This window comes from Caballeronia novacaledonica (assembly GCF_900258035.1).
Classification (GTDB): domain Bacteria; phylum Pseudomonadota; class Gammaproteobacteria; order Burkholderiales; family Burkholderiaceae; genus Caballeronia; species Caballeronia novacaledonica.
On record NZ_OGTP01000037.1, the window covers coordinates 1 to 41,614 of the forward strand.

The window sequence follows — 41,614 nt, forward strand, 5'->3', positions numbered from 1 at the left end:
TCGACTCATCGATGCTCCCACACCCTTTCCCGATAATTAAACCAGAGGTGTTGCATCGACCGGTTGAATCCGCCGCTTTCCCCATCCAAAGCGCTTAATGCCGGCCGCGGCACAGGCGATTGACCTAATGGCCCCCAGAGTGTTAATTCTTTTGCCGGATCCCGTATTCGAGTCGGTCTATTAGCACTGCCCCTGTGCGGGGCGGCAGTCACTTTCTTTGCTGCTGCAAAGAAAGTAACCAAAGAAAGCAGCTTCTCCCATCCAAAGTGCTTCACGCCGGCCGCGGCACAGGCGATTGACCTAATGGCCCCCAGAGTAGCGAGTGCCCTCAACGGTCTTATCGGGCTTGGTTCGCGCACGGTCTGCCATCACTCGCCATATAACGAACTGGTTCAGCACCAAATAGCTCCAGCCCGCTTCGCGGCTGACCGGTCAATCGGGTCCGGCGCGCGCTTTCTTGCTAACGCCGCCATCTCACGGCGGTCGTTATTCGTCGGTTTCCCTTGCAGACCCAGCGGCAGCGCGCAGCGCTGTGCCGAAGCTATTTCGTGCTGAACCAGCGCCCTAAAACACGCGGTACGGCAGACCGTGCGCGAGCCAAGCCCGGTGATTGTTGTGAGGGCACTCTTTAGGCGAGTGCCAATTTGAGGGAGAAAATTGGCCAAGTTGCGTGTGACCGCGGGCCTGAAAAGCTGCTTTCTTTGGTTACTTTCTTTGCAGCAGCAAAGAAAGTGACTGCCGCCCCGCACAGGGGCAACGCTTATAGACCACTAAGAAAACGGGATCCGGCGACAACCCAAGCGAACCCAAAAACCACCTACGCGGCCAGCGACTTCCTCGAAGCCGTCCGCGAAGCCGGAAACCTGACGATAAACGTACTCCCCTTCCCCACTTCGCTCTTCACATCGAGTTCCGCATTGTGCCGTTGCAGCACATGCTTGACGATAGCCAACCCGAGCCCGGTTCCACCCGTATCCCGCGACCGGCTACGATCCACGCGATAAAACCGCTCCGTCAGCCGCGGAATATGCTCGGCCGGAATGCCGAGCCCGCTGTCCCGCACGGTGAACACCGCGCGCTCCTTCAAGCGCTGCCATGTCACTTCGATCGTCCCGCCATCCGGCGTGTAACGCACCGCGTTAGTCACGAGATTCCCAAGCGCGCTCATCACTTCGGTTTCGGCGCCGGCGATCGTCAGCGCATCGTCGCTATGAAACGTGATGCGATGCCGCCCGTTCGACAGATTGTTCGCATCGTCCTCCAGATGACGCATCACGGCACGCATGTCGAGCAGATCGTCCCCGGGCGGACGCATGTCGCCTTCCAGATTGGCGAGCACGAGCAGATCGCGCACGATGTTCTGCATACGCGAGGCCTGCTGCTCCATCATGTCGAGATAGCGCATGCGGTCGGTTTCATCGAGCGGCAACTCGCGCATGGTTTCGAGAAAGCCGGAAAGCACGGTCAACGGCGTCTTCAGTTCATGCGACACGTTGGCGACGAAGTCGCGCCGCATCGAATCCGTGCGTTCGAGTTCGGTGATGTCCTGCGTGAGTATCAGCTTGCGATGGTCGCCATACGGAAACACCTGCACCGATACCGTGTACTTGCGGTTCACGCCCATGCCGCGCATCACGAGCATCTCTTCGTAATGGTGCGCGTTCAGATAGCGGACGAAATCCGGCTGACGCACGAGATGCGTGATGTGCTGGCGCAAGTCGCGCTTGGCATCGAGCCCGAAATGCTTCTCGGCGATCGCGTTGCACCACTCGATCTGATCGTGATCGTCGAGCATCGCGACGCCGTTCGGCGATGCCTGGATCGCCTGGATGAAGCGCGCATGCTGTTGCTCGACCTGACGCACTTGCGCATGCCAGCGCTTCGCGAGCTTGTGCAGCCGATAGTAGATTTCGCCCCAGATGCCGAGCGCGCTCGGCACTTCGCCGTAGACCGGCGCTTCGAGCAGGCGCCACAGGCGCTGCATGTGATAGGTGACGAAGAAGCCTTGCACGACGAGCATGAGCACCGCAAAGGCGAGCGCGACGCGCACGCCCACCAGCGCGCCGATCGCGGCGCTAAGCGCGGCGAGCAGCGCGAGGGACACGATCGCACGCGTCCAGATGATGTTCATGTTGTCGGTGAGTCTGAGTGACGTTGATGCGGAACGTTAAAGCGGATGACGCCAGGCCCGGACTCAGGCACTCTTCGCAAGCCGGTATCCGCTGCCGCGAACCGTTTCGATCATAGCATCGCAGCCCGCCGGCTTGAGCGCGGCACGCAGACGCTTGATATGCACATCGACCGTGCGCTCTTCGACGAACACGTGATCGCCCCACACCTGATCCAGCAATTGCGTGCGGCTATGCACGCGCTCCGGATGCGTCATGAAAAAATGCAGCAGCCGGAATTCGGTCGGGCCGAGATCGAGCTTGATGTCGTTGCCAGAATGACTCGCCGCCACACGATGCGTCGCCGGATCGAGACGCAGGCCGTTGATCGCGACCACGTCTTCCGTCAGCTGCGGCGCGCGACGGCGCAGCACCGCCTTGATGCGCGCCATCAGTTCCTTCGGCGAGAACGGCTTCGTGACGTAGTCGTCCGCGCCGATCTCGAGGCCGAGCACCTTGTCCTGCTCGTCGCCGCGCGCGGTCAGCATGATGATCGGGATGTGCTTCGTGCGCTCGTTGTTGCGCAGGTCGCGCGCGAACGAGATGCCCGACTTGCCCGGCAACATCCAGTCGAGCAGTACGAGGTCGGGCAGCACGTCGCTGATCAGGTTTTGCGCCTGCTCCGCGTTATAGGCGCGAATCGGGCAATGTCCCGCATGTTGAAGATTCACCGAAATCAGTTCGGAGATCGCGGGTTCGTCTTCGACGACGAGGATACTGCTGGGCATCGGCACCTCTTGACCTTTTGCTTGAGTTAAAACGATTGCGCGGCCGACGATCAGCTGAGCGCCTCGCGCTCGAGCTGTTCGCGCGAGATATGGCGCACGTCCGTGCCCTTCACGATGTAGATGATGAACTCGGCGATGTTCTTCGCGTGATCGCCGATGCGCTCCACCGCCTTCGCGATGAACAGATAGTCGAGGCCCGCCGAAATCGTGCGCGGATCTTCCATCATGTAAGTCACGAGCTTGCGCACGAAGGCGCGGAATTCATCGTCGATGGCTTTGTCGTCGCGCACGATCTGCGCGGCGGCCACCGTGTCGAGACGCGCGAACGCATCGAGCGCGCGGCGCAGGATCGACACGGCCATCTCGCCCGACAGCTTGATCTCGGCGATGTTCACCGTGCGGCCGCCGCCGTCTTCGTTGATGCGCTTCACGCGCTTCGCGATTTTCTCGGCTTCGTCGCCGGCGCGTTCGAGGTTCGTGATCGTCTTCGAGATCGCCATGAGCAGACGCAGGTCGCGCGCAGCCGGCTGACGGCGCGCGATGATGTTGCTGCAGTCTTCGTCGATCTCGACTTCCATGGTGTTCAGGCGCGCTTCGGCGGCGATCACCTGATCCGCGATGCCGATATCGAATTCGTTCAGCGCCTGCATCGCGTTGATGATCTGCGACTCGACCAGACCGCCCATTTCCAGCACTTTCGACGACACCGCGTTGAGATCGGCGTCGAACTGGCTCGAGAGGTGTTTATCGGACATATATGCTCCTTAAGCCTTCCTGTTTGACCTGGCTGACCGTCAGCCGAAGCGGCCCGTGATGTAGTCTTCCGTTTCCTTGCGGGCCGGCTTGATGAAGATCTTTTCGGTATCGCCGAATTCGATCAATTCACCGAGGTACATATAGGCAGTGTAGTCCGAACAACGCGCCGCCTGCTGCATGTTGTGAGTCACGATGACAACCGTGTAATCGCTTTTCAGTTCCGCGATCAGCTCTTCGATCCGGCCCGTCGAAATCGGGTCGAGCGCCGAGCAAGGTTCGTCGAGCAACAGCACTTCCGGGCGGATCGCGATGCCGCGCGCGATGCAAAGGCGCTGCTGCTGGCCGCCCGACAGACCGTAGCCGCTCTGTTGCAGCTTGTCCTTCACTTCGGTCCAGAGCGCCGCTTTCGTAAGCGCCCATTCGACGCGGTCGTCCATCTCCGAGCGCGAAAGCTGCTCGAACATCTTCACGCCGAACGCGATGTTGTCGTAGATCGACATCGGAAACGGCGTCGGCTTCTGGAACACCATGCCGACGCGCGCGCGCAGGAGCGAGATGTCCTTCGTCGTGTCGAGCAGGTTGACGCCATCCATCAGGATTTCGCCTTCGCCGCGCTGCTCCGGATAGAGCGCGTACATCTTGTTGAACGTGCGCAGGAGCGTGGACTTGCCGCAACCCGACGGGCCGATGAAGGCCGTGACCTTCTTCTCCGGGATGCGCAAGTTGATGTTCTTCAGCGCGTGATACTTGTTGTAGAAGAAGTTGAGGTTCTTCACCTCGATCTTCGGCTTGATGGAATCCGCAGGCTGCGAGCTATGCGTCGGACGCACGCTGCCCGGCACGGGGCCGCGTTCGACCGGCGTTTCTTCAACCTTCGAATTCAGGTGGTTGACACCACTTTCGACCATATTCATGGAATCACTCCGCCCTTATTTCTTCGAGAAGATCGCACGCGCCAGGATATTCAGACCCAGCACGCCGAGCGTAATCAGGAACACACCGGCCCACGCGAGCGACTGCCACTGCGGGAACGGGCTCATCGCGAACTTGTAGATCGTCACCGGCAGGTTTGCCACCGGCTGATTCATGTCCCACGAGAAAAATTGATTCGACAGCGCCGTGAAAAGCAGCGGCGCGGTTTCGCCCGCGATACGCGCGATCGCCAGCAGCACGCCCGTCACGATGCCGCCGACCGACGCTTTCAGCGTGATCGACATCACCATCTTCCACTTCGGCGTGCCGAGTGCGAACGCGGCTTCACGCAACGCGTTCGGCACGAGCCTCAGCATGTTCTCGGTCGTGCGGATCACGATCGGAATCTGCAGCAGACCCAGCGCGATCACGCCGGCCCAGCCCGAGAAGCGGCCCATTCTGGCGACGACGATCGCATACACGAACAGACCGACGACGATCGAAGGCGCCGACAGCAGAATGTCGTTGATGAAGCGCGTCACGCTCGCGAGCCAGCGCTTCTGGCCGTACTCCGCGAGATACACGCCCGCGAGAATGCCGAGCGGCGTGCCGACGCACGTGGCAAGCACGACCAGCAACAGCGAGCCGACGATCGCGTTGGCGAGACCGCCGCCATCGGTGTTCGGCGGCGGCGTCGATTGCGTGAAGAGATCGATCGACAGACCGCCGATGCCGAGCTTGAGCGTGGTGTAGAGAATCCACACGAGCCAGATGAGGCCGAAGGCCATCGCGGCGAGCGAGAGCGTCAGCGCAACCGCATTCATGCCGCGGCGGCGGCTCTGCAGCTTCATGCGCGTGGCCTGCACGCGATCCGGATCCTGATTGAACGTAGCGGGACGGCTCATTATTTACGGCCCTCCCCGCGTTCCATGCGCAGAAGCATCAGCTTCGAAAGCGCGAGCACGAAGAACGTAATCACGAAGAGAATCAAACCGAGTTCCATCAGCGCCGAGGTATGCAGGCCGGGGCTCGCTTCCGCGAACTCGTTGGCGAGCGCCGAGGTGATGCTGTTTCCGGGCGAAAAGAGCGACACGTTGTCGAGCAGGTTCGTGTTGCCGATGACGAACGTGACCGCCATCGTTTCACCGAGCGCGCGGCCGAGGCCGAGCATGACGCCGCCGATCACACCGGCGCGCGTATAGGGCAACACGATCTTCCACATCACTTCCCAGGTCGTGCAGCCGATGCCGTACGCCGATTCCTTCAGCAGCACCGGCGTGACTTCGAACACGTCGCGCATCACGGACGCGATGTACGGGATGATCATGATCGCGAGAATCACGCCCGCGCACAGGATGCCGATACCAATCGGCGCGCCCTGGAAGAACATGCCGATGACGGGCACGTCGCCGAGCAGATGGCCGAGCGGCTTCTCGAAGTATTGCGCGAAGATCGGCGCGAATACGAGCAGGCCCCACATACCGTAGACGATCGACGGAATCGCCGCGAGCAGTTCGATCGCGACGCCGAGCGGGCGGCGCAGCCATGCGGGCGAAAGTTCCGTCAGGAAGAGCGCGATACCGAAGCTGACCGGCACCGCGATGATGAGCGCGATGATCGAGGTCGCGATGGTGCCGTAGATCGGCACGAGCGCGCCGAACATCTCGCTGGGCGGATCCCACTCCGAGCGCCACAGGAACGAGAGACCGAATTTCTGGATGGTCGGCATCGACGCCACGATCAGCGAAACGATGATGCCGCCAAGCAGAAGCAGCGTGATGACGGCCGCAAGCCGCGTCACGCCGCCGAAAATGATGTCGCCCATACGGCTGGGCGCGCGCTGGGTATGCGCCGCCGGCACCGCCGACGTTAAGTTGATGTCCGACATGGGAGCCTTGGTTTCGCTACGTGTCAGACCGCGCGGAGGCCTTTCGGCCCGCCGCGCGGCTTTCTTTGTTACGACTGTCCAGGCTAGAGAAGCTTAGGACAATTTCCAGCTACGGGTACTGCGCTTACTCTGCGACTGCCTTGCCCGACGCATCCTTGACCTTCGCCTTCCATTGCGTCTTGATTTCGGCGACGACCGATTCCGGCAACGTGATGTAGTCGAGATCGTTCGCAGCCTGGTTGCCGTTCTTGAAGGCCCAGTCGAAGAACTTCAGCGTTTCCGTGCCTTGCGCCGGCTTGTCTTGCGTCGCGTGCAGCAGCACGAAGGTCGCGCCGACGATCGGCCATGCGTCCTTGCCCGGCTCGTTCGTCAGGATCTGGTAGAACGACTTCGACCAGTCGGCGCCGGCAGCAGCAGCCTTGAACGTCTTCGTTTCCGGCTCGACGACCGTGCCAGCCTCGTTCTTCATGCCGACGTAGGTCATCTTGTTCTGCTTCGCGTACGCCCATTCGACGTAGCCGATCGCGCCCGGCAGACGCTGCACGAAGGCCGCGACGCCGTCGTTGCCCTTGCCGCCCGTGCCCGTCGGCCAGTTCACGGTCGAACCTTCGCCGACCTTCGACTTCCACTCGGGGTTGACCTTCGACAGGTAGTTCGTCCAGATGAAGCTGGTGCCCGAACCGTCAGCGCGGCGAACCACGGCGATGTCCGTATCCGGCAGCTTGACCTTCGGGTTCAGCGCGGCGATTGCCGGGTCGTTCCACTTCTTGATCTTGCCCAGATAGATGTCGCCGAGCACCTGGCCCGACAGCGTCACTTCGCCGGCCTTGAGGCCCGGCACGTTGATGACCGGCACGACGCCGCCAACCACCGTCGGGAACTGGAACAGGCCATCCTTCGCGAGTTCGTCATCTTTCAGCGGAGCGTCCGAGCCCGCGAAATCCACCGTCTTCGCGATGATTTGCTTGATACCGCCCGACGAGCCGATGCCTTGGTAGTTCACCTTGCCGCCGCCGGTTTTCTGGTAGGCATCCGCCCACTTGGTGTAGATCGGAGCTGCGAAGGTAGAACCCGCGCCGGTGATGTCGGCTGCTTGCGCGGAGATGGCGAACAGGGCGCCAATAACGCCGGCCAGCGCGGTTTGCATCAATTTCATTGAAACCTCCAGGGTTTGTGAGCGTGTGTCGTACGTGCGTGTGAGACGACACGCGAAATATAGGAGGTGTCTGTGACAGTAATATGAATATCTGTGAAGCCAACGTGACATTATGCTTACACCCTGAAAGTTCGAATATTCCGAGTTTGTCAAGGTCGTCGGGCAAATAAAAAGCGGGCCGCAGCCCGCTTTTAGCAAAATATTACAAAATTCAGTAAACGCCTACGAAGTCGCTTCCTTCACGACTTGCGCAATCGTTTCCGCGTACCGAACCGCGTCGTTTTGCGCCGACGCTTCGACCATCACGCGCAAGACCGGCTCGGTACCCGACGCACGAATCAGCACGCGACCGTGCGAGTTGAGGGAATGCTCGGCTTGCTCGACCGCGCGGCGAATCGCGTCGCTGCTCTTCCAGTCCGCGCCCGCGTTCATGCGCACGTTGATGAGTTTTTGCGGGAACAGGCTGACGCCGCGCAGTTGATCGGCGAGCGATTTGCCGCTGCGCTGGATCGCCGCCAGCACGAGGAGCGCCGAAACGATGCCGTCGCCGGTGGAATGGCGGTCGAGCGACAAGATGTGGCCCGAGCCTTCCGCGCCCAGCAGCCAGCCGTTTTCGCGCAGCTTTTCGAGCACGTAGCGGTCGCCGACCGCCGCCCGCACGAACTGCACGCCGGCTTCCTTCAGCGCCACTTCGACGGCCATGTTGGTCATCAGCGTGCCGACGGCGCCGTCCACCTTGCCGTCGGTCGCGATGCGGTCCTTGACCAGCACGTAGAGCAGCTCGTCGCCGTTATAGAGGCGGCCGGTCGAATCGACGATCTGCAAGCGGTCCGCGTCGCCGTCGAGCGCGATGCCGAGATCGGCCTTGTGCTCCAGCACGGCGCGCACGAGCGCGTCGGGGGCGGTCGCGCCGACGCCGTCGTTGATGTTGAAGCCGTTCGGCGACACTCCGATCGGCACGACTTCCGCGCCGAGTTCGTGGAACACGTGCGGCGCGACGTCGTACGCGGCGCCGTGCGCGCAATCGACCACGAGCTTTAGCCCGCGCAGGTCGAAGTTCGCCGGGAACGTGCTCTTGCAGAACTCGATGTATCGCCCGCCCGCGTCGTCGAGACGCCGCGCCTTGCCGAGTCGCTCGGACGGCGCGCACTCCATCGGTTGCTCGAGCTGGCGCTCGATTTCGAGTTCGACTTCATCGGGCAGCTTGTTGCCGTCGGCGGAGAAGAACTTGATGCCGTTGTCGTTATACGGATTGTGCGACGCGCTGATCACGACGCCCGCGGACAGGCGCAGCGCGCGCGTGAGGTACGCGACGCCCGGCGTGGGCATCGGGCCGGCCAGCATGACGTCGACGCCCGCCGCCGAAAAGCCCGACTCCAGCGCGGCTTCGAGCATGTAGCCCGAGACGCGCGTGTCCTTGCCGATCAGCACCGTCGGCCGATTGCCCTTTTTCTGATGAGCGCGATCCGCGCCCGCCAGCACCTTGCCGGCCGCGTAGCCGAGCTTGAGTACGAAGTCCGGCGTGATCGGCTCGACGCCGACTCGCCCGCGAATCCCGTCCGTTCCAAAATATTGACGTGCCATTGTTGCTTGACCCTCCTCGCGGCCGTAAGGCGCTTGTTATCAGTCCGCGATTTTTAGTTAATGAGTTCTATCGGCGCGCGCCTGCGCCCAATTCCTGATACTTGAGGCCAGTATCAATGATGCCCATTCCGGGCGGCATTCTTTGTGGCCTGCCAGACTTTCAGCGCATCGACGGTTTCGGCGACGTCGTGCACCCGGATGGTCGCCGCACCCCGCTCGGCCGCACAGACCGCACCGGCCACGCTCGCGGCGAGCCGCTCACCGGCGCCGCGTCCGGTCACGGCGCCGAGCATCGATTTGCGCGACATGCCCGCGAGCAACGGGAAGTTCGCCCCCGCCGGCAACGTCGCGGTGAGGTGCGCGAGCAACGCGTAATTATGCTCGACCGTCTTCCCGAATCCGAAGCCCGGATCGAGACTGACGCGCTCCGCCGCGATGCCTGCGCGCCCGAGCGCCGCGACGCGCTCCGCGAAGAACGCGCGCACGTCGGCGACGACGTCCTCGTACACCGGATCGTGGAGTTGCATCGTGCGCGGCTCACCCAGCATGTGCATCACGCAAAGGCCGCACTCGCTGTCCTTGACGGCGTCGAGCGCGCCTTCCTGACGCAGACCCCAGATATCGTTGATGAGATCCGCGCCGGCCGCGAGCGCCGCGCGCATCACGGCTGGCTTGTAAGTATCGACGGACAGCGGCACCTTCATGGCCCGGAGCGCCTCGACGATCGGCACGACGCGTTCCAGTTCCTCATCGAGCGGCACGGGCGGCGCGCCGGGACGCGTGGATTCTCCGCCGATGTCGATGATGTCGGCGCCATCGGTGAGCATCTGCTCGGCGCGCGCGAGTGCGGCATCGCGCAATACGAACCGGCCGCCGTCCGAGAACGAATCCGGCGTAACGTTGAGAATGCCCATGACGAGCGGGCGTTCGAAGGTCAGCGTAAAGCGCCCGCATTGAAGCGGCGCTGCTGAAAGCGGGGATGAGATCGGTGTGGTCAAGCGAGTGGGAGCGAAGCGGAAATCTAAAATTGGGACGCGGCACAATCGGCTTGGCGCAGCGTGCGCGTTCAGCGTTTCGTTAAAAACTGCGGGCCGTAAAGCGAAAATGGGCCGGCGTGCTGTGCACACCGGCCCACGAACGAACGCAGAAACCTTACGCCGTTGCCGGCGCGTTGCCCGGCTTGACCTCGGTACCGCTGCTGCCACCCGACGGCGTGTCGCCCGACGGAGGCGGCAGATTCTTCGGCGGACGCGGCGGGCGATCCGACATGATGTCGCCGATCTGGTCCGCGTCGATGGTTTCCCATTCGAGCAGCGCCTTGGTCATCGCCTCGACCTTGTCGCGGTTGTCTTCCAGCAGCTTGCGAGCGAGTGCGTACTGCTCGTCCAGAATGCGGCGGATTTCCGCATCGACCTTTTGCTGCGTGGCTTCGGACACCGATTTCGCACCCATCTTGCCGAACATGCCGTTGTCTTCGGTATCGACGTAAACCATCGTGCCGAGCACGTCCGACATGCCGTAACGCGTCACCATGTCGCGCGCCATTTTCGTCGCGCGCTCGAAGTCGTTCGAAGCACCCGTCGACATCGAGTTCAGGAACACTTCCTCAGCCGCCCGACCACCGAACAGGATGGCAATTTCCTCGAGCATCTTGTCGCGATACAGATTCACGCGATCATGCTCCGGCAATTGCCAAGTGACGCCAAGCGCCCAGCCGCGCGGCATGATCGTGACCTTGTGCACCGGATCGGCGTGCGGGAGCAGCTTCGCCACCACCGCGTGACCGGATTCGTGATACGCCGTATTGCGGCGCTCTTCTTCACGCATGACCGCCGACTTGCGCTCCGGACCCATGAAGATTTTGTCCTTCGCGTCCTCGAAATCCTGCATCTCGACGATGCGCTTGCCGCGCCGCGCCGCGAACAGCGCGGCTTCGTTCACGAGGTTCGCGAGGTCCGCGCCCGAGAAACCCGGCGTGCCGCGTGCGATGACCGACGCGTCCACGTCGTTCGCGATCGGCACCTTGCGCAGATGCACCTTCATGATGTGCTCGCGGCCGCGGATATCCGGCAGACCGACGTAGACCTGACGGTCGAAACGGCCCGGGCGGAGCAGCGCCTTATCGAGCACGTCCGAGCGGTTCGTCGCCGCGATCACGATGACGCCCGAATTCGCCTCGAAGCCGTCCATTTCGACGAGCATCTGGTTAAGCGTCTGCTCGCGCTCGTCGTTGCCGCCGCCCATGCCGGCGCCGCGATGACGACCGACCGCGTCGATTTCGTCGATGAACACGATACACGGCGCATGCTTCTTCGCCTGCTCGAACATGTCGCGCACACGAGCCGCGCCGACACCGACGAACATTTCCACGAAGTCCGAACCCGAAATGCTGAAGAACGGCACCTTCGCTTCACCCGCGATCGCGCGCGCCAGCAGCGTCTTGCCGGTTCCCGGAGGACCGACCAGCAGCACACCGCGCGGAATACGTCCGCCCAGCTTCTGGAACTTCTGCGGATCGCGCAGGAAGTCCACCAGTTCCGACACTTCTTCCTTGGCCTCGTCGCAGCCCGCGACGTCGGTGAAATTGATTGCGTTGTTGTTCTCGTCGATCAGCCGCGCTCGCGACTTCCCGAACGAAAACGCCCCGCCTTTGCCGCCCCCCTGCATCTGCCTCATCATGTAGAACCAGAACCCGATGATCAGGATCGTGGGCCCGAGGTAGTAAAGCGCGGAGACGAGGGCATTCGGTTCATCGTCAGCTTTTCCGCTGACCTGAACGCCGTATTTCATCAGATCGCCGACCATCCAGATGTCGCCGGGCGACACGATCTGGTATTTCTGGCCGTCGCTCGGAGTAACCGTGAGATTGCGGCCCTGAACGGTGACGTTCTTGACTTTGCCGTTCTTCGCGTCGTCCATGAACTGCGAATACGACACACCTTCCTGGACGCGGGGCTTATCGAACTGCTTGAACACCGTAAACAGCACCAGTGCGATCACGAGCCACACTGCCGCTTTAGAGAACATATTGTTGTTCAAAGCACCACTCCTCACTCATAGACGGGCGCCTACATAAACCTTGCGACGCCACAAAAGCATTCTAATCCAGACCGCTAACCCCTGCCATAAGGTTTATCTACCGCACAAATAGCGGCAGACAGGCATTTTTCGGCATAATCCGCGCAAATATCGCAGATTTTCGCCAAACTGGCTGAGCGGGCCTTTCAGTTCGGGTGCTTGAGCCGCCGCCCGAGAATAAAAGTCTCCGACGATTTATCGCGAGAGGCCTTCGGCTTGCGCGGCGCCACCACTTTGAACTGGTGCTTGAACTTTTCGACGATCTGACTGTAACCGCTGCCATGAAAACATTTGACCAGCAGCGCCCCCTCCGGTTTCAGGTGGTTCTGCGCGAACTCCAGCGCCAGATCGCAGAGATGCTCGATGCGCGCCGCATCCGCACTCGCCACGCCGGAGAGGTTGGGGGCCATGTCGGAAATAACAAGGTCCACCTGACGCTCGCCGACGATTTCACCGAGTTGCGCCAGCACCTCGTCTTCGCGGAAGTCGCCCTGGATGAACGTGACGTCCGCAATCGGCTCCATCGGCAGAATATCCAGCGCGATGATCGTGCCGTCGATGCCGCCTTCGCGTTCGGTGTCCCGCTTCGCGCCCTGCGCGAGCTTGTTGCGCGCGTACTGGCTCCAGCTTCCGGGCGTCGAACCGAGATCGACGATGACCTGCCCCGGCTTGATGAGCTTGTCCTGCTCGTCGATTTCCTTCAGCTTGTACGCGGCGCGCGCGCGGTAGCCCTCGCGCTGCGCCATCTTCACGTAAGGGTCGTTGATGTGGTCGTGCAACCACGATTGATTAAAACGGTTCTTTGCCATTCAAACTGAGCTCATGTGGCGCGCTGACAGCGCGCCCGGTGCGTATTTTGCTGCATCGCGCGATGCTTTTAGCGGATAATACGCGTCTTGTCGGCCGGACCGGACCTCGGGCGCTCACGTGCGCCGAAACCCGGCATCCGGCCTGTTCTGTTTTCTGGTGGGCGGTGGCGCGTTCGATGCGCCGCAGTTCCGGCGCGAATCAGCCACCGTTGCGTGCGCTTTCGCTTCGGCGTGTTCAAACCGCCTCACGAGCGCCACTCACGCCGCCCACATTTTAGTCGAGTCCCAAATCTCTCATGCCAGCCCTTAAACTCTCCCCCGCCGAACGCGCCGATCTGCGCTCCCAGGCCCATGCGCTCAAGCCCGTCGTGCTCGTCGGCGCGGAGGGTCTGACCGATGCCGTGCTGAAAGAGATCAGCGTGCACCTCGAAGCGCACCAGCTCATCAAGATCCGCGTATTCGGCGACGAACGCGAAGCGCGCATCGAAATTTACGACGAAATCTGCGATCGCCTGAACGCCGCGCCCATTCAGCATATCGGCAAGCTGCTCGTGATCTGGAGACCCGAAGGCGCCGCGCCGAAGAGCCGCGCGACCCGCACGCGCAGCACGATGCCGCCGAGCGCGGGCGAAGCCGCCGAGCGCGAGACCAAGGGCCGCGCGCCGCGCACCGTCAAGGCGGTGAAGATCACGCGCGATGCGCCCGCGTTCAAGAAACCGAAGAAGACCACGCTGAAAGTGCTCGGCAACGAGCGCGTAACGGCCGGCGGCAACGTGAAGCGTGCGAAGAAGCGTCAGGCCAGTTCGAAGCGCCAGCATCAGGCCACGAAGTGATCGAACGGCGCGGGCGTTTTCGCTTCAACGCACGCGCCGTCCGGCAACCTTTGCGATTCAGCTACGCGCTCGTTTCGCCGCCACCTTCGCTGACTTGCCTTTCGGCACGATCCTGGCCGGCGCTGCGCCCGGCAGGCGCCACACCAGCACGATGCCGAACAGGCATTCGAGCAGATAGATCGCGCTCGAAATGCCGTGCAGCACGCCGAATTCCCGTGCATACGGCGAGCTCGCCAGATCGGTGCCCGCTTCCTGCGCGGCCATGCGCAGCGAGTTCATGAACGGCTGCAAGGCAAAGTAGCCGATCAGCACGCACAGAAGCATCGCCGCGACGATCCACCGCACTCGCTTGTAGTCGACGATGCCGCTTTTCACGAAGCGATTGCCGATCAGGATCAGCACAAGCGCGCTGACCACGCCGATGATCGCCTCGATCCTGAAGAGTTGCGCCGCCACCGAACCCGCCGACGTGCGGTCGAGCATCGAAAAGAGGACGGGCGCGGCGACGAGGCCCAAGGTCAGCAAGCTGCCGACCCAGACCATGCTGACGGTGCGAAAGAGCCGGTGCTCCATCAGACGTAACGCACCGCGATGATTTCGTACTCGCGCGCGCCGCTCGGTGCCTGCACCGACGCCACGTCGCCTTCCGATTTCGCGATGAGCGCGCGCGCGATCGGCGAGCTCACCGAGATGAGACCGTGATCGATATTCGCTTCGTCGTCGCCGACGATCTGATACGTCACCGTGTCGCCCGACTCCAGATCTTCCAGTTCGACCGTCGCGCCGAACACCACGCGGCCTTCGGCCTCGACCTGCGTCGGGTCGATCACCTGCGCAGCGGCGAGCTTCGACTCGATGTCAGCGATGCGGCCCTCGATGAAACCCTGCTTTTCCTTCGCGGCATCGTATTCCGCGTTTTCCGACAAGTCGCCTTGCGCGCGGGCTTCCGCGATCGCGTTGATGACCGCCGGACGCTCCACGGCCTTCAGGCGCTGCAATTCGTCGCGCAGCAACTCCGCGCCGCGCTTTGTCAAAGGAATCGTGCTCATAGACCACTCACAAACAATTTCGTCAAAAAAATTACCGCGGTTAAGCGCATCTCCCGAGGGAAGGAGACGCCGCTTAACCGCGGCTCGTGATGCTTAGACCTGTAATCGAAGCCTTAGTTTAGGCGAGCATGCAGCCCTTGTAAATCATAGACTTCCAGATCGCGCAGATAACGCAGGCCCTCGACCGCCGCGCGCGCGCCCGACATGGTCGTGTAGTACGTGACCTTGTTGGCCTGCGCGCTCATGCGGATCGAACGCGAATCGGCGATGGCGGCGCGCGTTTCGTCGACGGTCGTGAACACGAGCGCGATCTCGCCGTTCTTGATCATGTCGACGATGTGCGGACGGCCGTCCTTCACCTTGTTCACGACCTTCACCGGCACGCCCGCCGCCGCGATGGCCGCCGCCGTGCCCTTCGTCGCGACGATCGGATAGCCGAGTTCGTGCAGCATCTGCGCGACTTCGACGGCCTTCGGCTTGTCGGCGTCCATCACCGTCAGCAGCACCGTGCCCGATTCCGGCAGACGCGAACCGGCCGCGAGCTGCGACTTGAAGAGCGCTTCGCCGAACGTGCGGCCCACGCCCATCACTTCGCCGGTCGAACGCATTTCCGGTCCGAGCACCGGATCGACCGCCGGGAACTTGACGAACGGGAACACGGCTTCCTTCACGCTGAAGTACGGCGGAATCACTTCCTTCGTCACGCCCTGCTGCTTCAGCTTCTGACCGACCATCGCGCGCGCGGCGATCTTCGCGAGCGGCAGGCTCGTCGCCTTCGACACATACGGCACCGTGCGCGACGCACGCGGATTCACTTCCAGCACGTAGATGACGTCCTTTTTCGAGCCGTCGTCCTGCGGTACTTGCTGAATGGCGAACTGCACGTTCATCAGGCCGACGACGTTCAGCGCCTTCGCCATTGCGGCGGTTTGCCGCTTCAGCTCGTCGACGGTTTCCTTCGACAGCGAGTACGGCGGCAGCGAGCACGCCGAGTCGCCCGAGTGCACGCCCGCCTGTTCGATGTGCTCCATCACGCCGCCGATGAACACGTCGTCGCCATCGGAGATGCAGTCGACGTCGCATTCGATCGCGTCGTTCAGGAAGCGGTCGAGCAGCACCGGCGAGTCGTTCGACACCTTCACGGCCTCGCGCATGTAGCGTTCGAGATCGCGCGGCTCATGCACGATTTCCATCGCGCGGCCACCCAGCACGTACGACGGACGCACGACGAGCGGATAACCGATTTCCTCGGCCAGCTTGAGCGCTTCGTCTTCCGCGCGCGCCGTGCGATTCGGCGGCTGGCGCAGGTCGAGATCCTTCAGCAGCTTCTGGAAGCGCTCGCGATCTTCGGCGGCATCGATCATGTCCGGCGAAGTGCCGATGATCGGCACACCGTTCGCTTCGAGATCGAGCGCGAGCTTGAGCGGCGTCTGACCGCCGTACTGCACGATCACGCCGACCGGCTTTTCGAGATCGACGATTTCGAGCACGTCTTCCAGCGTCAGCGATTCGAAGTACAGACGGTCGGACGTGTCGTAGTCGGTCGAAACGGTTTCCGGGTTGCAGTTGACCATGATGGTTTCATAGCCGTCCTCGCGCATCGCGAGCGCGGCGTGCACGCAGCAATAGTCGAACTCGATGCCCTGCCCGATCCGGTTCGGGCCGCCGCCCAGCACCATGATCTTCTTCTTGTCCGTCGGATTCGCTTCGCACTCTTCCTCGTAGGTCGAGTACATGTAGGCGGTCTTCGTCGCGAACTCGGCCGCGCACGTGTCCACGCGTTTGTAGACCGGACGCACCTTCATTTCGTGACGCTTCTTGCGCACGTCGTCTTGCGTCGAGCCGGTCAGCTTCGCGAGACGCCGATCCGAGAAGCCGCTCTTCTTCAGATACAGCAGTTCGTCCTTCGTGAGACTCTCGAGCGTGCGGCTTTCGAGCGCCTTTTCCTTCAGGATGATCTGTTCGATCTGCGCGAGGAACCACGGATCGATCGACGTCTCTTCGAAGATCTCTTCCATCGTCAGGCCGAGACGGAACGCGTCGCCGAGATACCAGATGCGGTCCGGGCCAGGCTCGCCGATTTCACGGATGACTTCGTCGCGGCTCTGGGTCTTTTCATCGAGGCCGTCGACGCCGACTTCGAGACCGCGCAGCGCCTTCTGGAACGACTCCTGGAACGTGCGGCCCATCGCCATGACTTCGCCGACGGACTTCATCTGCGTCGTGAGGCGCGAATCGGCTTCGCGGAATTTTTCGAACGCGAAGCGCGGCACCTTCGTCACGACGTAATCGATCGTCGGTTCGAACGAGGCCGGCGTCTGGCCGCCGGTGATTTCGTTCTTGAGTTCGTCGAGCGTGTAGCCGCATGCGAGTTTCGCGGCGACCTTGGCGATCGGAAAACCCGTCGCCTTCGATGCCAGCGCGGACGAGCGCGACACGCGCGGATTCATCTCGATGACGACCATGCGGCCATCCTTCGGGTTGATCGCGAACTGCACGTTCGAGCCGCCCGTATCGACGCCGATCTCGCGCAGCACCGCGAGCGACGCGTTTCGCAGCACCTGATACTCCTTGTCGGTGAGCGTCTGCGCGGGCGCGACGGTGATGGAATCGCCGGTATGCACGCCCATCGGATCGAGGTTTTCGATCGAGCACACGATAATGCAGTTGTCCTTTTTATCGCGGACCACTTCCATTTCGTACTCTTTCCAGCCGAGCAGCGATTCTTCGATCAGCAGTTCGCGCGTCGGCGACAGATCGAGGCCGCGGCGGCAAATCTCTTCGAACTCTTCCTTGTTGTACGCGATGCCGCCGCCCGAGCCGCCCAGCGTGAACGACGGACGGATGACGGTCGGATAACCGCCGCTGCCGGTGGCTTCCGCGATCTGCGCCTGCACGGCGAGCGCTTCTTCCATCGAATGCGCAATGCCCGACTTGGCCGAACCGAGGCCGATCTTGGTCATCGCGTCCTTGAACTTCTGGCGGTCTTCCGCCTTGTCGATCGCTTCCGGCGACGCGCCGATCAGCTCGACGTCGTACTTCTCCAGCACGCCGTGATGGAAAAGGTCCAGCGCGCAGTTCAGCGCGGTCTGTCCGCCCATGGTCGGCAGGATCGCATCGGGGCGTTCCTTCGCGATGATGCGCTCGACCACTTCCCACGAAATCGGCTCGATGTAGGTGACGTCGGCCGTATTCGGATCGGTCATGATCGTCGCCGGATTGCTGTTGACGAGGATGACCTTGTAGCCTTCCTCACGCAGCGCTTTACAGGCCTGCGCGCCCGAATAATCGAACTCGCACGCCTGGCCGATGATGATCGGGCCCGCGCCGATGATGAGGATGCTCTTGATGTCTGTGCGCTTCGGCATAACTGCTCTCGATATATATGTTCGGTACTTTTAGGCGGCGACCTTCGCCGACTCCATCAGCTTGATGAAGCGGTCGAACAGATACGCGATGTCGTGCGGGCCGGGCGACGCTTCCGGGTGACCCTGGAAACAGAACGCGGGCTTGTCCGTGAGCGCGAAGCCTTGCAGCGTGCCGTCGAAGAGCGAGACGTGCGTGACCTTCGCGTTGGCGGGCAGAGTGGACGCATCGACCGCGAAGCCGTGGTTCTGCGACGTGATGACCACACGCCCGTCTTCCATGTCCTTCACCGGGTGGTTCGCGCCGTGGTGGCCGGTCTTCATCTTCATCGTCTTCGCGCCGACCGCGAGACCCATGATCTGATGACCGAGGCAGATGCCGAACGTCGGAATGCCGCGCTCGATGAACGCCTTCGTCGCAGCGATGGCGTAGTCGCACGGTTCCGGATCGCCGGGGCCGTTCGACAGGAAGATGCCGTCCGGATTGAGCGCGAGCGCGTCAGCGGCGGTCGATTGCGCCGGCAGCACGGTCACGTGGCAACCGCGCTCGGCCAGCATGCGCAGAATGTTGAACTTCACGCCGTAGTCGAACGCGACGACGCGGAACTTCGGCGCTTCCTGCTTGCCGTAGCCGCTGCCGAGACGCCATTCGGTCTGCGTCCATTCGTAGTTCTTTTCCGTCGATACGACCTTCGCGAGGTCCATGCCCGCGAGACCGGGGAACGAGCGCGCGAGGCCGAGCGCCTTCGCTTCGTCGTCGGTGCCGGCGAGAATGCAGCCGTTCTGCGCGCCCTTCTCGCGCAGGATGCGCGTGAGCTTGCGCGTGTCGATGCCCGCGATCGCGACGACGCCTTGCGCTTTCAGGTAATCGGAGAGCGTCTGCTCGGAGCGGAAGTTCGACGCGAGCACCGGCAGGTCGCGAATGATGAGGCCGGCGGCATGGACTTTGGTGGCTTCGACGTCTTCGGCGTTCACGCCGTAGTTGCCGATGTGCGGATAGGTCAGCGTGACGATCTGGCGCGCATAGCTCGGATCGGTCAGGATTTCCTGATAACCGGTGATGGCGGTGTTGAACACCACTTCGCCGATCGTCGAACCGGCGGCGCCGATCGATTGACCACGAAAGACCGTGCCGTCGGCAAGTGCGAGGAGTGCGGGGGAAAATGACGGCAACACGGGAAGCTCCTTGGGGAACACCCTGTTACCGACCTGTCTGTCCGAAATTCAGGCTTGGCTTCCCTTCGCTCGAAGAACGAGGGTTTCCTTCGCAGAAGCGGCGGCTCGCGGGGCGCGCATCGTGGCTCGAACCGGCACGCTTGCGCGTGACAACGGTGGATTCGAGCAGGTGATCGGCGGCGGGCGGCGCGCAGTTCGTGCGCAGCGAACGACGGTGAATGGGAGGTAGGCGCTAGGGTGCGGGTTGATATGCTCAAACCTTCGAATTATAGCGCGAAAAGGTCACATTCGCCAGATTTGGGAACTGTCCGCTTGCGGACTGCCTGCGTGGCGCGCACCAATCAGCGGACGGCGTGCTCAGCTTCGCGGTCGATCTTGTGCAGCACGCGGCTCGGGAAAACGTACCAGAGCGCACTCGCGACTTGCAGTCCGATCAGCACCGTCCAGACCGTCAGATGCGCCGACACCGGATAACGCCCGCCACTGGACGGCCAGAGCGAAAGCATCGCGCCGACGCCCACCTGAAAGCCGAAGATCAACAGGAAGATCACGAGCGTGAGCGTCGTGTGCGCGCGCCCGATCATGTGCGACGGAAAATACTCCGCGGCGACCGCGTAACTCAGAATGCCCGTGCCGCCGAAAACCCCGTATGCGGCAATCAGGACGGACGGCGGCAACGGCACGCGCAGCGCCATCAGGACTTGCGTCACGACGAAGAGCGCCATGCCGGTGCCGCAAAACGCATAAACCGACACCCCGCGCCGCTCCATTCCGCGCGCCGCCGCGCCGAAGCCGACGCAGCCGAACATCATCGCGAAGCCGAGTATCGACACGAGCGCCGCCGCGTGCGCGGGCGCGAGATTCATGACATCGAGCAAATAGGGGCGAATCCATAGCGATTGCATCGCATAGAAAACGCCCTGCGTCACGACGGAAAACGACGCGATCCTCCAGAACACGCCGCTTTTCAGGATGAGCCACGTGCCTTTGAACTGAGTGACGACGTCCGCCCGATGATGCGGATCGGCCTCCGCCTTGCGCGGCGCGAACAGGACGATCGCAGCCGCGACGGCGAGCGTGAACACGCCCAGTCCCACGCACACCTGTCGCCAGTTCGCGACGTGCAGAAGCGACGCGAGCGGCGACCCGACCACGACGCCGCCCAAACCGCCGACGGCCATCGTCAATCCGTTGACGAGCGGCAGGCGCGCCAGCGCGAAATGCTGCGCCGACGCCTTGAAGGCCGCGCTCAGACACACCGACACGCCGATTCCGATCAACAACCGGCCGATCATCAGCCCCGCCAGGCTCGTGGAAGCGCCAAAAATCCAGATTCCGGCGGCCGCAAAAAGCAGCATGCCGGCGGTCACCCGGCGCGGACCGAAGTGATCGAGCAGCACGCCGACCGGAATCTGCGCGAGCGCGAAGCCGATGAAATACAGCGAAGTCAGCAGACCGAGATCGGCCGCGGAGAGGCCCAGGTCGTGCGTGATGAGCGGCGCGAAGCCGAGATTGACGCCGCGGAACACGTACGAGACGAAGTAACCGGCGGCGAACAGGCAGAAAACGCGGAGACGATTGGCGGGCGACATGTGAAACGGACGCTTCATTGATGCTTTTGGATCGCCAGTTTAGCGGTGTCGCCAAATAAAAACGCCGTCACCTTGGTGACGGCGTGGGATAGCGCTTCGTCGAAACGCGGCTTTACTTGTGTTTGCCGCTCTTCGTCGACGCAGGCTTCGCGGTCTTGGCCGTGGCGCCGGACTTTGCCGAACGCGATGCCGTGGAAGCCGACACTTTCGTCACCTTGCCCGACGAATGCGCAGCCGTCTTGCCGCCGCGCGTGGACTTTCCTTCCGGCACGCGCGTACCGATCTTCGACACGCCGCCCGACGAACGGCTCGACGCCGCCACCGTCGCCACGCGCGCCGGACCTGGCTCGGCGGGCACCGGACGGCCATACGGCACGTGCAGCACGACCACCTGGCCCGGCATGATCATCTCGCCGCGCGTGCGGTTCCACGCTCGCACTTGCGCCGGCGACACGTTGTAGCGATCCGCCAGCGTGCTGATGGGCTGCTTGCGGCGCACGCGGATCACGAGCCGGCGCGTGTCGGGCACGTCGCGCTCGATCGCGAGCATCGCGTTAGCGGCGACGTCTGCGCTGATGTCTTCGTCGTCGTCGTCCGTGCGCGGCACGACGATCGTCGAGCCGGGTTTCAGGCGCATGCCCGCCGGAATGCGATTGACCGACATCAGCGTGTCCGCGTCCACGCCGATCTTCTCGGCGATCGCCGCCGGGCGCGAGCGCTCGGTCACGGTGTACGTGGTCCACGACGACAGCGCGCCCGAATACGACGACAGATTGCGCTGGAACGAAGCGGCGTTGTCGAAGGGCAGCAGGATCTGCGGATTGGTCGCGCCGAGAATCACCGGCTTCGAAAACGACGGATTGAGCGAGCGGAATTCCTCCACGCTCATGCCGGCGAGCTTCGCGGCCATCGTCACGTCGATGTCGCGCGCTGTCGTCACCGTCACGAAATACGGGTGATTCGGGATGTCCGGCAGCGCGAGGCCGTACATCTGCGGATTGCCCACGATGTTCTTCACGGCCTGCAGCTTCGGCACGTAGTTGCGCGTTTCGTTGGGCATGCGCAGGCTTTCGTAGTCCGTCGGCAAGCCCGCCGCCTCGTTGCGCGCGATCGCGCGCTGAACGTTGCCCTCGCCCCAGTTGTACGCGGCGAGCGCGAGATGCCAGTCGCCGAACATGTCATGCAGACGCGAGAGATAGTCGAGCGCGGCGCTCGTCGAGGCGAGCACGTCGCGGCGCTCGTCCTGCCACATGTTCTGCTTGAGGTTGTAGTCGCGGCCCGTGCCCGGCATGAACTGCCACATACCCGCGGCCTTCGCGACCGACAGCGCCTGCGGGCTGTACGCCGACTCGATGAACGGCAGGAGCGCCAGTTCGGTCGGCATGTGCCGCTGCTCGAGTTCTTCGACGATGTGATACAGGTACTTCTGCGAGCGCGTGGTCATGCGCTCGACGTAATCCGGGCGTTGCGCGTACCAGTTGACCTGCATGTCGACGAGATCGCTTTGCAGATCGGGAATCTGGAAGCCGCTACGAATGCGGTTCCAGAGATCGGACGATCCCGCGAGCGAAGTCACGGGCGTCTTGTCTACGTCGATGGTTTCCTTGGCTGCTGCGGTGCGGCGAATCGTGTCGGCGACTTGCTGCTGCTTCTGTTGCGAAGCGGCGGTGCTGGCTGAAACTGATAAAGGATCTGACGCCGTGGGTCCCTGACTCGCGCACGCGGCGAGCATCAGGACGGACAGCGCGCTAAGGGTTAGTCGCATGGAACGTCTCTGCTTCCAAAAAATATTGCTTGGAAATTTGCAGCCGATAGTACGGAACAGCACTTAAGACGTCAATAAGAATGCGCGCAAAACCCCTGCAAAATCCTGCATCTAACGGCGATTCCAACGTTTCGGTTGAAGTTAGCCCTAAAAGCTTTCCGTTAGCGGAACTTATCCTTCCAGCCTCGCATCATTCGAAACGCTTCGAGACGGTCTGAAACCGGGGCGCCGAACTGTGACGAAAGTATTGCGTGAATCGCCGGAACGTCCGATCGCAGGAACGGATTCACCGCTTTTTCGTGGCCGATGGTCGTCGGCAAAGTCGGCTTGCCGGCGGCGCGCAACGACTGTGCGTCCTCGCTCCAGCGCAGCAGCGCGGCGTTGTCCGGCTCGCATGCGCGCGCGAATTTGATGTTCGACAGCGTGTACTCGTGCGCGCAGTGAACTTGCGTGTTCTCAGGCAACGCGGCGAGCGCGTCGAGTGAACTGAGCATCTGCTGCGGCGTGCCTTCGAAAAGACGGCCGCAGCCGCTCGCGAACAGCGTGTCGCCGCAAAAGAGATGCGGCGTGCCGCGCGGATCGCCGGCCTGAAAGTAAGCGATGTGGCCGGCCGTATGGCCCGGCACGTCGATCACGGAAAGTTCGAGCGCCGGATGCGCGATGCGCACCGAATCGCCGCCCGCGACGCGCTCGGTCAGGTGCTCGATACGCTCGCCGGCCGGGCCGTAGACGGGGACGCCACCCTCTGCCGATCGGCTATCGAGGAGTGCTTTCACGCCGCCGACGTGGTCCTGATGATGGTGCGTGAGTAAAATAGCGGTCAGTCGCCAACCACGCCGCGCGAGATAGGCTTCGACGGGCGCGGCGTCACCGGGGTCGACCACGACCGCATCGCGCGAGTCCGACACGAGCCAGATGTAGTTGTCCTCGAACGCCGGAACCGGCACATATTCGAGTGCATCTTGAACAGGTAGATTCTTGGCAAGCGAATTCATGGCGATCTTCTATGCGGCAATTCGAACATGTCTGACCGACCGATTATAGACTGGCCCACCTGGACGAGCTCGGCGCCCGGACGCTACGTGCTCGAATGGGAGCAGGCGCAGCTCGATCACGTGGTGTCCGACATCTTCGGCTATCACGCGCTGCAACTCGGCATGCCGCAGCTCGACGCGCTGCGTGAAAATCGCATGACCGGCCGTGCGCTGGTGCTCGACGCCGAAAGCGCTTCGAGCGCGCCCTACACGCCGCCGCGCGCCACGACGCCCGGTGTGAGCGCGCTGCCCGCCGCGAGCGCGCCCGATGGCCGCAGCACCGTGTGGTGCGATCTGCTCGACCTGCCTTTCGAAGCGCAAAGCGTCGATCTGCTCGTGCTGCCTCACACGCTCGAGTTTTCGCCGGACCCGCACCGGCTGCTGCGTGAAGCCGAGCGCGTGCTGGTGCCGGAAGGCCAGTTGATCATCCTTGGCTTCAATTCGCTGAGTCTGTGGGGCGCGCGGCAATCGCTCGGCAAGGTGGCGGGACGGCCGTTCGTGCCGTCGGCGCACGAGATGATCGCGTTCACGCGCATCAAAGACTGGATCAAGCTGCTCGGATTCGACCTTGAACGCGGGCGCTTCGGCTGCTATCGTCCGCCGCTCGTCACGGACAAGTGGCTGCAGCGCTATCAATTCATGGAAGCCGCCGGCGACCGCTGGTGGCCCATCTTCGGCGCGGCGTACATGATTACTGCCGTTAAGCGCGTGCGCGGCATGCGTCTCATCGGTCCGCGCAAGCTGAAAAAACCCGCGCTCGCGCCCGGCCTCGCGCCGGTCGCGGCTCCGCACACGCGCAACGAGACCCGCAACGAGCATTGATGACTCAAGAATCCGCATCGAACAAGGTAATCGACATCTACACGGACGGCGCCTGCAAAGGCAATCCCGGCCCCGGCGGCTGGGGCGCCCTGCTCCGCTTCGGCGAACTGGAAAAGGAACTGTTCGGCGGAGAAGCCGCGACCACCAACAACCGCATGGAACTGATGGCCGTGATCGCCGCGCTCGAGGCGTTGAAACGCCCGTGCCGCGCGATCATCCACACCGATTCGCAATATGTGCAAAAAGGCATCAGCGAATGGATCCACGGCTGGAAGAAAAAGAACTGGATGACGGCCGCGAAGACGCCCGTCAAGAACGCCGATCTCTGGAAGCGGCTCGACGGCCTCGTCGCGCAGCATGAAATCGAGTGGCGCTGGGTCAAGGGCCACGCCGGACATCCCGAAAACGAACGCGCCGATGCGCTCGCCAATCGCGGCGTGACCTCGCTCGCGGACAGCTAATCAAACGACACGCCATTTATGCGCCAACTCATACTGGACACCGAAACCACCGGCCTGAACGCGAGGACGGGCGACCGAATCATCGAAATCGGCTGCGTCGAACTGATCAACCGCCGGCTCACCGGCAACAACCTGCATCTTTATGTGAACCCGGAGCGCGACAGCGATCCCGGCGCGCTCGCCGTGCACGGCCTCACGACCGAGTTCCTGAGCGACAAGCCGAAGTTCGCCGAGATCGCCGCCCAACTGCGCGACTTCATCGCGGGCGCGGAACTGATCATCCATAACGCGCCGTTCGACGTCGGCTTCCTCGATATGGAACTCGCGCTGCTCGGTTTGCCGAAAGTTTCCGAGACATGCGCCGGCGTGATCGACTCGCTCGCGCAGGCCAAGCAGATGTTCCCCGGCAAGCGCAATTCGCTCGACGCCTTGTGCGACCGCTTCGGCATCAGCAACGCGCATCGCACGCTGCACGGCGCGCTGCTCGACTCGGAGTTGCTCGCGGAGGTCTATCTCGCGATGACGCGCGGCCAAGAAAGCCTCGTCATCGACATGCTCGGCGATCAACCCGCGTCGGGCTCGGTTTCCACGTCGCGTATCGCGCTCGACGATCTCGATTTGCCGGTGATCGTCGCCAGCGACGAAGAACTGGCCGCGCACGAAGCCGTGCTGACCGGCCTCGACAAAGCGCTCAAAGGCACGAGCGTATGGCGCACGGAACCGGCGCCGACCGAGGGCGATGCCGTTCCTGCATAAATTTTTCGAATTCGCGTTCAGAAGCTCTTTACGAAACGCGAAACGCCTGACATAATCTCGTTTCTCTTCGGGTGGTTAGCTCAGCGGTAGAGCACTGCCTTCACACGGCAGGGGTCACTGGTTCGATCCCAGTACTACCCACCAGGATTCTGGTGTTGGTAAAGACAAGCACCGAAGATCAAAAGGCCCGAGTCTCACGACTCGGGCCTTTTTCATTTTGCGTCGTAAAAGATAGCTAGGACGCCCACACGCCTCGCGCCATCCCGCTTGCGGCGATCACCATCACCATCACGAGTCCGGCTTCCAAGTCGCTCATCCACGCGAAGCGCCGCGCGCGCGTCAAATCGATCGGCCCGCCCTGCGCCAATGCGATACGCCATCGAATCAGCGCGAGCATCGGCGAGACTTCGATCAGGAGAATCACGACGAGCGCGGTCATCTTCAAATGGAACAGCGGCTCGTGCAAATAGTAAGCGCCGCCCTTCTCGAATCCGCCGAACGCGCGCGTCACCCCGGTCACGATCAGCACGATCGCCGTGACGCCCCACACCGAGTCCGAGCGGAACACGTCGCGCAGGCGCAGTTCGTTTGCCTGAATGGACTGAGCGGCATCGAGCCGCCGTAACGCGCGGGCGCGCGCGAGCACCGAACCGAGCGCGAAACCAAAAGCAAGAAGATGAAGCGCGGCCAGCAACCAACGTATCAGCATCCTTTCCTCCCCGAAGCGACAGGAACGACGTGTACGGAAATTCGGGCTTACGACGGACGGCGATTCAAACCTGACGCAGCGTTGCATCGAGCGCACGCGCCGCGTTGCGATCGCCCTCGCTGGCGAGCGGCGCGCGGAACACGGTGGTGCGATTATGTCCGGCCGCGGCCGGCGAGTCCCACAACAACTCGACTTTCGCCCGGCGCGCGAACAGCCCGCGCCGCACTTCGCCGCTTGCGCGAATCGACGGGCCGGCGGGCTCGGTGGCCGGCGTGAGCATCGACGCAGACGGCGGCCCATCCGGCGACGGCGCGGGCCACTTCACCGACAGTTCCCGCGCATCGTACTGGCCGAGCCTGCGGCTCTCCGCCCAAACGACCGCGGTCCGCGTGACGGGATCGAGCGAGATCGCATAGCGGCCGATCGCGAAGCGCCGCGCCGCGATGTTCGTGCGCCAGAGCGCGCGCGGCCGGCAGATCCACATGACGACCGCATAAAGCGCCGGGCCGACGACGAGCCAGCCGTTGGTCTCGTCGAGCGCCTGCGTGAAGCGCCGCCATCCGGAACTCCACACGAACGCGCCGACGGAAAACATCGCAAAGCCGAAAGTCAGGAGCGCGATGAAGCGCAAGGCCTGCCGCAGCCATTGCGGCAGCGGATGCAGCGGGCGCTCCGTGCGCGCCTTCGCGCCCGGCAGCACGATCAGGAGAAAGATCAGAACGAGGTTCACGCACGCCCACGGCGAGGATGTCATCGCGCGCAGCGAGGACAGATAGCCCATCTGCGACATCGAGAACGCCCAACGCGCCGCGAGCACCAGTCCGATCGCGCGCAATGCGAACACGGTGCCGGCGCCCGGAGCCGGGCTCGCGCTGATTTGCTTGGGTCTCGCCAAAAGAAACACTCCTGTCCACGAACGATGCATGCCGCTTCGCGCATCGCGAAGCCCGGTCATTATAGGGAGATTACGGATACCGTCAGCGGTTTGACAACCGTAGCGCGGTCTGGCGCGCGAAAGGCAGACCCGAGTGTGCTATTACGACAACGCCCCGCGTGCCTTGAGGCTCGCGGGGCGTTGTTTTGCAGCCGATGCCGCGCAAGGCGGCAAGACTTGCTTAGCTCGCGTTGACTTCGCGCAGAACGGTGCGGCGCTTCCGGCGCAGCAACTCTTCGTACACGTTGACGTAATTCTGCGCCATCACCTTCGACGAGAAACGCGCTTCGAACGCGGCGCGGACCTTCTCGCGCGGCAGCGTATCGAGACGCTTCACGGCGGCGATCGCCGAGAGTTCGTCTTCGACGACGAAGCCCGACACGCCGTTCTCGATCACTTCCGGCACCGAACCGCGATTGAACGCGATCACCGGCGTACCGCAGGCCATCGCTTCGATCATCACGAGGCCGAAAGGCTCCGGCCAGTCGATCGGGAACAGCAGCGCGTGTGCGTTGCCGAGGAACTCGGTCTTTTCGGCTTCGCTGATTTCACCGATGTACTCGACGTGCGGCAGCGCGAAGAGCGGCTTGATCTCTTCTTCGTAATACGCGCGGTCGGCCTTGTCGAGCTTCGCGGCGATCTTGATCTTCATGCCCGCGGCCTGCGCGATGCGGATCGCGCGATCGACACGCTTTTCCGGCGAGATGCGGCCGAGGAACGCGAGGTAACCCGGCTTCACGTTCGGAATCGGCTTCAGCAGGTTTTCCGGCAGACCGTGATACACCGTCGAGAGCCAGTGCGCCTGCGGCAGCGGCTGACGCTGGTTGTCCGAGATCGAGATGACCGGCACGTCGTTGAACGTCCTGAAGATCGGCTGCAGTTCGGGCAGATCGAGACGACCGTGCATCGTCGTCAGAAACGGCACCGGCTGGCGCGCGAACAGCGAGAACGGGTAGTAGTCGATGTGGAAGTGCAGCACGTCGAACTCGTCGGCGCGACGGCGGACTTCTTCGAGCAGCAGCATGTGCGGCGCCATCGTGTCGCGGATGGTCGGGTCGAGGCGCAGCGCCTGCGGCCAGAATGCTTCGAGCTTCGCGGAGGTCTGCGAATCACCGCTCGCGAAGAGCGTGACATCGTGTCCAGCATCCACGAGTGCCTCGGTCAGATAAGACACCACGCGTTCCGTGCCGCCATACAGCTTCGGCGGAACAGCCTCGTGGAGGGGCGCGATTTGAGCGATTCGCATGTCGTGAAACTCCTAATGAAAAATCAGGCAAGTACTACAGTCATGTTGACGTTGGAGAGCGAATCGCTCGGCTCGGGCGAAGCTTCCCGCGGCGCGGAGGCCGCGGCGCCATGGCTGATGCTCGAGTGAAAAAGCGGGGTCGCCGATCACCGGTTTGTCGCGCAGGCGTCCGGATCAAGCAAATGCAGTTCCATATCTCGAAAATCGCCGCGCGCCAGCAATTAACGCGCGTCCGCCTCGGCGGTTGACGGGAACTTGCAAAAACCTGTCGAAGACCTAAGGGCAAACCCGGATCGGATTATGGAGCTTTTTACAGAGTCCCGGCGGCAGTCATTTCAACTTATTTACCTTGTTACACTGGGGATACATTTTGCAAACCCCTGTTTATTAAGGTTGTTCTACATTGGAGCACGGGCTTCGGCGATTGCTCCGCCGGCATGAGATTGCTGCCTGTGTCGGTTTTTGTTGCCGAGAAGCAATCTGGCGCGACACGTGCTCCTGTCACTGCTGCCGCAACGCAACGCCCGAAGCGCCCGCCCCGCCCGGCGAGCGTTCTGTCGCAAAAAGCTGCGCGATATGCTTACAATGCTCGCCCAAGCCGGCAGCCGCGCCCGGCGCCGCAAGGCTCGGCAGCGGCCCGATTTTCACTGCGGGCGACGTTCGGATGGCCACACAGGCCGAACGTCATATGCCCGAAGACGCGCTGTCCCTCCGCGATACTGGCTACAATTCGTGATGGAGACGGCGCAGCGTCGCCTCGTTTGACGTCAGTCGCGCCGGATCGGGCGACGCATCGCATGCCGGTTGCCGCGGTGGCACCGCATGGCACTGCCCGAAGGCGCAACACACGCTCAACCGCTCTACGACCAAAAAAGACCATTGGACCAACTCACCGTTTCCCAGCGTAACGCGCACAACGCGAAGCTCTCGAGCTACGCGCATCGGCCGCTCGCGTTCCTGATGCGCTACATCCGCCGGCATCCCGTCGCGCACGCCATCGTGCTCTTCAGCGTCTTTGCCGCGGTCGGCTGCGCCCTCGCCTCGCAGTACGCGATCAAGCATCTGATCGACGTCCTCGGGCAAGGCCGCGGGCATCCCGGGCCGCTCTGGGGCGCGTTCATGATCCTGGTCGGGCTGATCGCCGCCGACAACCTGCTGTGGCGGGTCGGCGGCTGGGTCGGCGCGCACGTGTTCGTGATCGTCACCGGCGACTTGCGCAAGGACCTCTTCTCGTATTTGTCAGGCCACTCGCCGACGTACTTCTCCGAAAAGCAGCCCGGCATGCTCGCGAGCCGGATCACGGCAACGTCGAACGCGATCTACACCTCCGAGAACGTGATGGCGTGGAACGTCCTGCCGCCGTGCATCGCGGTGCTGGGCGCGATCGTGATGATCGTCTCCGTCAATCCGCTGATGGCCGGCGGCCTGATGACCGCGTCGCTGGTTCTCGCGCTGATTCTCTATCGCCTGGCGAAGCGCGGCTCGGCGCGGCATCACAGCTTTGCGTCGAAGGCGGCCTCGGTCGATGGCGAGCTCGTCGACGTGATCGGCAATATGGCCCTGGTGCGCGCGTTCGGCATGACATTCCGCGAGCAGAAACGCTTCGGCTCGACCGTGAAGGCCGAAATGGTCGCGCGCCAGCAAAGCCTGCTGTACCTCGAAAAGCTTCGGCTGTTCCACGCGGTCGTCACCGCGATTCTCTCCGCCGGTCTGCTCGGCTGGGCGCTGTGGCTGTGGTCGCAAGGCCGCGCGACCTCGGGCGATATCGTGCTCGTCAGCTCGCTCGGTTTCACGATTCTGCACGGCACGCGCGATCTGGCGGTCGCGCTCGTCGATGTCACGCAGCACGTCGCACGTCTCGCCGAAGCCGTCCAGACGCTGCTCGAACCGCACGGCATGCCGGACCGTTCGGACGCGACCGAACTCGTGCCGCAAGGCGGCCGCGTCGATTTCGACAATGTCACGTTCGCGTATCCGCGGCGCCGCCCGATTCTCGACAACTTCCATCTGCATATCGAGCCGGGCCAGCGCGTCGGGCTGATCGGCAAGTCGGGCGCGGGCAAGTCCACCGTGCTCGCGCTGCTGCAGCGTTTCTACGAGACGCAGAAGGGCAGCATCAAGATCGACGGCCAGGATATCGGCGCGATCACGCAGGACAGCCTGCGCCACGCGATCGCGCTCGTGCCGCAGGATATTTCGCTGTTTCACCGCACGGTGTTCGAGAACATCGCGTACGGCCGTCCGGAAGCGAGCCGCGAGGAAGTGCTCGCCGCCGCGCGCGAGGCGCGCTGCACGGATTTCATCGAAGCGATGCCGGAAGGTTTCGACACCATCGTCGGCGACCGGGGCGTGAAACTGTCGGGCGGTCAGCGCCAGCGCATCGCGATCGCGCGCGCGATCCTGAAAAACGCGCCGATTCTCCTGCTCGACGAAGCGACTTCCGCGCTCGACAGCGCATCGGAAGAAGCGATTCAACAGGCGCTCGACCGTCTGATGGTCGGCCGCACGGTGATCGCGATCGCGCACCGGCTTTCGACGCTGCAGAACTTCGACCGCATTATCGTGATGAGCGCGGGCAAGGTCATCGACGACGGCTCGCCGCAGGAATTGCGCGAGCGTCCGGGGCTGTATCGCGAGTTGCTGTCGAAGCAGCACGGCAAGGTGCCGTCGATCGTCGCGACGCCGCACAAGCAGCCCGCCTGAACGGCATCGACACAAAAAAGCCGCGATTCCCGAAAGGATCGCGGCTTTTTTACGCCTTCAGATCGCGCAGGAAGTTGTCGCGCCAGACCGAAACGTTGTTCTCGCGCAGTTGCACCATCATCTCGTCGTAGCGCGCTCGACGCTCGGCGAGCGGCATGGCGAGCGCGCGGCCGATCGCGTCGGCCATGTCGTCGATGTCGAGCGGATTCACGATGAGCGCGGCCGCAAGCTCGCGCGCCGCGCCCGCGAACTGCGACAGCACGAGCACGCCCGGATCGTCCGGATCCTGCGCCGACACGTATTCCTTCGCGACCAGATTCATGCCGTCGCGCAACGGCGTGACGAGGCCGACGTGCGCCTCGCGGAACAGCGCCGCGAGCACCGGCCGCTCGTACTGCCGATGGATATAGCGAATCGGCGTCCAGTCGAGTTCGGCGTATCGGCCATTGATGCGGCCCGATTCCGCTTCGAGCTGGGCGCGAATGTCGCGATAGGCGTCGACATCGGAGCGTGTCGGCGGCGCGATCTGCAGAAACGACACGTTGTTGCGCTGTTGCGGTTCGTGCTCGATCAGCCGCTCGAACGCGCGAAAACGCTCGACGAGACCCTTCGAATAATCCAGACGATCGACGCTCATCACGAGCTTTCGATGATGCAGCGTCGCCTTGACGATCTCGACGTCGCGCCCGCGCTCGCCGTCTTTAGCGAGCGCGGCGACCTCGTCGGGATAGATGCCGATTGGATACGCCGCCGCGCGAAGCGTCTGGCCGAACGCGCGGACCTCGACCGGCTTCGCGCCGTCGCGCCGCAGCGTGCCGCCCGCCTCCGTTTCGATGTAATCGCAGAACGCGCGCAGGTCGGGCTCGGTCTGGAAGCCGAGCAGATCGAACGCGCACAGCGCCTCTGCCAGTTCGCGATGACGCGGCACGCTCGACAGAATCTGCGCCGCCGGAAACGGAATATGCAGAAAGAAGCCGATGCGATTCTTCACGCCCAGCGCGCGCAGCGCCTGCGCGAACGGAATCAGGTGATAGTCGTGGACCCAGATCACATCGCCGGGCCTGAGCAGCGGCGCGAGTTGCTCCGCGAGCCAGCGATTCACGCGGCAATAACCGTCGTATTCGCGGCGATCGAACTCGATCAAATCCGGCCGATAGTGAAATGCGGGCCACAGCGTCGCGTTGGAAAAGCCGCGGTAGTACTGGTCGTAGTCGCGCCGCACGAGACCGATGGTCGCGAAGGTCACCGGCCCGTGTTCTTCGAGCTTGATGCCGTCGGGATTCGACGTGAGCACGTCCCCGCTCCAGCCGAACCACATGCCGCCGGTTTCCTTCAGCGCGTCGTACACGCCGACCGCGAGTCCGCCCGCCGCGGGGCCGCCTTCGGAAATCGGCGCGACGCGGTTCGAAACGATGATCAGCCGGCTCACGCGTGCTTCCCTGCCGTGCCCGCGATCACCTGCAGCCAGTCCAGCAGCAATTCGACCGATTCGATGCGCGCCCGCGCCACCGTGTCGCCCGGCCCGATCTTCACCGAGAGCCCGTCGAACTCGTTGACTACGGCGAAGCCTTTCTCATCGGTGAGATCGTCGCCGATGAACACGGGTTTGCGGCCCGTGAACGGCGGCTCGCCCATGTACGCGCGCACCGCGCGGCCCTTGTCGACGTCCTTCGGCTTGATCTCGTAGACCATCTTGCCCGGCTGCAGCACGTAGGCGTCGGCGTATTCCGCGACGAGCTTCTCCGTCGCCGCGCGCGCGGCCGGCTCGCGGTCGGGCGCGTTGCGGTAATGCAGCGCGAGCGCCGCGCCCTTGATTTCGAGCAGCATGCCCGGATTCGCGCTGACGACTTTTTCGAGCGCGTGCTCCATGCGCAGCAGCCGCTCGTCGTTGAAACCGATGCGCTGCACGTCGCCGTTCGAATCGCGCCGTTCCGCGCCGTGCATGCCCGCGACGGGCAGATCGGTCATCTGCAGAAACGAATCGATATTGTCGATGCCGCGCCCCGACACGACCGCGACCGCGCCGTTGGTCGCGCGCCGGAGCGCCGCGAGAATGTCGGGCACCGAGCGCGGCACGAAGATGCCGTCGGGCGTGGAGGCGAGCTCGACGAGCGTGCCGTCGAAATCGAAGAAAAAGGCGGTCTCGGCAAGAGACAGGGAATCGGGAAGATTTAGCATCGATCTTTGGCCTGTGGTTTTGCCTGATGTGGCGCGCGCCGGAGTCGGACATCGCAATGCGTGCGCATCTTACCGCGCAAAAGCTTTCGTTTAGGAAAGCTCCTAGCTTACAGGCTTACTGAGAAGCGCTTTCGGCGTGCTTGAATCATGCGGCAAATCGTCTCAAAAATAGTCCGATAGCGACATAATGCGCTGGCGCCGCCACGAAAGGCGTGTATTTTGCGACGGAGTTCACAACGAATCGTCCTGCAACGCAATTACCGATGCACGCTTCATTCCTTCAGCTTCCCGCACGCCTCATCGCCCTCTTCTCGCTGTGTGCGCTCGCCGCCTGCTCGAAGCCCGCCGAGCCGTGGCATCTGACGGACGTTTCAGGCCATTTGCCGGACCTGGATTTCTCGCTCGTCGATGACGGCGGCGCGCACGTCACCGGACAGTCGTTCGAGGGAAAGACGACGCTCGTCTACTTCGGTTACACGCATTGTCCCGACGTCTGCCCCGAAACGATGGCGCGCCTCATGCAAGTGCTGCAACGCGTGGGCGCGGACGCAGACAAGACGCGCATCGTGTTCATCTCGGTCGATCCGGCGCGCGACACGCCCGCGCTCCTGCGCTCCTACGTGCGCGCGTTCGACGACAAACACGCCGTCGGCCTGACTGGCAGCGAGCGCGCGATCGAATCGGTGGCGCAGCGTTATCGCATCGCGTATCAGATGGAAAAGCGCGATCCGAACGGCGAGTACGAAGTCACGCACAGCTCGGCCGTCTATATCTTCGATGCCGCCGGTCACGCGCGCCTGCTCGCGACCGATCACGATTCGATCGACGCCATCGCGACCGATCTGAAGCGCGTGATCCACGCAAAGGACGCCTGACGATGAGCACGCTTCTGTACTGGCTCGATCCGTGGGAGCCGTCGCCGACGGTCGTGATCGCCGTGCTCGTCGCGGGAATTCTGTTCGCGCGCGGCGCGCGGCATGCGCGCGTGTCGGTCTCGCGCCGCATCGCGTTCTGGTTCGGCCTGATCGCGCTCTATGTCGCCCTCCACACGCGGCTCGACTACTTCTTCGAGCACGAATTCTTCATGCATCGGCTGCAGCATCTCGTGCTGCATCATCTCGGGCCGTTTCTGATCGCGCTGTCGTATCCCGGCGCGGCATTGCGCGCGGGCGTGCCGTTCGCGTGGCGGCAGCGCTGGCTGCGCCCGGTTGCGCAAACGCGGATCGCGCGCACGTTCTTCGATATCGTGTTCAATCCCGTGATCGCGGTTGCACTGTTCGTCGGGCTGATCTACTTCTGGCTGCTGTCGCCGATCCACTTCAAGGCGATGCTCGACTACCGGCTCTATCGCGTGATGAACTGGAGCATGGTCGTCGACGGCCTGCTGTTCTGGTGGCTGATTCTGGATCCGCGTCCGGCGCCGCCCGCGCGGCTCGCGCCCGGCAGACGCGTTCTCGTCGTGATCGCCGCGATTCCGCCGCAGATCATGCTCGGCGCGTATATCTTCTTCACGCCGCGCGAGTTGTATCCGATCTATTCGATTTGCGGCCGCGCGTTCACGTGGATCACGCCGATGCGCGATCAGCAGATCGGCGGCCTCTTGCTGTGGATTCCGGGATCGATGATGAGCGTCATCGGCGCGCTGATCGCGCTGCGCCACTGGCTGCGGCTGTCGGCGCGCTCGCGGCTGAGGAAGGAGCGTGAAGGACGCGGCGCGGGCGCGCCGGTCAGAGGCCCGAAGGCCACGACATCATGATTCGAAGCCGGGACGCCGCATCCAGACGTGCGGGATGCCGTCTTCGTCGTGCACACCCGACGACGGCACGAAGCCGAACGCGCCGTAAAAGCGCTGCAAATGCGCTTGCGCGTGCAGGCTGACCGGCTGATCGGGCCATTGCTTCAGGATGTGTTCGAGCGCGCGCTCGAGCATCGCGTTGCCGAGCTTCAGACCGCGAAAATTGACGGTCGTCAACACACGGCCGATGCGTATGTCTTTCTCGCTCTCGTCCGGATGGCCCGGCAGCAGCACGCGCAGGTAACCCGCGAGCGCGGGACGCTTCTCGCCCTGGCCGTAGGCGAACAGGTGCCACGCATCGAGATCGAGGCCGTCGATGTCGCCATACACGCAATTCTGCTCGACGACGAACACGGCGCTGCGCGCGGCGAGCATGTCGTAGACCTCGGCGGTCGTCAGGTCGTCGAAGCGCTTAAAGCGCCATTCGAGTTGGGAAAGTGGATCGGTCATTGGAGTCTGTGTGGCAGAAGTATGGCAATTGTGCCGTGCTGCAACGGAGCGGACCAGGATGCGGATAGAAAAAAAGCCCTGACGGATCAGGGCTTTTCAAGTGGAGGCGCGGACCGGAGTCGAACCGGTCTAAACGGCTTTGCAGGCCGCTGCATAACCGCTTTGCTACCGCGCCACAAGCGGTTTTGGTGCATGCCGGCCGTGATGCCGGCCGATCCACCAAACAAAAAGGGAAGCTTGGCTTCCCCTTTGACTGGAGCGGGAGACGAGTCTCGAACTCGCGACCTCAACCTTGGCAAGGTTGCGCTCTACCAACTGAGCTACTCCCGCAATATCCTGCAAAACTACTGGTTTCCGATGCCTCGCTGCGCATGCCATTAGCGCCGATAACATCCGAACCTTCAAAATCTGGAGCGGGAGACGAGTCTCGAACTCGCGACCTCAACCTTGGCAAGGTTGCGCTCTACCAACTGAGCTACTCCCGCATTGACCGCTGTTCTTTTGCCTTTGCTTCGCTTGCTGCGTCGCGCCGTGCATCAGAGAAACGAGATTATGGAGAACCCAAAGAGGGCTGTCAACTGTTTTGTGAGAGGAATTTTTCGTTTGACGCAACTTTTTGCAACGAGTGCTTCGATCGCTTCACAACATGCCGCCTCGCTCGCGAATTTGCGGCCACGCGAGCTTCATGTAGTAAAGCATCGACCAGACGGTCAGGAACGCCGCGACGTAGATGAGCCACAAACCCCACACGCGCGTGTCGATCATCCACGGCGTGCCGGCGATTTTCAGCGGCCCGTAGAACAACAGCATCGGGATCGCGACCATCTGGCATACGGTCTTGAACTTGCCGAGCTGATTCACCGCGACGCTCTTCGACGCGCCGATCTGCGCCATCCATTCGCGCAGCGCGGAAATGGTGATCTCGCGCCCGACGATGATGAGCGCGATCACCGCATTGAGCCGCGACAACTGCACGAGCACGAGCAGCGCGGCGGTGACCATCAGCTTGTCGGCGACCGGATCGAGGAATGCGCCGAACGAAGACGTCTGATTGAGCTTGCGCGCGAGAAAGCCGTCGAACCAGTCGGTGAGTGCGGCGAGCACGAAGATGAGCATGCCGAGCAGGTTGCGATGCTCCGGGCTCATCATCATGTCCGGCAGGTAGAACACGCCCACCACGAGTGGAATCAGCACGATTCGCAGCCACGTCAGGAAGATCGGTAGATTGAACGGCATGTGCGAAAGCGGTTGATGGACGTGTAAGGAAGCCGACATTGTGCCGCGTCGATCCCGCGCTCACAAGGCGGGCCGCCCGCGCGGCGCGCCTTGCGGCCGGCTTTGCGGCTCAATGCAACTGACGATAAATCTGCTGCGCGAGCGCAAGCGAAATGCCTTCGACGCTCGCCAGGTCTTCGACGCTCGCCGCCTGCACGCCACGCAATCCGCCGAAGCGCGAGAGCAGCCGCTGACGCCGTTTCGCGCCCACGCCTTCCAGCTCTTCCAGCCGCGACGTCTGCCGCGCCTTCGCCCGCTTCGCGCGCATGCCGGTGATGGCGAAGCGATGCGCTTCGTCGCGGATTTGCGCGACGAGCATCAGCGCCGCGCTTTCCTTGCCGAGTTCGAGCGCGCCGCGGCCGTCGGCGAACACCAGCGTTTCGAGCCCGACCTTGCGCCCTTCTCCCTTCGCCACGCCGACCAGCATGCCGTGATCCAGCCCGAGTTCGGAAAAAACCTGCCGCGCGATCTCGACCTGACCTTTGCCGCCGTCGATCAATACGATGTTCGGCAGCGTGCCGCCCGCGGCCACCGGTTCGGCGGCATCGGGCGTGACGTTGGGATCGGCGGCATCATCGGGTTGCAGGGTCGTGGCTTCGTCGTTCGCGTTCGCGGCGGCCTGCGCGACCATCTTTTCGTAGCGGCGCGTGAGCACCTGGCGCATGGCGGCGTAGTCGTCGCCGGGCGTGATGCCGTTGATGTTGTAGCGCCGGTATTCGCCCGACTGCATCTTGTGATGGTGATACACGACGCACGACGCCTGCGTCGCCTCGCCCATCGTGTGACTGATGTCGAAGCACTCGATGCGCAACTGCGCGAGATCGTCCATCTCGAAGGAAAGCGTTTCCGCGAGCGCGCGCGTGCGCGCCTGCTGCGAGCCCTGTTCCGACAGAAGACGCGCGAGCGCGAGCTTCGCGTTGTTTTCGGCCATCGAAAGCCACGCGCGCTTTTGACCCTGCGGCTGACGCAGCAGCGTGACCTTGTGGCCCGCCTGCTCGATCAGCAAATCGACGAGCTCGCGGCTCGACGGCGCATGACTCACGACGAGCACCGGCGGCACGCGATTGCCGATGTAATGCTGCGCCATGAAGGCTTCGAGCACTTCGGATTCGAGCGCGCCTTCGCGCGGTTCTTCGCGCGGTTCCTCGGGCTCGGCTTCCGTGGGCGCGTCCGGTTGCGTTTCTTCGATTTCCGCGACGTCGGGCAAGTCGTCCTCGTCGTCGAGCACCACCGCGCTTTCGACGTGCGCCGGGAAATACGCCTTGTCGCCGAGATGCCGGCCGCCGCGCACCATCGCGAGATTCACGCAGACCTTGCCGCCGAGCGCGACGACCGCGAGGATATCCACGTCGCTTTCGCCGCCGACTTCGATCGCCTGCTGATGCAGCACGGTCGCAAGCGAGCTCATCTGATTGCGCACCGCCGCGGCTTGCTCGAACTTCAGATCGGCGGCGAACGCGTGCATCTTCTGCTCGAGTTCCTTCATCACTTCGCCCTGACGCCCGAGCAAAAAGCGCGATGCGTTCGACACGTCGCGTGCGTAATCCTCTTCCGTGATGAGCCCCGTGCACGGCGCCGTGCAGCGCCCGATCTGATGCAGCAGGCACGGCCGCGTGCGGTTGTTGAAGACCGAATCCTCGCACGTGCGCAACTGAAACACGCGCTGCAGGATCTGGATGCTCTCGCGCACCGCCCACGCGCTCGGGAATGGGCCGAAGTACTGGTTTTTCTTGTCCACCGCGCCGCGGTAGTAGGCCATGCGCGGGAACGCGTGGCCCGTGAGCTTGAGAAACGGATACGACTTGTCGTCGCGAAAGAGAATGTTGTAGCGCGGCGCCAGCGCCTTGATGAGATTGTTTTCGAGCAGCAGCGCTTCGGCTTCCGAACGCGTGACGGTCGTCTCGATCTTGCGGATGCGCGTGACCATCATCGCGATGCGCGGCGAATGCAGCGTCTTCGTGAAGTAGCTCGACACCCGCTTCTTCAGATTGCGCGCCTTGCCGACATAGAGCACGGTGCCGTCGCCGTCGTAATAGCGGTACACGCCGGGCAAATGCGGCAGTTGCGCGAGCGTCTTTTTCGGGTCGAAATCCGGTTGGGGGGCGTCGGTGTCAGTCATGCAGCGAGGGGACGGAAAAGCATCGGCGCGGCGGTGAGCCGTACCTGGCGCGTTATCTTAGAATCGCCAGTTTAGAACATTACGCCGCGCGCCTTCGTCCTCATGACTACGCATCCCGCCGACCCGGAACTCGCCTGCGACATCTTCTGCGCGGTGGTCGACAACTTCGGCGACATCGGCGTGTGCTGGCGTCTCGCCCGGCAATTGCATGCGGAGCACGGCTGGAGCGTGCGCCTTTTCGTCGACGATCTGAAGGTTTTCCATGCGCTCTGCCCGGGAGTCGACGCGACGCTCTCGCGTCAGGTTGCGATGGGCATCACGATCGAGCGCTGGCACGAGCCGTCGCATGCGGGCGACACGCTCGAAATTCCCGATGTCGTGATCGAGGCGTTCGCGTGCGAGTTGCCGCACGCGTACATCGCCGCGATGGCGCGCCGCGACCCGAAGCCCGTCTGGATCAATCTCGAATATCTGAGCGGCGAGGACTGGGTCGCCGATTTCCACATGCGGCCGTCGCCGCATCCGCGCTATCCGCTCGACAAGAGCTTCTTCTTTCCGGGCCTCGGCAAAGGCACGGGCGGCGTGCTGAAGGAACGCGATCTCGATTCACGGCGCGCGCGCTTCGACGCGGACGCTTGGTGGCGCGAGCGGGTCGGCATCGAGCGGCCGCGCGACGCAGAGACGGTCGTGTCGCTCTTCGCCTACGAAAATCCGGCCGTCGATGCGCTGCTCGCACAATGGCGCGACGGCGACGCGCCCGTCGTCCTGCTCGTGCCCGAAGGCCGCATCTCCGGCGCGCTCGCACGCTTTTTCGACCTGCCGAAGTTCACGGCGGGCACGTCCGCGCGCGCGGGCGCATTGCGGGCGCACGCGCTCGGCTTCGTCGAGCAGCCGCGCTTCGACGAACTGCTCTGGGCCGCCGACATCAACTTCGTGCGCGGCGAGGATTCCTTCGTGCGCGCGCAATGGGCGCAAAAGCCGTTCGTCTGGCATATCTACCCGCAAGCCGACGACGCCCATCTGCCCAAGCTCGACGCCGCGCTCGCGCATTACACGCGTACGCTCGATCCGTCCGCCCGCGATGCGGTCGCGCGCTTCTGGCACGCGTGGAACGGCGCGGGCGTGCCGGACTGGGCCGGCTTCTGGCGTCATCGGGAGAAGCTGGAGAAGTGCGCGGCGCGCTGGGCGAAGGAACTGGCGGGCGTCGGCGATCTGGCGGGCAATCTCGCCGCGCACGTGGCCTCGCGGCGCGTCGGATAAGCGCCGCGTGATCGCGTTTCGCGCCGCGCCAATCGACTGGCCAAATAGGCAAAAACTCAGTTAAAATAAGCGGTTATCCGAGGAAGCAGGTCGCAGTTTCAACTTTGCGCCGCGCGGGTCGGCCCGGAGGCACATCCCTCCTCGTTGGCCAGAACTCTCGCACGGCGGCGTATCGAAACCAGGCAGCGCCGCCGTCCGATCGATTCATTCCAGGCATTCAAGCCAAATCCTTTCGTACAGGACCTAGTTTTATGAAGACCGCACAAGAACTCCGCGTCGGCAACGTCGTCATGATCGGCAACGATGCCATGGTTGTGCAGCGCGCCGAGTACAACAAATCGGGCCGCAACTCCGCGGTCGTGAAGATGAAGTTCAAGAACCTGCTGACGGCAGCCGGCATGGAAACCGTCTACAAGGCGGACGACAAGTTCGACGTCGTCGTGCTCGACCGCAAGGAAGTGACGTACTCGTACTTCGCCGATCCGATGTACGTCTTCATGGACGCCGACTACAACCAGTTCGAAGTCGAAGCCGAAATGATGGGCGACGCGCTCAACTACCTCGAAGACGGCATGGGCTGCGAAGTCGTGTTCTACAACGAGAAGGCCATCTCGGTCGAACTGCCGACCACGCTGGTTCGCGAAATCGTCTACACGGAACCGGCCGTCAAGGGCGACACGTCGTCGGGCAAGGTGCTGAAGAACGCCAAGCTGAACACCGGTTTCGAACTGCAAGTGCCGCTCTTCTGCAACATCGGCGACAAGATCGAAATCGACACCCGCACGAACGAATACCGCAGCCGCGCGTAAGCCTCACGCCGCTGCATCGTAAGTCGGGCGGCCGCTGCAACGGCCCGCCGCCCGGTTCAAAAAAGCGCCCCATCGCGGGCTAATGCCGTTCAGTTAGCGCTGAACGGCATTTTTGTTTGTGGGGGCGAGAAGTGGTTGTAAACGGAGCGCCGGGCTGTTAACTTTCTGGTGCGATGCTTGCCGACCACCTCACTTATCTGATCG

35 protein-coding genes and 4 tRNA genes are annotated in these 41,614 nt (G+C 63.0%); 10 read left to right on the top strand and 29 right to left on the bottom strand.

The window, feature by feature from the left end; genetic code table 11:
* Nucleotides 1-817 precede the first annotated feature (817 nt).
* The 11 genes from phoR to NOV72_RS30215 form a co-directional block, all read right to left on the bottom strand.
* Nucleotides 818-2,131 (bottom strand): phosphate regulon sensor histidine kinase PhoR, encoded by a 1,314-nt coding sequence (gene phoR, locus NOV72_RS30165; protein WP_106858182.1) that lies wholly within the window; start codon nt 2,129-2,131, stop codon nt 818-820.
* A gap of 63 nt (nt 2,132-2,194) precedes the next feature.
* Nucleotides 2,195-2,896 (bottom strand): phosphate regulon transcriptional regulator PhoB, encoded by a 702-nt coding sequence (gene phoB, locus NOV72_RS30170; RefSeq protein ID WP_035501625.1) that lies wholly within the window; start codon nt 2,894-2,896, stop codon nt 2,195-2,197.
* Between the two features lie 50 nt (nt 2,897-2,946).
* On the bottom strand, nt 2,947-3,651 hold the full coding sequence (gene phoU / locus NOV72_RS30175; protein ID WP_106858183.1) for a phosphate signaling complex protein PhoU: 705 nt from the start codon (nt 3,649-3,651) through the stop codon (nt 2,947-2,949).
* A gap of 39 nt (nt 3,652-3,690) precedes the next feature.
* Nucleotides 3,691-4,566, bottom strand: a complete 876-nt coding sequence (gene pstB / locus NOV72_RS30180; protein ID WP_106858184.1) for a phosphate ABC transporter ATP-binding protein PstB — start codon at nt 4,564-4,566, stop codon at nt 3,691-3,693.
* Between the two features lie 15 nt (nt 4,567-4,581).
* Nucleotides 4,582-5,469: a phosphate ABC transporter permease PstA gene (gene pstA / locus NOV72_RS30185; RefSeq protein WP_106858185.1), complete on the bottom strand. Its 888-nt coding sequence runs from the start codon at nt 5,467-5,469 to the stop codon at nt 4,582-4,584.
* Nucleotides 5,469-6,452 carry a phosphate ABC transporter permease PstC gene (gene pstC, locus NOV72_RS30190; RefSeq protein WP_106858186.1) on the bottom strand — a complete coding sequence of 328 codons (984 nt, stop codon included), beginning with the start codon at nt 6,450-6,452 and terminating at the stop codon, nt 5,469-5,471. The genes pstA and pstC overlap by 1 nt, the downstream gene beginning before the upstream one ends.
* A gap of 124 nt (nt 6,453-6,576) precedes the next feature.
* Nucleotides 6,577-7,608, bottom strand: coding sequence for a phosphate ABC transporter substrate-binding protein PstS (gene pstS, locus NOV72_RS30195; protein ID WP_106858187.1), 1,032 nt, complete (start codon nt 7,606-7,608; stop codon nt 6,577-6,579).
* 222 nt (nt 7,609-7,830) lie between these two features.
* Complete coding sequence (gene glmM / locus NOV72_RS30200) at nt 7,831-9,192, bottom strand: phosphoglucosamine mutase (protein ID WP_106858188.1); 1,362 nt, start codon at nt 9,190-9,192, stop codon at nt 7,831-7,833.
* A gap of 113 nt (nt 9,193-9,305) precedes the next feature.
* On the bottom strand, nt 9,306-10,106 hold the full coding sequence (folP, locus tag NOV72_RS30205) for a dihydropteroate synthase (RefSeq protein WP_146150066.1): 801 nt from the start codon (nt 10,104-10,106) through the stop codon (nt 9,306-9,308).
* A 238-nt stretch (nt 10,107-10,344) separates the two neighbouring features.
* Entirely contained in the window at nt 10,345-12,231 is a 1,887-nt protein-coding gene (ftsH, locus tag NOV72_RS30210) for an ATP-dependent zinc metalloprotease FtsH (RefSeq protein ID WP_106858190.1), read from the bottom strand.
* A gap of 185 nt (nt 12,232-12,416) precedes the next feature.
* Complete coding sequence (locus NOV72_RS30215; RefSeq protein WP_106858191.1) at nt 12,417-13,079, bottom strand: RlmE family RNA methyltransferase; 663 nt, start codon at nt 13,077-13,079, stop codon at nt 12,417-12,419.
* A gap of 296 nt (nt 13,080-13,375) precedes the next feature.
* Between NOV72_RS30215 and NOV72_RS30220 the strand changes: the two genes are divergently transcribed.
* The gene (locus NOV72_RS30220; RefSeq protein ID WP_106858192.1) at nt 13,376-13,912 is read left to right on the top strand and encodes a YhbY family RNA-binding protein; all 537 of its coding nucleotides are present in this window, start codon (nt 13,376-13,378) and stop codon (nt 13,910-13,912) included.
* Between the two features lie 57 nt (nt 13,913-13,969).
* On the opposite strand, the gene NOV72_RS30225 is transcribed toward NOV72_RS30220, so the two are convergent.
* The 7 genes from NOV72_RS30225 to gloB all read right to left on the bottom strand — a co-directional run bounded on the left by NOV72_RS30225 (nt 13,970) and on the right by gloB (nt 23,854).
* The gene (locus NOV72_RS30225) at nt 13,970-14,485 is read right to left on the bottom strand and encodes a DUF4149 domain-containing protein (protein WP_106858193.1); all 516 of its coding nucleotides are present in this window, start codon (nt 14,483-14,485) and stop codon (nt 13,970-13,972) included.
* A complete protein-coding gene (gene greA / locus NOV72_RS30230) occupies nt 14,485-14,961 on the bottom strand; it encodes a transcription elongation factor GreA (protein WP_106858194.1) in 477 nt (158 codons plus the stop codon). Before greA ends, NOV72_RS30225 begins: the two co-directional genes overlap by 1 nt.
* A gap of 113 nt (nt 14,962-15,074) precedes the next feature.
* Nucleotides 15,075-18,329: a carbamoyl-phosphate synthase large subunit gene (carB, locus tag NOV72_RS30235; RefSeq protein ID WP_106858195.1), complete on the bottom strand. Its 3,255-nt coding sequence runs from the start codon at nt 18,327-18,329 to the stop codon at nt 15,075-15,077.
* 30 nt (nt 18,330-18,359) lie between these two features.
* The gene (carA, locus tag NOV72_RS30240) at nt 18,360-19,502 is read right to left on the bottom strand and encodes a glutamine-hydrolyzing carbamoyl-phosphate synthase small subunit (RefSeq protein WP_106858211.1); all 1,143 of its coding nucleotides are present in this window, start codon (nt 19,500-19,502) and stop codon (nt 18,360-18,362) included.
* Nucleotides 19,503-19,843: 341 nt separating this feature from the next.
* Nucleotides 19,844-21,112, bottom strand: a complete 1,269-nt coding sequence (locus NOV72_RS30245; protein ID WP_245933217.1) for an MFS transporter — start codon at nt 21,110-21,112, stop codon at nt 19,844-19,846.
* A 94-nt stretch (nt 21,113-21,206) separates the two neighbouring features.
* Complete coding sequence (locus NOV72_RS30250) at nt 21,207-22,859, bottom strand: transglycosylase SLT domain-containing protein (protein WP_106858196.1); 1,653 nt, start codon at nt 22,857-22,859, stop codon at nt 21,207-21,209.
* Nucleotides 22,860-23,020: 161 nt separating this feature from the next.
* On the bottom strand, nt 23,021-23,854 hold the full coding sequence (gene gloB, locus NOV72_RS30255; protein WP_106858197.1) for a hydroxyacylglutathione hydrolase: 834 nt from the start codon (nt 23,852-23,854) through the stop codon (nt 23,021-23,023).
* 27 nt (nt 23,855-23,881) lie between these two features.
* On the opposite strand from gloB, the gene NOV72_RS30260 reads away from it, so the two are divergent.
* The 4 genes from NOV72_RS30260 to NOV72_RS30275 all read left to right on the top strand — a co-directional run bounded on the left by NOV72_RS30260 (nt 23,882) and on the right by NOV72_RS30275 (nt 26,076).
* The gene (locus tag NOV72_RS30260) at nt 23,882-24,715 is read left to right on the top strand and encodes a class I SAM-dependent methyltransferase (protein WP_106858198.1); all 834 of its coding nucleotides are present in this window, start codon (nt 23,882-23,884) and stop codon (nt 24,713-24,715) included.
* On the top strand, nt 24,715-25,176 hold the full coding sequence (gene rnhA, locus NOV72_RS30265; protein WP_106858199.1) for a ribonuclease HI: 462 nt from the start codon (nt 24,715-24,717) through the stop codon (nt 25,174-25,176). Before NOV72_RS30260 ends, rnhA begins: the two co-directional genes overlap by 1 nt.
* An 18-nt stretch (nt 25,177-25,194) precedes the next feature.
* Nucleotides 25,195-25,932, top strand: a complete 738-nt coding sequence (gene dnaQ / locus NOV72_RS30270; RefSeq protein WP_106858200.1) for a DNA polymerase III subunit epsilon — start codon at nt 25,195-25,197, stop codon at nt 25,930-25,932.
* A gap of 69 nt (nt 25,933-26,001) precedes the next feature.
* Nucleotides 26,002-26,076, top strand: a tRNA-Val gene (locus NOV72_RS30275).
* Nucleotides 26,077-26,167: 91 nt separating this feature from the next.
* On the opposite strand, the gene NOV72_RS30280 is transcribed toward NOV72_RS30275, so the two are convergent.
* From NOV72_RS30280 to NOV72_RS30290, 3 genes are all read right to left on the bottom strand, one after another.
* Complete coding sequence (locus NOV72_RS30280; protein WP_181291199.1) at nt 26,168-26,641, bottom strand: DUF2214 family protein; 474 nt, start codon at nt 26,639-26,641, stop codon at nt 26,168-26,170.
* 64 nt (nt 26,642-26,705) lie between these two features.
* The gene (locus NOV72_RS30285) at nt 26,706-27,536 is read right to left on the bottom strand and encodes a hypothetical protein (protein ID WP_106858214.1); all 831 of its coding nucleotides are present in this window, start codon (nt 27,534-27,536) and stop codon (nt 26,706-26,708) included.
* Nucleotides 27,537-27,756: 220 nt separating this feature from the next.
* Nucleotides 27,757-28,821 (bottom strand): glycosyltransferase family 4 protein, encoded by a 1,065-nt coding sequence (locus tag NOV72_RS30290; RefSeq protein WP_106858201.1) that lies wholly within the window; start codon nt 28,819-28,821, stop codon nt 27,757-27,759.
* Nucleotides 28,822-29,643: 822 nt separating this feature from the next.
* On the opposite strand from NOV72_RS30290, the gene NOV72_RS30295 reads away from it, so the two are divergent.
* Nucleotides 29,644-31,524: an ABC transporter ATP-binding protein gene (locus tag NOV72_RS30295; protein ID WP_245933218.1), complete on the top strand. Its 1,881-nt coding sequence runs from the start codon at nt 29,644-29,646 to the stop codon at nt 31,522-31,524.
* Between the two features lie 49 nt (nt 31,525-31,573).
* On the opposite strand, the gene otsA is transcribed toward NOV72_RS30295, so the two are convergent.
* Both otsA and otsB read right to left on the bottom strand, forming a co-directional pair.
* Nucleotides 31,574-32,953, bottom strand: a complete 1,380-nt coding sequence (gene otsA / locus NOV72_RS30300) for an alpha,alpha-trehalose-phosphate synthase (UDP-forming) (protein WP_106858203.1) — start codon at nt 32,951-32,953, stop codon at nt 31,574-31,576.
* Nucleotides 32,950-33,702, bottom strand: a complete 753-nt coding sequence (gene otsB / locus NOV72_RS30305) for a trehalose-phosphatase (protein WP_106858204.1) — start codon at nt 33,700-33,702, stop codon at nt 32,950-32,952. Before otsB ends, otsA begins: the two co-directional genes overlap by 4 nt.
* A 263-nt stretch (nt 33,703-33,965) precedes the next feature.
* Between otsB and NOV72_RS30310 the strand changes: the two genes are divergently transcribed.
* Nucleotides 33,966-34,577 (top strand): SCO family protein, encoded by a 612-nt coding sequence (locus NOV72_RS30310; protein WP_106858205.1) that lies wholly within the window; start codon nt 33,966-33,968, stop codon nt 34,575-34,577.
* Between the two features lie 2 nt (nt 34,578-34,579).
* Nucleotides 34,580-35,458, top strand: a complete 879-nt coding sequence (locus NOV72_RS30315) for a cytochrome c oxidase assembly protein (protein ID WP_106858206.1) — start codon at nt 34,580-34,582, stop codon at nt 35,456-35,458.
* Here the strand turns inward: NOV72_RS30315 and NOV72_RS30320 are convergent.
* The 6 genes from NOV72_RS30320 to uvrC form a co-directional block, all read right to left on the bottom strand.
* Nucleotides 35,453-35,947, bottom strand: a complete 495-nt coding sequence (locus NOV72_RS30320; RefSeq protein ID WP_106858207.1) for a GNAT family N-acetyltransferase — start codon at nt 35,945-35,947, stop codon at nt 35,453-35,455. The two genes, NOV72_RS30315 and NOV72_RS30320, sit on opposite strands and share 6 nt — an antisense overlap.
* A gap of 101 nt (nt 35,948-36,048) precedes the next feature.
* A tRNA-Cys gene (locus NOV72_RS30325) sits at nt 36,049-36,122 on the bottom strand.
* A 79-nt stretch (nt 36,123-36,201) separates the two neighbouring features.
* Nucleotides 36,202-36,277, bottom strand: a tRNA-Gly gene (locus tag NOV72_RS30330).
* A 79-nt stretch (nt 36,278-36,356) separates the two neighbouring features.
* A tRNA-Gly gene (locus NOV72_RS30335) sits at nt 36,357-36,432 on the bottom strand.
* Between the two features lie 154 nt (nt 36,433-36,586).
* Nucleotides 36,587-37,183, bottom strand: a complete 597-nt coding sequence (gene pgsA / locus NOV72_RS30340; RefSeq protein WP_035501650.1) for a CDP-diacylglycerol--glycerol-3-phosphate 3-phosphatidyltransferase — start codon at nt 37,181-37,183, stop codon at nt 36,587-36,589.
* Between the two features lie 109 nt (nt 37,184-37,292).
* The gene (gene uvrC / locus NOV72_RS30345) at nt 37,293-39,341 is read right to left on the bottom strand and encodes an excinuclease ABC subunit UvrC (protein ID WP_106858208.1); all 2,049 of its coding nucleotides are present in this window, start codon (nt 39,339-39,341) and stop codon (nt 37,293-37,295) included.
* A 102-nt stretch (nt 39,342-39,443) separates the two neighbouring features.
* Between uvrC and earP the strand changes: the two genes are divergently transcribed.
* Both earP and efp read left to right on the top strand, forming a co-directional pair.
* Nucleotides 39,444-40,601 (top strand): elongation factor P maturation arginine rhamnosyltransferase EarP, encoded by a 1,158-nt coding sequence (gene earP, locus NOV72_RS30350; RefSeq protein ID WP_106858209.1) that lies wholly within the window; start codon nt 39,444-39,446, stop codon nt 40,599-40,601.
* 251 nt (nt 40,602-40,852) lie between these two features.
* Nucleotides 40,853-41,410 (top strand): elongation factor P, encoded by a 558-nt coding sequence (efp, locus tag NOV72_RS30355; protein WP_106858210.1) that lies wholly within the window; start codon nt 40,853-40,855, stop codon nt 41,408-41,410.
* The last annotated feature ends 204 nt before the right edge of the window (nt 41,411-41,614 follow it).

Excerpts from the sequence above, each read along its gene's own strand:
- NOV72_RS30220 (WP_106858192.1), top strand. The coding sequence starts at position 13,376 with ATGCCAGCCCTTAAACTCTCCCCCGCCGAACGCGCCGATCTGCGCTCC.
- NOV72_RS30315 (WP_106858206.1), top strand. The coding sequence starts at position 34,580 with ATGAGCACGCTTCTGTACTGGCTCGATCCGTGGGAGCCGTCGCCGACG.
- NOV72_RS30295 (WP_245933218.1), top strand. The coding sequence starts at position 29,644 with ATGGCACTGCCCGAAGGCGCAACACACGCTCAACCGCTCTACGACCAA.
- phoU (WP_106858183.1), bottom strand. The coding sequence starts at position 3,651 with ATGTCCGATAAACACCTCTCGAGCCAGTTCGACGCCGATCTCAACGCG.
- otsB (WP_106858204.1), bottom strand. The coding sequence starts at position 33,702 with ATGCTAAATCTTCCCGATTCCCTGTCTCTTGCCGAGACCGCCTTTTTC.
- pstA (WP_106858185.1), bottom strand. The coding sequence starts at position 5,469 with ATGAGCCGTCCCGCTACGTTCAATCAGGATCCGGATCGCGTGCAGGCC.
- NOV72_RS30280 (WP_181291199.1), bottom strand. The coding sequence starts at position 26,641 with ATGCTGATACGTTGGTTGCTGGCCGCGCTTCATCTTCTTGCTTTTGGT.
- pstS (WP_106858187.1), bottom strand. The coding sequence starts at position 7,608 with ATGAAATTGATGCAAACCGCGCTGGCCGGCGTTATTGGCGCCCTGTTC.
- NOV72_RS30260 (WP_106858198.1), top strand. The coding sequence starts at position 23,882 with ATGTCTGACCGACCGATTATAGACTGGCCCACCTGGACGAGCTCGGCG.
- pstB (WP_106858184.1), bottom strand. The coding sequence starts at position 4,566 with ATGAATATGGTCGAAAGTGGTGTCAACCACCTGAATTCGAAGGTTGAA.
- carB (WP_106858195.1), bottom strand. The coding sequence starts at position 18,329 with ATGCCGAAGCGCACAGACATCAAGAGCATCCTCATCATCGGCGCGGGC.
- phoR (WP_106858182.1), bottom strand. The coding sequence starts at position 2,131 with ATGAACATCATCTGGACGCGTGCGATCGTGTCCCTCGCGCTGCTCGCC.
- rnhA (WP_106858199.1), top strand. The coding sequence starts at position 24,715 with ATGACTCAAGAATCCGCATCGAACAAGGTAATCGACATCTACACGGAC.
- uvrC (WP_106858208.1), bottom strand. The coding sequence starts at position 39,341 with ATGACTGACACCGACGCCCCCCAACCGGATTTCGACCCGAAAAAGACG.
- pstC (WP_106858186.1), bottom strand. The coding sequence starts at position 6,452 with ATGTCGGACATCAACTTAACGTCGGCGGTGCCGGCGGCGCATACCCAG.
- gloB (WP_106858197.1), bottom strand. The coding sequence starts at position 23,854 with ATGAATTCGCTTGCCAAGAATCTACCTGTTCAAGATGCACTCGAATAT.
- NOV72_RS30290 (WP_106858201.1), bottom strand. The coding sequence starts at position 28,821 with ATGCGAATCGCTCAAATCGCGCCCCTCCACGAGGCTGTTCCGCCGAAG.
- folP (WP_146150066.1), bottom strand. The coding sequence starts at position 10,106 with ATGGGCATTCTCAACGTTACGCCGGATTCGTTCTCGGACGGCGGCCGG.
- efp (WP_106858210.1), top strand. The coding sequence starts at position 40,853 with ATGAAGACCGCACAAGAACTCCGCGTCGGCAACGTCGTCATGATCGGC.
- NOV72_RS30215 (WP_106858191.1), bottom strand. The coding sequence starts at position 13,079 with ATGGCAAAGAACCGTTTTAATCAATCGTGGTTGCACGACCACATCAAC.
- greA (WP_106858194.1), bottom strand. The coding sequence starts at position 14,961 with ATGAGCACGATTCCTTTGACAAAGCGCGGCGCGGAGTTGCTGCGCGAC.
- NOV72_RS30225 (WP_106858193.1), bottom strand. The coding sequence starts at position 14,485 with ATGGAGCACCGGCTCTTTCGCACCGTCAGCATGGTCTGGGTCGGCAGC.
- NOV72_RS30310 (WP_106858205.1), top strand. The coding sequence starts at position 33,966 with ATGCACGCTTCATTCCTTCAGCTTCCCGCACGCCTCATCGCCCTCTTC.
- glmM (WP_106858188.1), bottom strand. The coding sequence starts at position 9,192 with ATGGCACGTCAATATTTTGGAACGGACGGGATTCGCGGGCGAGTCGGC.
- dnaQ (WP_106858200.1), top strand. The coding sequence starts at position 25,195 with ATGCGCCAACTCATACTGGACACCGAAACCACCGGCCTGAACGCGAGG.
- NOV72_RS30320 (WP_106858207.1), bottom strand. The coding sequence starts at position 35,947 with ATGACCGATCCACTTTCCCAACTCGAATGGCGCTTTAAGCGCTTCGAC.
- NOV72_RS30245 (WP_245933217.1), bottom strand. The coding sequence starts at position 21,112 with ATGAAGCGTCCGTTTCACATGTCGCCCGCCAATCGTCTCCGCGTTTTC.
- phoB (WP_035501625.1), bottom strand. The coding sequence starts at position 2,896 with ATGCCCAGCAGTATCCTCGTCGTCGAAGACGAACCCGCGATCTCCGAA.
- earP (WP_106858209.1), top strand. The coding sequence starts at position 39,444 with ATGACTACGCATCCCGCCGACCCGGAACTCGCCTGCGACATCTTCTGC.
- NOV72_RS30250 (WP_106858196.1), bottom strand. The coding sequence starts at position 22,859 with ATGCGACTAACCCTTAGCGCGCTGTCCGTCCTGATGCTCGCCGCGTGC.
- pgsA (WP_035501650.1), bottom strand. The coding sequence starts at position 37,183 with ATGCCGTTCAATCTACCGATCTTCCTGACGTGGCTGCGAATCGTGCTG.